Annotated in this window: 55 protein-coding genes, 1 riboswitch and 2 other annotated features (1 of these 58 running past the window's edge); of the genes, 6 read left to right on the top strand and 49 right to left on the bottom strand. The window is 28.7% G+C overall.

Going from position 1 to position 57,671, the window contains the following annotated elements; genetic code table 11:
- Positions 1-207 precede the first annotated feature (207 nt).
- The gene (gene trpS, locus TEGL_RS01890; RefSeq protein WP_018591789.1) at positions 208-1,227 is read right to left on the bottom strand and encodes a tryptophan--tRNA ligase; all 1,020 of its coding nucleotides are present in this window, start codon (positions 1,225-1,227) and stop codon (positions 208-210) included.
- A 67-nt stretch (positions 1,228-1,294) separates the two neighbouring features.
- Positions 1,295-1,542 (bottom strand) — a binding site (T-box leader).
- 245 nt (positions 1,543-1,787) lie between these two features.
- Between trpS and TEGL_RS01885 the strand changes: the two genes are divergently transcribed.
- Entirely contained in the window at positions 1,788-2,408 is a 621-nt protein-coding gene (locus tag TEGL_RS01885) for a DUF488 family protein (RefSeq protein ID WP_018591790.1), read from the top strand.
- Between the two features lie 83 nt (positions 2,409-2,491).
- Here TEGL_RS01885 and hpt read toward each other — a convergent pair whose 3' ends face one another.
- From hpt to TEGL_RS01855, 6 genes are all read right to left on the bottom strand, one after another.
- Positions 2,492-3,031: a hypoxanthine phosphoribosyltransferase gene (gene hpt, locus TEGL_RS01880; protein WP_018591791.1), complete on the bottom strand. Its 540-nt coding sequence runs from the start codon at positions 3,029-3,031 to the stop codon at positions 2,492-2,494.
- 69 nt (positions 3,032-3,100) lie between these two features.
- Positions 3,101-4,414: a serine dehydratase subunit alpha family protein gene (locus TEGL_RS01875; protein ID WP_018591792.1), complete on the bottom strand. Its 1,314-nt coding sequence runs from the start codon at positions 4,412-4,414 to the stop codon at positions 3,101-3,103.
- 213 nt (positions 4,415-4,627) lie between these two features.
- On the bottom strand, positions 4,628-6,400 hold the full coding sequence (locus TEGL_RS01870) for a sigma-54 interaction domain-containing protein (protein ID WP_018591793.1): 1,773 nt from the start codon (positions 6,398-6,400) through the stop codon (positions 4,628-4,630).
- A 244-nt stretch (positions 6,401-6,644) separates the two neighbouring features.
- Positions 6,645-7,214, bottom strand: coding sequence for a class I SAM-dependent methyltransferase (locus TEGL_RS01865; protein ID WP_018591795.1), 570 nt, complete (start codon positions 7,212-7,214; stop codon positions 6,645-6,647).
- Positions 7,215-7,316: 102 nt separating this feature from the next.
- Positions 7,317-7,955 (bottom strand): single-stranded DNA-binding protein, encoded by a 639-nt coding sequence (locus tag TEGL_RS01860; protein ID WP_018591796.1) that lies wholly within the window; start codon positions 7,953-7,955, stop codon positions 7,317-7,319.
- A gap of 87 nt (positions 7,956-8,042) precedes the next feature.
- On the bottom strand, positions 8,043-8,813 hold the full coding sequence (locus tag TEGL_RS01855; RefSeq protein WP_018591797.1) for a polysaccharide deacetylase family protein: 771 nt from the start codon (positions 8,811-8,813) through the stop codon (positions 8,043-8,045).
- Between the two features lie 265 nt (positions 8,814-9,078).
- On the opposite strand from TEGL_RS01855, the gene TEGL_RS01850 reads away from it, so the two are divergent.
- On the top strand, positions 9,079-9,285 hold the full coding sequence (locus tag TEGL_RS01850; protein ID WP_018591798.1) for an alpha/beta-type small acid-soluble spore protein: 207 nt from the start codon (positions 9,079-9,081) through the stop codon (positions 9,283-9,285).
- A 141-nt stretch (positions 9,286-9,426) separates the two neighbouring features.
- Positions 9,427-9,963 carry a DUF4364 family protein gene (locus TEGL_RS01845; RefSeq protein WP_018591799.1) on the top strand — a complete coding sequence of 179 codons (537 nt, stop codon included), beginning with the start codon at positions 9,427-9,429 and terminating at the stop codon, positions 9,961-9,963.
- Positions 9,964-9,966: 3 nt separating this feature from the next.
- Here the strand turns inward: TEGL_RS01845 and TEGL_RS01840 are convergent, their stop codons facing one another.
- Entirely contained in the window at positions 9,967-10,833 is an 867-nt protein-coding gene (locus TEGL_RS01840; protein WP_018591800.1) for a YncE family protein, read from the bottom strand.
- A 138-nt stretch (positions 10,834-10,971) separates the two neighbouring features.
- On the opposite strand from TEGL_RS01840, the gene TEGL_RS01835 reads away from it, so the two are divergent.
- Entirely contained in the window at positions 10,972-11,217 is a 246-nt protein-coding gene (locus TEGL_RS01835) for a TIGR03905 family TSCPD domain-containing protein (RefSeq protein ID WP_018591801.1), read from the top strand.
- Between the two features lie 42 nt (positions 11,218-11,259).
- Here the strand turns inward: TEGL_RS01835 and TEGL_RS01830 are convergent, their stop codons facing one another.
- From TEGL_RS01830 to TEGL_RS01745, 18 genes are all read right to left on the bottom strand, one after another.
- The gene (locus TEGL_RS01830) at positions 11,260-12,549 is read right to left on the bottom strand and encodes a bifunctional folylpolyglutamate synthase/dihydrofolate synthase (protein ID WP_018591802.1); all 1,290 of its coding nucleotides are present in this window, start codon (positions 12,547-12,549) and stop codon (positions 11,260-11,262) included.
- Positions 12,550-12,788: 239 nt separating this feature from the next.
- Positions 12,789-15,452, bottom strand: a complete 2,664-nt coding sequence (locus tag TEGL_RS01825) for a valine--tRNA ligase (RefSeq protein ID WP_018591803.1) — start codon at positions 15,450-15,452, stop codon at positions 12,789-12,791.
- Positions 15,453-15,658: 206 nt separating this feature from the next.
- Positions 15,659-15,882, bottom strand: a binding site (T-box leader).
- Between the two features lie 82 nt (positions 15,883-15,964).
- The gene (locus TEGL_RS01820) at positions 15,965-16,657 is read right to left on the bottom strand and encodes a polysaccharide deacetylase family protein (RefSeq protein ID WP_018591804.1); all 693 of its coding nucleotides are present in this window, start codon (positions 16,655-16,657) and stop codon (positions 15,965-15,967) included.
- A gap of 73 nt (positions 16,658-16,730) precedes the next feature.
- Entirely contained in the window at positions 16,731-17,606 is an 876-nt protein-coding gene (locus TEGL_RS01815) for an FUSC family protein (RefSeq protein ID WP_018591805.1), read from the bottom strand.
- A gap of 46 nt (positions 17,607-17,652) precedes the next feature.
- On the bottom strand, positions 17,653-17,991 hold the full coding sequence (locus TEGL_RS01810) for a hypothetical protein (protein ID WP_018591806.1): 339 nt from the start codon (positions 17,989-17,991) through the stop codon (positions 17,653-17,655).
- A gap of 91 nt (positions 17,992-18,082) precedes the next feature.
- Positions 18,083-18,739: a phosphate signaling complex protein PhoU gene (phoU, locus tag TEGL_RS01805; protein ID WP_018591807.1), complete on the bottom strand. Its 657-nt coding sequence runs from the start codon at positions 18,737-18,739 to the stop codon at positions 18,083-18,085.
- 30 nt (positions 18,740-18,769) lie between these two features.
- On the bottom strand, positions 18,770-19,534 hold the full coding sequence (pstB, locus tag TEGL_RS01800) for a phosphate ABC transporter ATP-binding protein PstB (protein WP_018591808.1): 765 nt from the start codon (positions 19,532-19,534) through the stop codon (positions 18,770-18,772).
- A 28-nt stretch (positions 19,535-19,562) separates the two neighbouring features.
- Positions 19,563-20,387 carry a phosphate ABC transporter permease PstA gene (pstA, locus tag TEGL_RS01795; RefSeq protein WP_018591809.1) on the bottom strand — a complete coding sequence of 275 codons (825 nt, stop codon included), beginning with the start codon at positions 20,385-20,387 and terminating at the stop codon, positions 19,563-19,565.
- Between the two features lies 1 nt (position 20,388).
- The gene (gene pstC, locus TEGL_RS01790) at positions 20,389-21,318 is read right to left on the bottom strand and encodes a phosphate ABC transporter permease subunit PstC (RefSeq protein ID WP_018591810.1); all 930 of its coding nucleotides are present in this window, start codon (positions 21,316-21,318) and stop codon (positions 20,389-20,391) included.
- Positions 21,319-21,704: 386 nt separating this feature from the next.
- Positions 21,705-22,277 (bottom strand): xanthine phosphoribosyltransferase, encoded by a 573-nt coding sequence (locus TEGL_RS01785; RefSeq protein ID WP_018591811.1) that lies wholly within the window; start codon positions 22,275-22,277, stop codon positions 21,705-21,707.
- A 1-nt stretch (position 22,278) separates the two neighbouring features.
- The gene (locus TEGL_RS01780; RefSeq protein WP_018591812.1) at positions 22,279-23,625 is read right to left on the bottom strand and encodes a nucleobase:cation symporter-2 family protein; all 1,347 of its coding nucleotides are present in this window, start codon (positions 23,623-23,625) and stop codon (positions 22,279-22,281) included.
- 142 nt (positions 23,626-23,767) lie between these two features.
- A riboswitch (purine riboswitch) is annotated at positions 23,768-23,870 on the bottom strand.
- Between the two features lie 178 nt (positions 23,871-24,048).
- A complete protein-coding gene (locus tag TEGL_RS01775; protein WP_018591813.1) occupies positions 24,049-24,879 on the bottom strand; it encodes a phosphate ABC transporter substrate-binding protein in 831 nt (276 codons plus the stop codon).
- A gap of 169 nt (positions 24,880-25,048) precedes the next feature.
- Positions 25,049-26,152 carry a site-2 protease family protein gene (locus TEGL_RS01770; RefSeq protein ID WP_018591814.1) on the bottom strand — a complete coding sequence of 368 codons (1,104 nt, stop codon included), beginning with the start codon at positions 26,150-26,152 and terminating at the stop codon, positions 25,049-25,051.
- A 94-nt stretch (positions 26,153-26,246) separates the two neighbouring features.
- Complete coding sequence (pepF, locus tag TEGL_RS01765) at positions 26,247-28,025, bottom strand: oligoendopeptidase F (protein ID WP_018591815.1); 1,779 nt, start codon at positions 28,023-28,025, stop codon at positions 26,247-26,249.
- A 95-nt stretch (positions 28,026-28,120) separates the two neighbouring features.
- Positions 28,121-28,792, bottom strand: a complete 672-nt coding sequence (locus TEGL_RS01760) for an MgtC/SapB family protein (RefSeq protein WP_018591816.1) — start codon at positions 28,790-28,792, stop codon at positions 28,121-28,123.
- 91 nt (positions 28,793-28,883) lie between these two features.
- The gene (locus tag TEGL_RS01755; protein WP_161618798.1) at positions 28,884-29,696 is read right to left on the bottom strand and encodes a mechanosensitive ion channel family protein; all 813 of its coding nucleotides are present in this window, start codon (positions 29,694-29,696) and stop codon (positions 28,884-28,886) included.
- A gap of 141 nt (positions 29,697-29,837) precedes the next feature.
- Positions 29,838-30,008: an aspartyl-phosphate phosphatase Spo0E family protein gene (locus tag TEGL_RS01750; RefSeq protein ID WP_018591818.1), complete on the bottom strand. Its 171-nt coding sequence runs from the start codon at positions 30,006-30,008 to the stop codon at positions 29,838-29,840.
- Positions 30,009-30,047: 39 nt separating this feature from the next.
- Positions 30,048-30,575: a Gx transporter family protein gene (locus TEGL_RS01745; RefSeq protein WP_018591819.1), complete on the bottom strand. Its 528-nt coding sequence runs from the start codon at positions 30,573-30,575 to the stop codon at positions 30,048-30,050.
- Between the two features lie 182 nt (positions 30,576-30,757).
- Here TEGL_RS01745 and TEGL_RS01740 point away from each other — a divergent pair, with 182 nt between their 5' ends.
- Together TEGL_RS01740 and feoB are read left to right on the top strand one after the other, a co-directional pair.
- Positions 30,758-30,991, top strand: a complete 234-nt coding sequence (locus tag TEGL_RS01740; RefSeq protein ID WP_018591820.1) for a FeoA family protein — start codon at positions 30,758-30,760, stop codon at positions 30,989-30,991.
- Entirely contained in the window at positions 30,992-32,917 is a 1,926-nt protein-coding gene (feoB, locus tag TEGL_RS01735; protein WP_018591821.1) for a ferrous iron transport protein B, read from the top strand.
- Positions 32,918-32,965: 48 nt separating this feature from the next.
- Here the strand turns inward: feoB and TEGL_RS01730 are convergent, their stop codons facing one another.
- The 23 genes from TEGL_RS01730 to rph all read right to left on the bottom strand — a co-directional run.
- A complete protein-coding gene (locus TEGL_RS01730; RefSeq protein WP_018591822.1) occupies positions 32,966-33,808 on the bottom strand; it encodes a TylF/MycF/NovP-related O-methyltransferase in 843 nt (280 codons plus the stop codon).
- A 63-nt stretch (positions 33,809-33,871) separates the two neighbouring features.
- Positions 33,872-34,360, bottom strand: a complete 489-nt coding sequence (locus TEGL_RS01725) for a flavodoxin family protein (RefSeq protein ID WP_018591823.1) — start codon at positions 34,358-34,360, stop codon at positions 33,872-33,874.
- Positions 34,361-34,515: 155 nt separating this feature from the next.
- The gene (gene htrA / locus TEGL_RS01720) at positions 34,516-35,604 is read right to left on the bottom strand and encodes a serine protease HtrA (RefSeq protein ID WP_018591824.1); all 1,089 of its coding nucleotides are present in this window, start codon (positions 35,602-35,604) and stop codon (positions 34,516-34,518) included.
- 152 nt (positions 35,605-35,756) lie between these two features.
- Complete coding sequence (locus TEGL_RS01715) at positions 35,757-37,103, bottom strand: glucose-6-phosphate isomerase (RefSeq protein WP_018591825.1); 1,347 nt, start codon at positions 37,101-37,103, stop codon at positions 35,757-35,759.
- 183 nt (positions 37,104-37,286) lie between these two features.
- Entirely contained in the window at positions 37,287-38,909 is a 1,623-nt protein-coding gene (locus TEGL_RS01710; RefSeq protein ID WP_018591826.1) for a Na/Pi cotransporter family protein, read from the bottom strand.
- A 158-nt stretch (positions 38,910-39,067) separates the two neighbouring features.
- Positions 39,068-40,669, bottom strand: a complete 1,602-nt coding sequence (locus TEGL_RS01705) for an NAD(P)/FAD-dependent oxidoreductase (RefSeq protein WP_018591827.1) — start codon at positions 40,667-40,669, stop codon at positions 39,068-39,070.
- Between the two features lie 160 nt (positions 40,670-40,829).
- A complete protein-coding gene (locus TEGL_RS01700; protein WP_018591828.1) occupies positions 40,830-41,207 on the bottom strand; it encodes a hypothetical protein in 378 nt (125 codons plus the stop codon).
- A gap of 165 nt (positions 41,208-41,372) precedes the next feature.
- Complete coding sequence (locus TEGL_RS01695) at positions 41,373-42,401, bottom strand: YecA family protein (RefSeq protein WP_018591829.1); 1,029 nt, start codon at positions 42,399-42,401, stop codon at positions 41,373-41,375.
- 264 nt (positions 42,402-42,665) lie between these two features.
- Complete coding sequence (locus tag TEGL_RS01690; protein ID WP_018591830.1) at positions 42,666-43,124, bottom strand: hypothetical protein; 459 nt, start codon at positions 43,122-43,124, stop codon at positions 42,666-42,668.
- A gap of 2 nt (positions 43,125-43,126) precedes the next feature.
- Complete coding sequence (locus tag TEGL_RS01685; protein ID WP_018591831.1) at positions 43,127-43,564, bottom strand: hypothetical protein; 438 nt, start codon at positions 43,562-43,564, stop codon at positions 43,127-43,129.
- Complete coding sequence (locus TEGL_RS01680) at positions 43,565-44,239, bottom strand: hypothetical protein (RefSeq protein ID WP_018591832.1); 675 nt, start codon at positions 44,237-44,239, stop codon at positions 43,565-43,567.
- A gap of 185 nt (positions 44,240-44,424) precedes the next feature.
- A complete protein-coding gene (locus TEGL_RS01675) occupies positions 44,425-44,796 on the bottom strand; it encodes a prepilin-type N-terminal cleavage/methylation domain-containing protein (RefSeq protein WP_018591833.1) in 372 nt (123 codons plus the stop codon).
- 18 nt (positions 44,797-44,814) lie between these two features.
- Positions 44,815-45,993 carry a type II secretion system F family protein gene (locus TEGL_RS01670; RefSeq protein WP_018591834.1) on the bottom strand — a complete coding sequence of 393 codons (1,179 nt, stop codon included), beginning with the start codon at positions 45,991-45,993 and terminating at the stop codon, positions 44,815-44,817.
- An 11-nt stretch (positions 45,994-46,004) separates the two neighbouring features.
- The gene (locus TEGL_RS01665) at positions 46,005-47,396 is read right to left on the bottom strand and encodes a GspE/PulE family protein (RefSeq protein WP_018591835.1); all 1,392 of its coding nucleotides are present in this window, start codon (positions 47,394-47,396) and stop codon (positions 46,005-46,007) included.
- A gap of 137 nt (positions 47,397-47,533) precedes the next feature.
- Positions 47,534-48,610 carry a PRK06851 family protein gene (locus TEGL_RS01660; protein ID WP_018591836.1) on the bottom strand — a complete coding sequence of 359 codons (1,077 nt, stop codon included), beginning with the start codon at positions 48,608-48,610 and terminating at the stop codon, positions 47,534-47,536.
- A gap of 213 nt (positions 48,611-48,823) precedes the next feature.
- On the bottom strand, positions 48,824-49,750 hold the full coding sequence (locus TEGL_RS01655; protein WP_018591837.1) for a chemotaxis protein: 927 nt from the start codon (positions 49,748-49,750) through the stop codon (positions 48,824-48,826).
- Between the two features lie 215 nt (positions 49,751-49,965).
- Entirely contained in the window at positions 49,966-50,577 is a 612-nt protein-coding gene (yihA, locus tag TEGL_RS01650; protein WP_018591838.1) for a ribosome biogenesis GTP-binding protein YihA/YsxC, read from the bottom strand.
- Positions 50,567-52,924: an endopeptidase La gene (gene lon / locus TEGL_RS01645; protein ID WP_018591839.1), complete on the bottom strand. Its 2,358-nt coding sequence runs from the start codon at positions 52,922-52,924 to the stop codon at positions 50,567-50,569. The genes yihA and lon overlap by 11 nt, the downstream gene beginning before the upstream one ends.
- A 317-nt stretch (positions 52,925-53,241) precedes the next feature.
- Positions 53,242-54,489 (bottom strand): ATP-dependent Clp protease ATP-binding subunit ClpX, encoded by a 1,248-nt coding sequence (clpX, locus tag TEGL_RS01640; RefSeq protein WP_018591840.1) that lies wholly within the window; start codon positions 54,487-54,489, stop codon positions 53,242-53,244.
- A gap of 16 nt (positions 54,490-54,505) precedes the next feature.
- The gene (clpP, locus tag TEGL_RS01635) at positions 54,506-55,093 is read right to left on the bottom strand and encodes an ATP-dependent Clp endopeptidase proteolytic subunit ClpP (RefSeq protein ID WP_018591841.1); all 588 of its coding nucleotides are present in this window, start codon (positions 55,091-55,093) and stop codon (positions 54,506-54,508) included.
- 66 nt (positions 55,094-55,159) lie between these two features.
- Entirely contained in the window at positions 55,160-56,455 is a 1,296-nt protein-coding gene (tig, locus tag TEGL_RS01630; protein WP_018591842.1) for a trigger factor, read from the bottom strand.
- Positions 56,456-56,586: 131 nt separating this feature from the next.
- Positions 56,587-57,045 carry a metallophosphoesterase family protein gene (locus TEGL_RS01625; protein ID WP_278244920.1) on the bottom strand — a complete coding sequence of 153 codons (459 nt, stop codon included), beginning with the start codon at positions 57,043-57,045 and terminating at the stop codon, positions 56,587-56,589.
- Between the two features lie 30 nt (positions 57,046-57,075).
- Positions 57,076-57,671 carry the end of a ribonuclease PH gene (rph, locus tag TEGL_RS01620; protein ID WP_018591844.1) on the bottom strand. 754 nt of this gene lie beyond the right edge of the window, so 596 of the gene's 1,350 nt are visible here — the last part of the coding sequence; its start codon lies off the right edge, out of view — the gene reads right to left on this strand; its stop codon occupies positions 57,076-57,078.

Raw genomic sequence — 57,671 nt, 5'->3', positions numbered from 1 at the left:
ACCGTCCTCTTCTTTTGAATTTAATATAAAAATTATACAACATGATTTCATTTATATAAATATGAATATATAAATTTTATTTTTCATATTTTAACATTATATATAATATCTTCACCATATTTATATTATCATAGTGAAAGGAGTAATTACAAAAAATCAGGAAAAAATAAAAGGCATCGTTAATAAACAACACCTTTTTATCTATTCTTATAAATCTTTAAAGTATTCTATTCCCATAGCTTCTCTTACTTCTTTTAAAGTATGAGCAGCTACTTCTCTAGCATTTTCACTACCTTTTCTTAACACTTCATATAAATATGCTTTATCTTTTTCTAATTCTGATCTTCTTGCTCTTATTGGAGCTAATTCAGCTTGAAGTACTTCGTTTAAGTATCTTTTTACTTTAACATCTCCAAGACCACCTCTTCTATAGTGGGCTTTTAACTCTTCTACGTAAGCTTTGTCTGTACAGAAAGCATCCAAATAAGTGAAAACTGTATTATTTTCAACACATCCTGGATCTTCAACTCTTATATGATTAGGATCTGTAAACATGCTCATAACTTTCTTTTTAACTGTTTCTTCGTCATCACTTAGGTATATAGCATTTCCTAATGATTTACTCATTTTAGCCTTACCATCTATTCCTGGCATTCTTCCTTCTATTCCTTCTGGATACATTCCTTCTGGTTCAACTAATAATTCACCATATGTGTTATTAAAGCTTCTTACAATCTCTCTAGTTTGCTCTATCATTGGTTTTTGATCGTTACCTACTGGAACTAAATCAGCTTTAAAAGCAGTTATATCAGCTACCTGACTCACTGGGTAAACGAAAAATCCTGCTGGTATTCCTTCTCCAAATCCTTTTTGTTTGATTTCATCCTTAACTGTAGGGTTTCTGCTAAGTCTAGCTACTGTAACTAAGTTTAAGTAATACACTGTAAGTTCTGCTAACTCTGGTATTTGTGACTGTATAAATATATTAGTTTTCTCTGGATCTAATCCTACTGCTAAGTAGTCCATAGTAACTTCCATTACGCTATTTATTATTTTTTCTGGATTTTTTGCATTATCTGTTAAAGCTTGTTGGTCAGCTATCATAACAAACATATCGTATAGTCCTGAATTTTGTAATGCTACTCTGTTTTTTAATGAACCTGTATAATGACCTAAATGAAGTTTTCCTGTAGGTCTGTCTCCTGTTAATATTATTTTTTTACTCATTTCTTCATCTCCTTATGATATTTATAGTTTTCAGTATTCTCTATAATAAAAAAACTCCGTCCTAAAACTATAGGACGGAGTGTTATATCCGCGTTGCCACCTAAATTGTGTACTATAAAAATACACCTCTCAATTCTTGGTACTATCATACCTCAACTGCTGTAACGTGCAATTCACGGTAAAGTCTACTCTCAAATAGATTTCAATTTACTCCTAAAAGGTCCATTCATTAAATCTTTCTTGCTGAGATTCCACCATCCTCAACTCTCTATATTGAATCTTAATTTAACTACTCTTCCTTATCATGGGATTTATTATATGATTTTCTATCTTAATATTATTATCTTTTAATTTAAATGTCAATAAATTTACTTATTATATATTATTAATCAGTATTACCATTGTTTACAATAAAAATTCATTTTTATACTTCATAAATATATATTAGGTTGAAATTGCTCTTCATTAATCTTATAACTTAGATATTATATTACGTATCACATTAAAATTAGGGTATTATAATTTTATATAGCTAAATAAATAACAAGGAAGTGGTTGAAATGGAAATATATACACTAGGTCATTCTAATTACCCTTTTAATAAATTCATAGAGATATTAAAGAAATACAATATAAATTGTGTAGTTGATATAAGGGCTATCCCATATTCAAAGTATAATACTCAATATAACAAAGAATTTTTTCAAACAAACTTAAAAAGATTAGGCTATACCTATATTTATATGGCTGATGAATTTGGTGCTAAAAGAAAAATTAGAGTAAGTTATAATAATGAAGGATATGCCGATTTTGCTAAAGTTATATTAGAAGATGACTTTAATAAAGGTATAGAAAGATTAAAAATAGGTTGTGACAAAGGCTATAAGATAGTCTTACTTGGTGCCATGCAAGAGCCTATAAGATGTCCTCGTGCCATATTAGTTGGAAAAGAATTAGTTAAAGAAGGATTTGATGTAAAACATATAATGCATGAAGGTAATTTGAATACACAAAAAGACTTGGAAGAACTTTTACTAGAAAAATATTTTCATCAAAGAAATCAACTTACCATAGATACTTTATTTGGTAATTATATGAACAATGAAAATATGATTGAAGAAAGTTATAAGCTTGCCAATAAAGAGATTGGATATAGAATAGAAAAATTAAACAATAAATAAATCTTTCAAACATATTGACTTATCATCAACAAATTCAGACAAAATTCAAGGGTGTAACATTTTTGTTACACCCTTTCATCTTACTATCTATCTTGATCTGTTACTACAAATACATAAGGTATATTTCTATAATAGTCACCATAGTTTAATCCGTAACCTACAACAAATTTATCTTCTATTGTAAATCCGCAGTAATCAGGTTCTAAGTCTACTTCTCTTCTACTTGGTTTATCTAATAATACACAACATTTTATACTTGCTGGATTTTTAGATTTTAAATGATTCATTACATGACTCATAGTATGTGCTGAATCTGTTATATCATCAACAACTAATACATCATATCCCTCTAAATCAGACTTTATGTCATTAACTATTTGAACTCTTCCACTAGAAGCAGTTCCATGTCCATAGCTTGAAGTTGTCATAAATTCTATTCTTACTGGTACATCTAAAGCTCTAACTAAATCTGAGCAGAAAATAAAGCTACCTTTTAATAGAGATACGACCATTAATTTCTTACCTTGGTAATCTTTTGAAAGTTCTTTACCTAATTCTTTTATTCTATCTTTTAACTGTTCTTCCGAGCATAGAACTTCCCATACTTTTTTATCAATATCCATTGATTAACCTCCTAAATAAATGATGATATTTCCATTTTATAAAAGATTAACTTCTTTTGCAAGATAGTTTTAGTCAACTTTATTCATATCGTTCATTACATTTAATATTATTTCGTCTGTTATTTGCATTCCTTTATCACTAACTCTACCTAAGTTTTGTATAGATTGCTCAACTTGTGTACCAACTATACCATTTAGTGGCGGTACTGCATATCCTTGTTTAGCTATAACAGCACTTTGAACTGCTGCTGATGCTGCTGAAGATAATTTTAAAGCACATCCTGCTTTTGCACCATCACAAATCATACCACTTAAATCAGCTATCATATTTTCTATAGCTCCGTATATATGATTAATCTTTCCATCCATTAACCAAGCTATACCTGCACTTGCTCCAGTTGATGCAGCTACACCACATCCACATACAGCAGATAGTCTTCCAGTAAAGTTTTTAACATATGCAGTTACTAAGTGAGATATTGCAAGAGCTTTTGCTAATTTTTCATCACTTTGTGGGTACTTTGAGCTATAAGCAACTATTGGAAGTATTGCTGTTAATCCATGGTTTCCAGATCCATTTGAACTCATAACAGGAAGTTTTGCTCCACCCATTCTTGCATCAGATGCTGCAGCTGTTAAAAGCATAGCTTCTGTCATTATTCCATCTCCTAATAATCCTTCTTCCATAGATTCTTTTATACCTCTACCAACACCTATACCGATTTCATTTTCTAATCCGTATTTTGCCATGTCCATATTCATTGTTACACCATCTAATAAGAATTTAATATCTTCTAAATTCATATTTTCAACATTTTCAACTATTTCTTGTATAGTTATAGTGTCCATTATGTTTTCTTTTTTCTCTGTAGTTTGTGCCTCAGCTTTTTCTGCAAATCCGTCCACTTCATCTAATAATACTAAATCGTTTGCTTGTAAGAATACAAAATTATCATGTTTAGTTTTTATTATAACTCTTGATGTATTATTCTTTCCTTCTAATCTTACTTCTATAACAACCTTTTCCTTAGTATCTAAAGGCTCTATACTTATTGGATTTTCATCTACATATTTTTCTGATTCTTTAACTTGCTCATCAGTTAATCCTTCTAATAAAGTTAATCCGTCCTCAGATTTTCCTCCAACAAACCCCATAGCAACAGCTATTTTTAATCCTAATCTGTCAGTTCCTGGTATTCCGACACACATTGCATTCTTGTAAACATTTGGGCTAACTAAAACTTTATGTTTTACTATTTCTTCTCCTAATAGCTCTTTTGCTTTTGCACAAGCTAATGCTACAGCAACCGGCTCTGTACAACCTACTGCTGGTTTTACTTCCGCCTTTAATATATAAACTAAATTCGTTCTTAAATCTCTCATTTTATAATCCTCCTAGTAATTTAAAATAAATTATTATTTTTGTATTGCTCTCAAAATATAATGTAGCAAATTTTGTGCCAACTTTTTAATATTTTATAAATAAAAAAATGAGATTAACAAGCCAAATTTATATACTTTTATAGGCTATGTAATTATAAACAATTATATAAATCTCAAAATAAGCAAAAAAAATCTCAAAATGAGATTTTTGTATCATTTTGAGATTAAATTATATTTTTCAAGTTTTCTATATAATGTAGCTCTAGATATACCCAAGGCCTTTGCTACTAATTCTTTATCTTTTTTATAATGTTTATATTTATCAAAGGCTTTTCTTATTTCTTCTTTTTCCAAATCTTCTAAAGTTCTTATTTCCTCTTCTTTATGTGATTTTTCGTCATAATATGTTGATTTTATATTATTAGGTATAATATCTAAAGTTAATAAAGGTGAATTTGACATATTTATACTATATTCAATTATGTTTTGTAATTCTCTAACATTGCCTGGCCATGTATAATCAACTAATGTCTTACCAGCATCTTCTTCTATTCCAATTACATCCTTATTTAGCTTATGAGCATATTCTTTTATCATATAATCAATTAGTAAAGGGATGTCATTTTTTCGTTCTCTTAATGTTGGCAAAGTTATTGGAATTACTTTTAACCTATAATATAAGTCTTCTCTAAATTGTCCGTTTTTAACTAACTCTTCTAGATTTTTATTAGTGGCTGCAACAACTCTAACATCAATAAATATATTGGATTTTCCTCCAATTTTATCTAACTCTCTTTCTTGTAGCACTCTTAAAAGTTTCCCTTGTAAGTGAAGACTCATATCTCCTATTTCATCTAGAAATATAGTACCTTTATGAGCCAACTCAAATTTACCTAGTTTTCCACCTTTTTTAGCTCCTGTAAAAGCTCCTTCCTCGTACCCAAATAATTCACTTTCCAATAAATTATCTGGTATAGCTGCACAGTTAACTGCTACAAAAGGGTAATCTGTTCTATCACTATGGTTGTGAATAGCCCTAGCGAAAAGTTCCTTTCCCGTTCCACTCTCTCCTGTAATAAGTACTGTAGAATTTGATTTAGCTGCAATTAATGCCTTTTGCTTTGTATGCTCCATTATTTCACTACTACCAACAATATTGTCTAATGTAATTTTATAATCTTTATTAATTTTATTGTAGTTTTTAATTGCCTCTTTATTTTCAATAAAATCAATAACATATCCTTTTAATTTATTTTTAACTACTATTTCACTAATATTATATATTCCTTTTAAATTTCTTCCCTGTTTCTTGTAATAAAAAATTCCCGTTTTGTATTTTTCAAAGTCTAAAGTTGATGGTTTTTTAATAAAGTCTAGTAAATGAAAAATATTTCCGCATTCTAACTTATCATCATCTATATTAAAAATTTTTCTGAATTTAACGTTGTACTTATCAATATTTCCCCTAGTATCTATAGATACTACAGCTTTGTTCATACCATTTAGTAATATCTCCAGCTTTTTCTTTTCTAACTCTAATTCTTCTGTTTTGTTTTGAGCCTTCAATTTATTAGATATTAAATCTGCCATTTTCCCTAAAAAGTTAGTTAGATCTTTTGCATTATCAGTTATTATCGAAGATTGTTCTTCATTAAATGCTATAAGACCTACTACTCCATAAGCATATCCATCCAAGGTAATTGGACAACATACCTCTGCATACTCTTTGCAATTACCGTTGTTAGAACATTCTTTACAAATATCATTTTGCTCCGAATCATCAATATAAATTAATACTTGTTCTTCTAAACATTTTTTAAATGCGGAGTAGCCATTTACCCTTTCACCAATCTTCTCTAAATAAATTCCTGTTCCAGCTATTCTTATTAAGTTTTCATCAACTATAGTAACATCAATATTTAAAACTGAAAGCATAGCTTCAGCTATATTTTGAATATCATCTTTTATATCTTTTAGGCCATTCATTTTCATCAATCCTTAATTTTTTTTATATTTAACAAAGATTTTATTTCTTTTAAAACAACATATATTCTATTTAATGTTATCTGAATAGTTATAAGAATTACAAATAACATTACGGCCCCAACAATTGTAAAATTAATGCCCAATTTCACTTTTATCTCTCCTTTTAATATTTTTCCCTAAAGTATAATAAAAGACTAGGTTAACCTAGTCTTTTATTATATTATTTAATTATATTCTAGCTCTTTTACATCTTTTTTCCTATATAAATATATCTTTTATTTTCTATTTCTTTTAACTTTCCTTCGAAGTTAAATCTTTTGAATATATTTTGTACTTCAATAGGGTAATTATAATGTATATTGTCTCCACAAATTCTATGTTTAAAATATTTTAACTTTACTTTTATATCTTTTAAGTTTAAATCTTCAACTATTACTTCCCCGTTGTGTTTAAGCACCCTATTGATTTCTCTTACAGACTTATTACAATTCGCTGTATGATTTAAATAATCTAATACTATAATTTTATCAAAATAATTGTCATTGAAAGGCATATATTCTAACTGTCCACTTACTACTGTGCAATTCTCATTCATTACATGAGAAAAACAAACTGCTTCTCTATTGTTATGTTCTAAAATGGTTACCTGAACACCAAATGCCCTTATTCTCTTGCCTAGCTCTCCAACTTTACCCACTAATAAGACTTTGCTTCCGATATCATGTTTTATATTATTTAAAAATGATAGCACTTCTTCGGAAAATTCAAGTAATCCCGAACATGATTCGTATTTATTGTATAGTAAACTTTCCACGTTATCCTCCCTATAAAGCTTTTCGTATAATTCCAGTCATTATTAGATTATAATAAATCCTAATTAAGTATTCAATACATATATTATTATTTCTAAGATTATTTATTCTTCGTCATCTAAGGCAACTTTTTTTATTTTTGATACAGAAACTTCGTAGGCCGTTCTTTTAACAGAATCACCACCTTCTACTTTTTTATCATAGACTCTACTTTGTACCCTTCCCCACATTTGAATTCTATCTCCAACGTTAAGACTCTTTGCAAATTTGGCATTTCTTCCCCATACTATGGATGGAATATAGTCTGATTTATTATAAGGTCTATTAATTGCAACTAGCAAATCTGTTATTTCTCTTCCAAGCGGTGTTTTTCTATATATTGGTGATTTACATATATACCCATCTAAGAATATACTATTAGGATCCTTTGTATCAATTTCTGATATCGCCTTTATTTCGCGTACAAATACCGTCAAAACAAGTTTATTTTTATTATCAATATTTTTATTATATGATCTTAGTTGGCCAACAACACTTACCAATTTTTCACTTTCAAAATCTATATCTTGTAATAATCTTTCTGATATAGTCATTGGAAGAACATCGTAGGAATTACTTAGTCTATTAATTTTTATTTTTGTGCTATAAAATTTTTCACCAAATATTTCATGGCTGAATTCTAATTCATCTTCTAGTTCACCTTTTAAATTTACAACATTAGTATCGTCCTTAACAATTATCATATTATTTTTTCCCCCCAAAATTGTTAATTGTAACTTTATCTTTTCTTCTACCATAAATATATTTATAGTATTTACTTTTTATTACATTTAATCATTTCTTTGAATACTTTGCTCACCAGAAGAATTGATTTTGTAATTGTTTTTGTAAATTAGATTAGACACTGTAACCATTTCATAATTTTTCTTTTCTAAATTAGATAGACAATTATCCAAATATAAACTTACGTCTTTAACATTTGCGTGAAACAATATAATTGAACCAGGTGAAGTGTTTTTACTTACTCTATCTAATACATGTACTGGACCAATATTTTTCCAATCTCCAGAATCTACATCCCATTTTATCGTGTAATATCCTAAAGATTTACAAGTTCTTATAGTCTCTTTATCCACATTTCCAAAAGGAGGTCTGAATAAGTTTACTTTTTCACCTATTAAATCTTTTATTTTATTACTTGTTGATATTATTTCTTCTATTTTGTCTTCATTAGATATGTCCGGAAAAGAACTATGTGTGTTTGAATGATTACCTATTTCATGACCTCTATTATGTATTTCTTTGACTAATTCTTTGTTGTCATCAATCCAACTACCAACCAAAAAAAATGTAGCTTTTGCATTATGTTTATCTAATATGTCTAATATCTCTTCAATATTCTCACTTCCCCAAGCAACATCAAAAGTTAGTGCAACTTTTCTATCCTTTGTATCAACTCTATTTATAGGTGATTCGTACCCTTGAATAGCAGAGCATATATTTTTTATTCCCAACACAAAGCAACCTATAATAAATAAAGCTACAAAAAATAAAGTTATACTTAAGATAAAAGCCTTTGTTCTTTTATATGCTGAGTTCATTTTTTACCTCCTATATAAAATACTCCTATCATATATTTATTTAAAAAAATTTAAAAAAATTACAAAAGCATGTACTAAAATTCGTCATGCTTTTATATTAATTTGTGTAAATAAGATAAATGCTCATTTCTAAATTTTTTACTAAATTCGACTCTTTTGGATTTATTTTTCAGAATATAACTTTTGAATTTGGAGAAATTATAATTAACATCAATTAAACGATGTTAATAAAAAATTATATTTCAACTTAAGGAGGAAATTTACTATGTCAACTTCTAACAACAGACAAGTGGTACCTGAGGCAAGAGCCGCATTAAATCAAATGAAATTAGAAATAGCTGGCGAATTAGGAATGTCTAATTACGAAAATATTGACAAGGGTAATTTAACTGCAAGACAAAACGGTTATGTAGGTGGATATATGACTAAAAAATTAGTTGAAATGGCTGAAAAGCAAATGGCAGGTAAATAGTTTTTTTAAAAAAACACATTAATGTAAGGCTACCTAATTAGGTAGCCTTTGTTATATATTTTTTTATTTTAAATACCACTTTTATTTTTTTATAATTTAGTTTAATATAGTAATATAAATTGTTTCGTGGAGGATAATAATATGTTTGAAAACTCAACTGAAGAGTTGGCATATCATAAACTTTTAATTTTATATATTTTAGACAAAATAAATATGGATTTAACTAATTCGCAGATGACACAAGTTGTTCTAGAAACTGATATGATGAATTATTTTTCATTCCAGCAAATATTATCACAACTTATGGATTCTAAATTTATAAAACCATACAAAGACTCTGGAAGAGAGTACTATTGTCTAACACAAAAAGGACTTGAAACACTCGAGTACTTCTTAAACCGAATACCAGAATCTTATGCAGTCAAAATCGACGAATACATAAAAAATAATAAAGAAAGTTTATTAGCTGATACTCAAGTTAAATCTAGTTTTGTGAAGCAAAGTGAAAATGAGTTTATTGTTAATTTGAGAGTTATTGAAAACCAAAGTAACTTAATAGATTTAAATTTAAACGTTTCATCAGAAAAACAAGCAAAACAAATATGCAATAATTGGAATAATAATGCTTCTAATATGTATGCAGAAGTTATAAATTTATTAATCCGAGATATACACTAGGGCCTACATACAAATAATTGTTGTAGGCTCTTTTTCTACTTTTATTTCCTTTATTAATTTATTTGTAGAAGTGTCATAAACTTTTACTGAGTTTTTCTGAGTATCAGATATAAATAGTTTTTCTTCGTCTGGAGAGATTTCTAATCCCTGAGGTATTCCATCTATGTCTATATTACCAACATACTTTCCTAAACTATAATCTAGTATCTTTATATTTTTGTATCCCAAATCTGCTATATATACTTTTTTATCCTTATAATTAAAAGATATTTGAACTGGCAGTAAAAATTCATCAAAAACTCTTTTCGTAGCTAAAGTGCCTTCGTCAATAATTACCACCTTTCCATCTAATGTTGATACGTAAATCTCACTCCTGTACTTATCTAGTTGTACATGCCATGCTTTGAAGTTTATATTTATTTTGCTTTCTATAACTTTATCAATAATATCAATACACGTTATGGAATCCATACAAGGAACGTACAATTTTTTTCTAGGCAAATCAAAGCAAAAACCATGGGGCATGTCATCCACACAGATTATTCCTATGGGATCTAAAGTATTTTTATCCATAAAATAAATGCTGTTGGAATCCTCATTGGCAATAAATACTTCCTCTTCAAACATAGCTATTTGAGTTAAGCTTCCTCCAATAGATGAAGAATCTATTATTTTTTCATCCTTCATGTCTAAAACATACAAGATCCCATTACTAGAACTGGGCAAATACATCTTGTTTTTCTCTTTATCTATACAGAAGTGATGCGGATAAATATTGTCATCCAGTTTAATTTCTTTTTCTAAAGTTAAAGTATCATAGTCTATTACACTAATACTTTTTGATAGATAGTTTGAAACATACACCTTCATAGATTACCCTCCCTTCTATGTTTTTTATACTATAATAATATATTAGATAAAATATATAATTATTCTATTATAGTTGCTTTATATTTTATCTATTGTTATCATATTCATTGAAGTATTACAAATAAGGAGTGTAAATATATGAAAATAGAATTCCAAACTAGCGGTGTTTGTTGTCGTCAAATAACTTTAGAAGTTGACGAAAATAATATAATACAAGAAGCCAATTTTGAGGGTGGATGTAACGGAAACTTATCAGGTATAAGCAAATTAATAGTTGGTCAAAATGCTAAAGAAGTTGCTGCAAAATTAGAAGGAACTACTTGTGGTTCTAAAGATACTTCATGTCCAGATCAATTATCAAAAGCAATAGTTGATGCTTTATAGGTATTAAAAAGGTGGTTAAGCAATTTAACCACCTTTTTTATATTATTTAAATATTTTTCTAACATGTCCTATCATATACAATGAACCTGCCGAGATTATTATTTCATCTTCTGAAGCATTATCTAAAGCATATTTTACTGCTTCATCTATATTTTCAATAGCAATAATATTGGGTACATACTTTTCTATTTTTTCTTTTAACTCCTCACATCCCATGGCTCTATCACTATCTGGTGTAGTTGTAATAACTTTGTCAAACTTGTCCATCAGTATTTCAAGAACACCGTCAATATCCTTGTCCTTTAACATTCCTATTAATAAAGTCATCTTCTTCCCACTAAAATGTTTTTCTAGAGCTTTAGATAAAGATTTTGCTCCATCTTCATTATGAGCTCCATCTATTATAAATGTTGGTTTGTCCTTTATTTTTTCAATTCTGCCTGGCCATCTAGTATTTAACAATGCTTTTCTTATAGCATCATAACTAATTTCTATTTTTCTCTCTTCTCTTAATACTTTTATTACTGTTAGTGCTAATACTGCATTGTTTACTTGATGCTCTCCTATTAAACTTATTTCCACATCTTCAAATTTCTCACCTAATATTGTGCAATCAAATACTTGTGAATTTATGTCAGACTTTTTAATTACTAAATGTTCAAAATTAGCTTCTACATATTTAGTGTTTTTTTCTTTGCATACATTTTTTATCACATCTTCAGCTTCTTGTTTTTGTTTATAAACAACTGCAATACTATCTTCTTTTATTATGCCTGCTTTTTCATAAGCGATTTTTCCTAATGTATCACCAAGAATTCCTATATGGTCTAAACTAAGAGAAACTATTACACTGGCAAGTGGTGATTTGATTACATTTGTAGCATCAAATCTTCCTCCTAAGCCCACTTCAAGCACTACATAATCCACTTGTTGCTCATAGTAATAGTAAAATGCCATAGCAGTTTCTATTTCAAACTCAGTAGGATATGCATGTCCTTGAGACGCCATTTGCTCTATTTTTTCTTTCATTATAGTAATTATTCTTGCCACATCTTCCTCAGGGATATTATTTCCATTAAGTCTTATTCTTTCTGTAAAAGTTTCCAAATATGGAGATGTGTAAAGACCTACTTTATATCCTTGCTCCTTTAATGTGTTTGAAATAAAAGAGCATACTGAACCTTTTCCGTTAGTTCCTGCCACATGAATAAATTTAAGCTTATCTTGTGGATTTCCCAATAACTCCAATAATTTGAATGTATTTTCTAATCCTAGTCTCATTCCAAATTTATGCGATTTTTCAATAAACTCTAGCGCCTCTTGATAATTCATTCTTCTTCCCCCTCAACTAAATTAAGTATTTATATGTAATTATGCTTTATTTTTTTCAAAATTTAAGTATCTATAGTTTATTATAATACATTTTGAGGTTTATCACATAATTTAAGAAAAAATTAAAAGGCCATGTCTATAAAATTTATAAACACGGCCTTCATTATACTATTTTAAGCAACGGAATTGGCTGCAGCGCTAGCAAAGTCAATTCGTTGGCGTCATAATCTCAATAGAGATTATTTCAATTTTGACTCTATATTTTCAAGTCTTTCAACAACTGATTTCATCATTTCTTCGAATTTTTCTTTTTTAGCTTTTTCTTCGTTAACTAAGCTTTCTGGTGCTTTAGCTAAGAAACCTTGGTTAGAAAGTTTTCCATTAACTCTTTTTATTTCGCCTTCTAATTTAGATTTTTCTTTCGTTAATCTTTCTTTTTCTTTCTCAAAGTCAACTAATTCATCAAGTGGTATAAATATTTTAGCTCCATTTATAACAACTGATACAGCATCTTCTGGTATGTTGTTTTCGTTATCAGCAATTTCTACTGTTGAAGCTGATGCTAAAGTTACAAAGTATTCTTTTGTAGCTTCTACAGCTGGTTTTTTATCTTCTGTTGGAACTATTATTACTTTAGCTTTCTTAGATGGTGGAACATCCATTTCAGCTCTAGCATTTCTTATATTTCTTATACCGTCCATTGCAAGTTCCATCATTTCTTCTTCACTTGCCATGTTATCTTCTTCTTTATAGTGAGGCCAGTTAGCTATAACTATGCTTCCTTCTACAGTTGGAAGATAAGTGTATATTTCTTCTGTTATAAAAGGCATATATGGATGTAACAATTTTAATATAGTTTCAAGAACATAAGTTAAAGTGTATAAAGCAGCTTTTTTAGCTTCTACATCATCTCCGTATAATCTTGGTTTAACTATTTCTATATACCAGTCACAGTATTCAGTCCATGCGAAATCATAGATTTTTTGTGCTGCTATACCTAAATCAAACTTGTCCATGTTGTCTATAACTTCTTTAACAACATTGTTAGCTCTAGATATTATCCATTTGTCAGCTATTGTTAAGTTAGCTTCAACAGATTCTCTAGTAACTCCATTCATTATTTCTTCATCTATGTTCATGAATACGAATCTAGATGCATTCCATAATTTATTAGCGAAGTTTCTAGCTGCTTCAACTCTTTCCATGTAGAATCTCATATCATTTCCTGGAGAGTTACCTGTTACTAACATGAATCTTAAAGCATCAGCTCCGTATTGGTCTATAACTTCAAGTGGATCTATACCATTTCCTAAAGACTTACTCATTTTTCTACCTTGAGAATCTCTAACAAGTCCATGTATTAATACGTGATCAAATGGTTTTTCGTTCATACAGAACATTCCTGCAAATGCCATTCTTACAACCCAGAAGAATATTATATCGTATCCCGTAACAAGTACGTTAGTTGGATAGTAGTAGTCTAATTCTTCAGTGTTATGAGGCCATCCTAATGTTGAGAAAGGCCATAGAGCAGATGAGAACCAAGTGTCTAGTACGTCTTCATCTTGCTTTAAGTCAGAGCATCCACATTTACATGCTTCTGGCTTTCCTTTGGCTACTATTACTTCACCACATTCTTGGCAGTAGTAAGCAGGTATTTGGTGACCCCACCATAACTGTCTAGAAATACACCAATCTCTTATATTTTCTAACCATTGTAAATATGTTTTATCATATCTTTCTGGTACAAATTCTAATTCTTTTGATTTTAATATATCTATAGCAGGTTTTGCTAATTCATCCATTTTAACGAACCATTGCTCAGAAAGTCTTGGCTCTATTATAGTATGACATCTGTAGCAAGTCCCAACTGCATGTGGATGATCTTTAACAGCTATAACATATCCTGATTCTTCTAAATCTTTCATTAATTGTTTTCTACATTCATATCTGTCCATACCTTGGTATTTGCCAGCAAGTTCATTCATAGTTCCATCTTCGTTCATAACGTTGATTTCTTCTAAGCTATGTCTTTGACCTACACCAAAGTCATTAGGGTCATGAGCTGGAGTCATTTTAACTGCCCCTGATCCAAAATCTTTGTCTACATAATCATCAGCAACTATTGGAAGTTCTCTTCCTACTAATGGAAGTATTGCAGTTTTTCCTACTAAATGAGTATATCTCTCATCTTCTGGATTAACAGCTATCCCTGTATCTCCAAGCATAGTTTCTGGTCTAGTTGTAGCTATTTCTAAGAATTCATCACTATCTTTTAGGAAGTATTTTATATGATAGAAGTTTCCGTCTTTTTCTTCATGCTCAACTTCAGCATCCGATAAAGTAGTTTTACAATCTGGACACCAGTTTATTATTCTGTTTCCTCTGTATATTTGACCTTTTTCATAAAGTTTTACAAAGAAATCAGTAACAGCTTCATTACATCCTTCATCCATTGTAAATCTTTCTCTATCCCAGTCACAAGAGTCTCCTAATTGTTGCATTTGGTCTACTATTTTTCTACCAAATTCATTTCTCCAGTCCATAGCTCTCTTTAGGAATTCTTCTCTTCCTAATTCGTACTTAGTTTTTCCTTCTTGCGCTTTTATTCTTTCAACAACCTTAACTTCTGTTGCTATAGAAGCATGGTCAGTTCCTGGTTGCCATAAAGTTTCAAAACCATCCATACGTTTCCATCTTATAAGAACGTCTTGTAATGTGTGGTCAAGAGCATGCCCCATATGTAATTGCCCTGTTATATTTGGTGGTGGTAAAACTATACAGTAAGGTTTCTTATCAGGATTTGGGCTTGATTTGAAGTAACCTTTGTCTAACCACTCATCATATAATCTTTTTTCAAAGTCTTTTGGATCATAAGTTTTTGATAAGTTTTTTATTGCCATCGTTATTTCCTCCTTTTATTATTAATATCTTTTTTTCAAATTAAATGGTGTTTATGATTATAAAATTCGCTTTGCTCATGTCGCCAACGAGATGTCTTCGCTATGGCTTCAGACAGCTCCGTTGCTCCATTTGAAGTAGTAATATTATAAATTAAACCAGATAATCTATAATATCATTAAATATAAAAAGAGCTCTTCATCCTATAAATAAGGACGAAAAGCTCGCGTTACCACCTTAATTCCATAATAGATTATACATCTAATATGGCTCTTAATAGATTTTAACGATTCCCACCGTCTAAACTTACTGTTAGTTCAGCTTAGAAACTCCAAAGCTACCTTCTGCAAACATTTACTAAGAAAATCTTTCAGCTATTAATTTTCCTCTCTTGTAGTGTATTTACATACTCCTCTTTTTCACAGTTCTTATATTAAATTATTATTAATATTTATTATAACTAATTTTTATGATTATTGTCAATTTAATTATATAATTCTAGATTGTCAAAATCCTACCAAAAATTCTTTGGTTTTACATCATGAGTAATAGGTCTTATATCATATCCTCTTTCTTTTAATATAGCTATAATATTGTTTAAGCAGTCTACTGTTCGTTGATTTTCATGTAATAATATTACCACTTCATCTCTTTCTCTTGCATAATACAATATATTACTTACTATTTGGTCTTCTGATGATTTCCAGTCCTCTGTATCAAGAGTCCAATCCCAAAGTAAAAAGCCTTCATCAATAAATTTTTTATAGATACTTTCTACCATATATGGTTTACTCCCAAAAGGTATTCTTACTAATCTTGATGTTTGGCCTGTTATCTTATAAAATGTCCTATTGCAAGTTCTAAACTCTTCTATAGCCGAATCTTCAGTTTTATATAATTCATTTATATCGTGAGTTATTCCATGGAATCCAGTTCCATGACCTTCAGCAGTCATCCTTTTGACATCATCCTTAAATACTATCATATTATCGTTTATCATAAAGAATGTGCCCTTGACATTATTTTTATCCAAGGTATCAATTATTTGCCTAGTGTACTTGGACGGTCCATCATCAAATGTAATATATGCAATTTTTTTACCTTCTGCATAACTAACTAATTTGTTGCCAAATCCTAAAATACTTACTGTAATTAAAACAAAAAAAATAAATGATTTTATTACTATGTTTTTTCTTAGTTTCATCATATATAGTCACTTCTTTAATTATATTTTATACAATAATTGTTTCCTTTATCTTATACTTTTATGCAAGCTGAAACTAATAATTTGGTCCTATTAGTTCTTCTAATAAGTTTGTTTTTTCTATTACTTTGTTTAAATGAAAGTTAAATACAGGACTTTCATCTTCGTTAATTTGCAATAAAATTTGTTCATTTTTATAAAGTTTTTTTAAACTTTTATGATTATCTTTAGTTAAAAATAATTCTTTTTCCAGTAATTCTATAGACTTTATGTGGAAATATATTTGTCTGCATAAATCTAGAGATTTATCTATAATATCTAAATTAAAGTTACCCTTACTATAATTTAATTCATCTATAAGTTTTGAATAAATTGCCTCTGAAGTTTTTATCTTATTTTCAATACTATCAAGTTCTAAATCTTTCTTACCAAGTGCTATATTTCTCAAATTTTCTTTGCATAGAGATTTAATCTTTTTAAATTCATTCATTGTGTTGTTATAATAATTCGGCCTTGCTACACTATAATTAATAATAAGTCCCATAATAACACCTATAGATGTATCTATTATTCTTTGAATAGAATAAACTAGCGGAGCACTATCAACATACCCTAAATATAAAGATAAAAATGTAACACTTGATACTACTAAAGAAGATAACTTAAACATATTGCAGCATTTTATAACTAACATAATTCCGATTCCACATAAAATTGGATTTGCTGGAGATATTAATACAAGCAAAAATCCTATTAATCCTCCTATTAATGTACCCAACACTCTTTGGGTTCCCATTTTAAAAGATGTCTTTATTGTATCTTGCATAGTCACTACACATGCTGTAGCACAGTAAAACATATTGCCTACGGCAAAACTAGTTAATATACAACACAACATAACTGCTATTCCTGTCTTTATAGTCCTCATGCCTATAATATTTTGTAACCGCATTTATTTCCTCCACCCATATCATTTGTACTTACCTAGTATAATATATTTAGTAATAACATGGATAGTTTTTTAACAATTTTCTATTATCTAACAAAATATTAATAAGAAGTATTGATATTAAATCTTTTATTACCCTAGTTAAATCATCATTACAAAAATGAGTATAATAAATTTCGCCTTCATTCATATCATTGTAAACTTTTTCTTTATAACCTAAATAAATTGTATTAACTAAACCATCAAAATCATCTCTACTTGGAAATGGTAATAATATACTTTGCGAAGTTTCTCTAAGTACTTTTTTTATTTCAATATTAATGTCATCATAAATTTTAGGATAATAATTTATGGATAAACTCCTGCAATATTCATAGTAGTTACTCATTTAATCACCTCATGTATTTTTATTAGTATCTTTATAAAGATATATGCAAAAAAAAAATAAAACTGCTTTAAACAGTTTTATTTTTCTAAATCTATCCAATTTCTATCATCTCGCCATTTTTAGCATAGATAATTTTTTCACATATATTAGTTACATGATCACCAATTCTTTCAAGGTATCTTCCTATAAATACTAATCGCATTCCTTGATTAATATTTTTATCTGGGTCATTATGCATAACTTGCAAACAATCTTGTCTTACTCTTTCATACAACACATCTATCTCATTATCTTTTTGAGCTATTTCATAAGCTAAATTTGCATTATCATCTTTTAGTGCAACCCATAAATCTTTAAGCATTTCACAGCATATTTCTTTCATTATAGGTATGTCTATTAACTCTTTTATAAATGGTTCCTCACCTATTTCTAAACTTTCTCTACATATATTAGCTGCATAGTCACCTATTCTTTCTAATTCTGTAGATATATCACAAATAGCATAAATATATCTTAGGTCCCTAGCTAAAGGTTGCTTTAAGGCCATAAGCTCTATACTTCTATCTCTTATATACTCCCTTAGTATGTCGATATCATCATCTTCTCTAATTACTTTTTTTGTGTTTTTCATGTCTTTTTTTATCATGTATTCTACTGATAAATCAACAGAATCCTGGCACTTTTCAATCATCCTTAAAGTATACTCTTTAAGAGATTGAATGCTTACATCTAAATTAGTAATAACCATTATTCGCCCCTCTTTCTTAAATAATTAATCTTAACCAAATCTTCCTGTAATATAATCCTCTGTTCTCTTATCAGATGGTATAGTGAATATGTCTTTAGTATTATTATACTCTATTAGTTCACCATTTAAAAAGAATCCTGTTTCATCTGATATACGAGCTGCTTGTTGCATATTATGAGTAACTATTACAATAGTATAATCCTTCTTTAATTCAAAGATTAATTCTTCAACTTTTGCTGTAGATATAGGATCTAGAGCTGAAGTTGGTTCATCCATTAATATTACATCTGGTTTCATTGCTATAGTTCTTGCTATGCACACTCTTTGTTGTTGTCCTCCTGATAAACCAAGGGCTGGTGATTTTAATCTATCTTTTACTTCATCCCAAATAGCTGCTCCTTTTAAACTTTCTTCTACTATTTTATCTAAAGTTTTTTTATCTTTTATTCCATGCACTCTAGGACCATAAGCTACGTTATCATATATACTCATGGGGAATAAGTTTGGTTTTTGGAATACCATACCTATTTTTGTTCTTAGTTTTATTACATCATTATTTTTATAAATATCATCACCATCAACTTTTACTATGCCTTTTATTTTAACATCTTCTATTAAGTCATTCATTCTATTTAAAGTTCTTAAAAAAGTTGATTTTCCACATCCTGATGGCCCTATTAAAGCAGTAACTTTATTGGGTTTTATGTCCATATTTATTTTATTTAAAGCTTGTTTTTCTCCGTAAAATAAATCTAAATCTTTAACACTTAATTTATTTGAATCATTCATACTCATCTCACTATCTCCTTTTATATCATGCCAACTATATATTACCCTTACTTAACTTTTTAGCAATTAGCTTAGTACTTGTATTTAAAATTAAGACTATTACGATTAATACTACTCCGACACTAGCTGCTCCACTTATATCCCCCATTTCTTTTGTTAAAAGATATGAGTGAACAGTTAATGTTCTCGCACTGTCAAATATGCTTGTTGGCATACTAGCAACTGTTCCTGCTGTTAATAATATAGCTGCTGATTCACCAATTACACGTCCTATTGATAATATAACTCCTGATAATATTCCTGGAAGTGCACTTGGTATTATAACTTTATATAAAGTTTGGAACTTTGTAGCTCCCATTGCCAATGATCCTTCTCTAAATTCATTTGGCACTGTTTTTAAAGCTTCTTCTGTTGTTCTTATTATTACAGGAAGTATTATTATTGCTACTGTTAAAGCCCCTGCTATTATTGAGTATTGCATTTTTAATGTTACAACAAAGAATATCCCCCCGAATAAACCATATATTATTGAAGGTATTCCTGCTAAACATTCTGTAGCAAATCTTATTATTTCTACTACCTTGCCTTTTTTAGCATATTCATTAAGATATATTGCTGATAAAATACCTATTGGAGTGGCTATAGCTATGGCGATTACTACCATATACACAGTACTTATTATCATTGGTAAAATTCCACCATCTCCTGATGCCGAATAATCACTAAATATATAGCTTAAGTTAATTCCTTTAATTCCGTTAACAAATATAAATCCTACTATTAGTACTAAAATCCCAACTGTTACAAATGATGATAGGTATAATAGGAAGCTTAAAAAATTATCTTTAATTTTTCTCATCTTACTGATCTCCCTTACTAGTAAGTTTTCTTAATACTAGATTAAGTATTAAGATAAACATGAATAATACAACACCTGTAGCAAATAGCATTTCTTGATGCGTTCCGTATGCATATCCCATTTCAAGAGCTATGTTTGTAGTTAAAGGTCTTACACTGTCTACAATAGAGGTAGGTATAACAGGCGAATTTCCTGCAACTAATATTACTGCCATTGTTTCCCCTATAGCTCTACCTATTCCTAGTACTACCGCCGCAAGTATTCCTGATTTTGCTGCTGGTAAAACAACCTTAAAAATAGTTTCTATTTTTGATGCTCCAAGTGCAAATGATCCTTCTTTATAAGCTTTTGGTACTGCCTTTATTGCAGTTTGTGAAACTGATATTATTGTTGGCAACATCATTATCGCTAACACTAATATTACAGCTAATAAACTTTGTCCTTTTGGTAAATTTAATAGTTTTTGAATATTTGGTACTATAAACGCTAATCCAAATAGCCCATATAATACTGACGGTATTCCTGCAAGTAATTCTACTGCTGGTGACACAATTTTTTGTACAGGCTTTGGCGCTATCTCAGCTAAAAATGCTGCTGTAAATATTCCTATAGGAACTCCTATTATTAAAGATCCTATAGTAGCTACTATAGATGCTACTATCATTGGAGCCACACCAAATTTATTTGAATTTGGTAACCAATCTGTTCCCGTTAGAAAGTCTACAAATGAATATCCTTTAAATAAAAATGGCGTTAAACCTTTATAAAATACGAATCCTATAATCAATAATAAACTTATTACCGATATTGATGCACTTATCATAAATACTTTACTTGATATATTCTCTATTAAATATTTTCTATTATTGTTCTTTTTATTTTTATCTTTGGTGACGATTTGATTTTTTCCTGTAATCTGTTGATTAATCAAAACATTTCCCCCTTCATTCTTTCAATTTATTTAAATGTACTTTGTATTTCTACAATTCAATGATACATTTTAAAGGTTAAATATATATTAGATTTAGGTTAAGTCTATGTAAAATTCGCTTCGCTTAAGCCACTGTGTGGGCGCTACACTTCATGTCGACAACGATATGCCTTTGAGCAACGTGCTGGAGAATCATTTTGATACCACTTCAGTCAACTTCCTCGCTTGAAAATCTACTTGTTTATTACTTTTTAATTAGCAAAAGTGGATGATAAATAAAAAAGGAGAAATAATACAAAATTTGTATTATTTCTCCTAAAAGAAAACAACATATGTTAAGTAGTAATTCTTAAAGTAAATTATTTATAACTTGTAGTTTTTTGTTATTAATCTAAAAACTCAATTAAGTCTTTTCCTAGTTTAGCTACTCTAGCCAATGAATAAACATCATATCCTTTTGATTCTAACTTTCCTCTTCCAACTTGGAAAGATTTTTCTATAACAATTCCTATTCCAGCAACAGTTGCTCCAGCTTCTTCTACTAATCTAGCTGCTCCTAGAGCTGCCTCTCCATTTGCTAAGAAATCATCTATTATAAGAACTTTATCATCATCATTAATGTAATTTTTAGATAAAGTTAATTCGTAGTTCATAGCTTTTGTAAATGAGTGTACTGTTGTTTGATAAACTTCTCCATTTAGTATTTTAGATTGTTGTTTTTTTAAAGTTACCATTGGTAGTTCCATTTGAAGAGCTGTCATAGCAGTTGGTGCTATTCCTGAACTTTCTATTGTAAGTATTCTTGTTATTCCATGATTTTTGAAATATTCTTTGAAATAAGTTCCCATTTCATACATTAATTTTGCATCTACTTGATGATTTAAAAATGAATCTACTTTAAGAACCGTTTCATTTAATGCTCTTCCGTCTTTTAATATTCTATCTTTTAATTCTTTCATTTTATATTGCCTCTCTATCTAATTTTTTATTATTTTTTTCTTTTTTATCTTCTGTAAGTATTATATTTAAAAGTAAAGCAACTATTGTACCAGTTGATATTCCTGAAGAAAATATCATTTGTAATCCTTCTGGCAATTGTGATATAAAGTCTGGTCTGAAAGTAACCCCTAGTCCAAGACCTATAGAAGTTGCTATTATTAATAAATTTCTATCATTTATTTCTACTCTACTTAGTGTCTTTATTCCTGCTGCTGCAACAGTTCCAAACATTACTATTCCAACACCTCCAAGAACTGGTTGCGGTATTCCATTTATTAAAGCTGCAAATTGAGGGAATAAACCAAGTATAACTAATAATATACCTGCCATTATTGCCACATGTTTACTCGCTACTTTTGTTAATGGTATTAATCCTACATTTTGGCTAAAAGATGTATTTGGGAATGCTCCCACAGCTCCACCAATTATGCTTCCAACACCATCAGCTAATACTCCTGATCCTACCCTTTTGTCATCCATATCTACATCTGATACTTCTCCTATAGCTTTTAAACAACCTACTGTTTCTATTGTAGTAACAAAATATGCTGGTAAAAATGCTATTAAAGCTTTTAAATCAAAAGTTACTCCATATTGGAATATTTGTGGTATTGCTACAAAGTTTGCTTGTGTTACTGATGAAAAATCAACCTTTCCTAGAGGGATACAAATTATATATCCTACTACCATTCCTATAAGTATAGATGCACTACTTAACATTCCTTTTCCATACCTATTTAAAAGTAAAGTAATTATCATAACAAGCATTGCTATTGATACATTTATTAAACTACCATAATCAGCTGCCCCGACTCCTCCGGCAGCCCAGTCCATTGATACTGGTAGTAGCGTAAGTCCTATTAAACAAACTACTGTACCAGTTACTATTGGTGGGAATAACTTCATCAAAGGCTTTATAAAATAACTTAATATAATTTCAAAAAATGCGCCTAAAATTGTTGCTCCTATTATTCCTGGTAATCCTAATACAGAACCTACTGATATGGCTGGTGATACAAATGTAAAATCTGTTCCCATGATGCATGCAACTTTAGATCCTATCCTGCCTACTCCTTTTGCTTGAATTATTGTTGCTATACCTGCTGCTAATATTGATGCACTAATTACAGCAGTTGACGTATTAGCATCAAATCCTAATGCACTAGATATTACTAAGGGAACAACTATAACTCCTCCAAATGCTGCAAATATATGTTGAAGTCCAAGAAGAATTTTCGTAGCCAAACTGGGATTATCTTCAACACCATACTTTAAATTGTTTAACTGTTTTATGTTTGATGAACTCATAACACTATCTCCCGTAATTTTATTTTGTGTGTATGACTCAGTTTCTGATAGTTTTATAAGAACTAAAAACACCTCGATATAAATATCGAGGTGTTTATCCTAAAACAAATATAAATTAATTTTGACTAATTTATATTTATATTTTCTTTAAACTATACCTCGTAGTCCACTAATTTAGGGTTAGCAGGTAGAAACTTACGGACCATATTACCGTCAAATATACGAGTCATTTAATTTTATCTTATTGTACCATATCTAGTTTTTTTGTAAATAGTTTTTTGTATATTAAAACATTTGTATTTATATGGAAATACCTCCTACATTTATCTCCATATTCATAAAAGCAAAAAGCCTAACGGAATCCGTTAGGCTTTTTGTAACTTAAGGTTTATTTAAATATAATAATCAATTATAGAATCTTGCTTATTTTGTTGGTGCTTTTATGAATCCTTCTTCAGCTACTATATTTTGTCCTTTATCACTCATTATGAAGTCAACAAATGATTTAGCTTCATCACTCATAGCATCTTTTTTATTTACTACTAAGAAAGGTCTTGATATTGGATATTTTCCAGATACAACATTGTCATCATTAGCTTCTATACCGTCAACTTTAACTGACTTGATACCATCTTTAACATATCCAAAAGATATGTAAGCTATAGCATTTTCATTTCCTTCAACTGTTGATTTAACATTTCCAGAACCATCAGATATTTGAGCATCTTTAGTTAATTCTTCTGATTCAAATCCTAGTATATCTTGGAATCCATCTCTAGTTCCAGAACCTTCTTCTCTTGATACTACAACTATTTGTGCATCTGATCCACCAACCTCTTTCCAGTTAGTTATTTTTCCTGTAAATATATCTTTAACTTGCTCAACTGTTAAATCTTGAACTTTATTATTTTTATTTGTTACAACTGCTATACCATCTATTGCTATTTGAGTTCCTTCTACACTTTGCGCTTCTTCATCTTTTAAATCCCTTGAAGACATTCCTAAGTTAGAAGTTCCTTCTATTGTATTTTTTATACCTGCTGATGATCCAACTTGTTGCACTTCTATTTTTACATCATTATCTTTTTGATATGCTTCTGCTAAAACCTCCATTGTTGGTCCTACTGAAGTTGATCCTGATATAGTTATTTTAGCTGCATCTCCTTCTGAAGAATTTCCTGAACCACACCCTACTACAAGTCCACTTACCATTACTGCCCCACATAATAATGCCATTATTTTCTTCTTAAACATCTTAATAATCTCCTTCCAAATACCAAAACTTTTTTATTATTACTTGTTTTTTATTTCCTCGATTTGATTTACCTTACAATTTAATAATACAGTTAGAGTGTTAAGAGAGTATTAAGTATACATTAAAGAGATGTAAAGTTTGTTAAATCCGTATTAAGTATACAAAGCATTAAATTTTTGCTAATATTAAATCGTTTATTTTTCTTTCTATTGCATCTATACCTTCACATCCTTTTAATACAGGATTCATTAAGTTTTCATTTAAAATTTCACTTTTTCTATTTGCAATTCCTAAAACATGCTCAACTCTATAAAAATCAAGCTTTTCTCCTGGCATATTGTGTTTTTCATTTTTTACACATTTATAAAGGTCTAAAGCTTTTTCTTTATTATCTTCAATTAATACTTCATACAATATGGAAGTGTTAATAACATTTCTATAATAGGATGATTCTATTTCTTTCTTATAAAATATATCTTTATTTTTCTTTGTCATTTCAACTATTTTATTTATATTTTCTGGTAAGTCTTGTCGATTATTACATATAGCATTCACATATATTGAATGGGCACTTAATGATAAAGAAATTAAGTTACTTTTATCAACTTTATTTTCAACTATATCTTTCTCAATTTTTTCTAAAAGAAATAGCCTGGACTCTTCAGAAACAAGTGTATTACCTATAATACTATATGTATATAAGATTACATGAGTAAATATTTTATCTGATTTCATTAATTTAGTATGTTGTCCATCTCCCATAATATAGCTGGGCAAACACATACACATATCTACTATAATAGTTGCAATAACCAAAATATATGATCTAAATATTAACCCTAAAACTATGGCTATAATACTTAAAATTAAATCACTTAATGGTCCCGCTTGAAGTGCTTTTATCCATGCTTTTTTTGCTTTTTCAATATCATCTTCATTCAAAATCTCAAAATTATCAATTTGAGCCCTTCCTATATACATTAACTGCTTCGTAATCCCCTTCATTCTTTTAAATTTTTTATTTTCTCTTTTAAATGCAAAAGGACCTACATACAGTACAGTAAAGTTAAGTCCATTTTTTTCTGCTATAAATCCATGGCTTAACTCGTGAACCGTCGCAAAAAACAATAGCTCTACTATTCCTACCGAGACTATAGACACTGCTCCTATCATCACATCTTTTATCTCTACATAAAATCCATTCAGTCCTAATGCCAGACCAACTAGTGCTCCTATTATATAAGGCAACACTTTAATTAATTTGCTTTTCATAAAATCCCCCAATATTTTCATTTTAAATCTATTTCAATAAATAAGGAGCTATTTATACATATACTTAATAAAAATAGCTCCTTATTTATTAATATTATAATTCTTTTTCTAATTCGTCTACTAAGTCTTTAAACAGATGTAACGCCTTATCAACAGATTCTTTTTTCTCCATGTCTACACCAGCTTTTCTTAATTGGTTTAGTGGGAAGTCTGAACCACCACTCTTTAGGAATTCTTTGTATCTTGTTACTGCATTTTCACCTTCTTCAAGTATTTGTTTACTTAAGGCAGAGGCTGCAGAGAATCCTGTCGCATATTTATATACATAGAAATTACTAAAGAAATGAGGTATTCTAGCCCATTCTAATCCTATTTGTTCATTTAATTCACAAGATTCACCGTAATATTGTTTATTTAAATCATAATAAATATTTGTGAATTCCTCTGATGTTAAAGGTTCTCCACCTTCAACTTTTGCATGACATATTTTTTCAAACTCAGCAAACATTGTTTGTCTATATACAGTTGTTCTAAATTGTTCTAAATAGTAGTTTAATAGGTATACTCTTTCTTCTTTTGATTTTGCATTTTTTAATAAGTAGTTGATTAATAATAATTCATTTAAGGTTGATGCCACTTCTGCTACGAATATTTTATATCCTGAATATAAGTATGGTTGATTATTTTTTGAGTAATAACTATGCATTGAGTGACCCATTTCATGTATTAAAGTAAATAACGAATTTAAATCATCTTTATAGCTAAGTAGTATATATGATTTAGAGTCGTAGCTACCCCAAGAGTAAGCTCCTCCTTGTTTCCCTTCATTTCCATATACATCTATCCATCCTTCAGCAAATGCTGTTTTCACATTTTCTAAGTATTCTTCACCTAAAGGTTTTAAGGCTTCTAATATAATTTCTTGTGCTTTTTCATAAGGTATTTCCATATCAAAGTTTTCAGTTAATGGCACATATAAATCATACATATTTATTTTATCTAATCCTAAGAATTTCTTTTTAAGATCAGTATATTTATTTAAGGAATCTAAATTTTCATGTACTGCAGATATTAAATTGTTATAAACTTCTACACTAACATCGTCTTGGAATAGTGAACCTTGTAACGCTGACTCGTATTTTCTAGTTTTAGCATAGAATATTTCACTTTTTATTCCACCGTACAAAGTAGATGCAAAAGTATTTTTGTATTGACCATAAACAGAATACATTGCATCAAATGCATCTTTTCTTACTCTTTGGTCTTTGCTTTTTAAGAATAAACTAAAATTTGCATGAGTTACTCTAACTTTTTCTCCCTTTTCATCTTCTATTTCTGGGAATTGTAAATCAGCAAAAGATAACATATCATATATATTCTCTGGAACACCTGATAGGTCAGATACTGCTGCTAGTAATTCCTCTTCCCTTTCATTTAGAGTATGTGGTTTTAATCTTAATATTTCATCCACATGTTTTTTATAGTGAGATAATTTTTCACTTTTTAAATAGTTTTCTAGCTTTTCATTATCCATTGCTATTATTTCTGGTACCATATAAGATGTAGCCATTGATAATTCTGTAGATAACATATCTGTTTTAGTGGCATTTCCTTGGTTTTTATTTATTCTAGTATCTTCATGACTTTTCATATGAGTATACACATATAAATTTTGAAGTATTCTAGATGCTTGTTCTGATAAGTTTAACGCATTGTATAAATTCTCTTCACTATCAGCTAAAGTTCCTTTATATTTTTTGGCTTCCTCAATTAATTCATTTACTTTTTGTATATCTTTCTCTATAGCCCCTTCATTGAGATACATTTCATCTATGGTCCATTTAAACTTGTTTTCTACCGCATTTCTCTCCATTATTTTCACTCCTTAGTAAATTATTCATCCAATAAACAACTTATTAGATTACCTTATTTTATTATTTCCAAAACAGAATAGTACTTTACTTAAAATCACTTTATATATTCCATATTTATTACATGGTTAATATTCTTTAACTGTATAATTAGTTCATCCAGTATTAATCTTCTATCATATTCAATTAAAAATACAATTTCCCATATGGTATCTGATTTTGTTATTATTTGAAAATTTTTAATAGCTATTTCAGAGGCTTTGATAGTATTGAATATGGTAGATGTTACATCTAAGCTTGTTATTGTTGCTTTTAATACTGTCTGACTTCTTTTAGCTATTACCTTGTCAAAATTTTTCAACACATATAATGTTGCCATTACTAATATCCATGATGTGATTCCAAGTACGTATTGACCATATCCTATAGCTATGCCAATACAGGCTGTAGTCCATATGCCTGCTGCAGTTGTTAGACCTCTTATTCCATTAGAGTTTTTTAATATAGCTCCTGCGCCTAAAAAGCCTATTCCTGACAATACTTGTGCTGGTAACCTAGCTGGATCCATTGTACTAACTCCACTATACTTAGTAAATAAATCTAGTGCTATAATAGATGTAATACATGATCCAATAGATACTAAAATATGTGTCCTAAAACCAGCAAACTGATTTGACTTTTCTCTTTCATAGCCTGTAAAACCGCCCACTAAAACCGCTAATAGGAGTTTTATGATTATTTCCTGATTTTTTAATATTATGTCCCCCATTTTGTCCCCCTTAGAATCATATATTAATATTATATATATAATATTAGTATAGTATATGTTTTTATTCTTCATTTTCAATTATGGTTTATAATTATTCATTTATATTATCTTCATTTGATAAAATATTTATATTTGTAGGGTATCCTATCTTAATATTATTTTTCTTAAGCACAATTAAAACCTGTAACTTAGCTTCTCTCAATATGGCAAAATATTTTTCTGAATTAACGACACCTGTAATTGTATATTTTGCACCTATAGATATTTTTTCTATATCCGTTATTCCATATACTTTAAATCCCAAATAACTAGATGGTCTTAATTTTACAAGGTAGCCCTTATATTTTTCATTCATTATATTACATACCTCTTGCAGGGATTCTAAAACTTTCATAGGATCTTCTTCATAAGAAACTCTAACATGAACAATAACTCTCATTACATCCTTACTATAGTTTCTTATGCTATTAATATTACCATTTGGTATGGTAATTCTTTTTAAATCCCAATCTCTAAGACTTACACTTCTTATTCCAACTTCTTCTACGCTTCCTTTAAACTCTTCATTTATTACAATAAAATCTCCTACATGAATTTGTTTTTCAAATAGAATAAAAAATCCATTAAATATGTCTTTTAATATACTTTGAGATGCTACCCCAGCTACAATCCCAACTATACTAGCACCTGTAACAATTGAACCAAAGGCAGTCGCATCAACAATTTCAAACTCTCTAAGAATCAATATTACACTTAAACAAAACATTATATAGTATGACACAGAACACAATACACTGCAAAGAGTATCTTCGTATCTCTCATCAAACTTTGTGATTTTAAATAAACTTTTTAAGGAAAATTGTATAATTTTTAACAAAATACAAGCGATTATTATAATAACCATACTACGAATTAATTTAGAAACAAACATATAATCACCTTTAAATTATAATAAACTCAAAAATAAAATTTGCTTTAATATTTATATTTTAGTATACTCATATTTCTTATTTAAAATCACAAAATATATACAAAAAAACCCACATTACTGTGGGTCGCTTGCTTGTTTTATATATTCATTTATTAACATATCTATTTTCTTACTTGACTCAACTAGCTCATCCCTAAAGATTTCAGGATATTCAATATACGTATTTATTAATTCTCTTACTTCTTCAATTTCCTTCTTTAGTGCTTCTAATTCACTTTTATCCATAAAAACCACCACTATCAACATGTATTTTATTTAATTTTATCAAAAATTGTTATTCTTTGTCAACAATTTCACGGAAAATTTTGTCAATTTTGGGCAACAATACTTTGATACTAACCCTACAAACATCCCCGTAACCAAAGATGCTATAAGCATAAATGGTAAATACCCTACCATATTAATATTTTGTACTATTATACTCGCTACTAATAATTGTCCTATATTATGCCCTATGGCCCCTACAATACTCACTCCTATAATAGAAAAACCTTTTATTTTACTAGCTAAATACATACATATCAAACTTAGATAAGCTCCACCTACACTAAATAATAAGTATGAAATAGGTCCAGCAAAAATAGAAGATAATATAATTCTAACAGTTAGTATTATACAAGTGTCCTTTACACCCAAAATTATCAATGATATAAGTGTTATTATATTCGATAAACCCAGCTTAGCTCCTGGGAAAATAGCTATTAATGGGTTAGGTATATAAGTTTCAAATATATATAATACTAAGCTATATGTAACCATCAAACCTAAAAATGTCATCTTTTTAGTTTTCATTAATTTTCATCTCCATTTTTCAACCTAATACTATAATACAATATATAGTTAAAAACCTCTATATTTTAAATTTTTTTATATGACTTTTAAAAATATAATATTAAAATTATGATTATATTGACATATGAACTAAATATAGTTATAATTTAATTGATAATGAAACTCATTAGGAGGTGTTAATGATGACTGTTTACGACTTAAAAGTTGGCCAAATTGGTACAATTAATAATATAGATGGTGACGAAAGATTAGCAAAAAGACTTCTTGCTTTAGGATGCATTGCTAATACTGAAATAAAAATAAAGAAAATTGCTCCATTAGGAGATCCAATAATAGTAAATTTTAGAGGACTTAACTTAGCTTTAAGAAAATCTGATGCTAAAAATATTTATTTAAAAGACAGCGAGGTGATTTAGTTGATTAACGTAGCTTTATTCGGTAACCCTAATGTTGGTAAGACTACTGTTTTTAACTCGTTAACAGGCTCTAATCAATATGTAGGTAACTGGCCTGGGGTAACAATTGAAAAAAAGGAAGGCTATTTAGATGATAATATAAAAATAGTAGATTTACCTGGTATATATGCCATGGATACTTTCTCTAACGAGGAAAAAGTATCGAAAGATTTTTTAGAACAAGGAAATGTTGATGTAATAGTAAATATAGTAGATGCTTCTAATCTTGACAGAAACTTATACCTTACTACTCAACTTATGAAATATAATAAACCAATAGTTATTTTACTTAATATGGTTGATTTAGCTGAAGCTAAAGGGATAAAATTAGATTATGATAAACTAGGTAAAAATCTTAACGTTACTATCCTTCCTATAGTAGCAAAGAAAAAAGCTGGTTTAGAAAATATTAAATCTGTAATTGAAAATGCTTCAAAATCTAGTATTAATTACTCTGTAAATTTCGGAAATGAAACTGAAACTTATAAAAAAATAGAAGAAATTATATCTGATGCAACTATAGTTCCTTCAATTAAGAAAAAATCAATAAGTGATCGTATAGATGATGTTGTTCTTAATCCTATACTTGCTTACCCAATTTTCATAGGAATTTTACTTTTATTATTTAAGTTTACTTTCGATTGGGTTGGTGGGCCTTTACAAGAATGGCTTGGAGAAGCAATAGAAGCTTATGTAATGACTCCTGTTGACGGTATGTTAGCTAGTTCAAGCTTATGGTTTAAATCCCTTATAGTTGATGGTGTTCTTGGTGGTGTAGCTGGTACTTTACCATTCTTCCCATTAATTTTCACTTTATTCTTAGGAATATCATTATTTGAAGATAGTGGATATATGTCAAGAGCAGCATTTTTAATGGATAGAATCATGTATAGAGTTGGTTTATCTGGTAAGGCATTCATACCTATGGTTATGGGACTTGGGTGTTCATCTCCAGCAATAATGGCAACTAGAACTTTGGAAAGTGAAAAAGATAGAAAGATAACAGCATTAATTTCTCCACTTATGACTTGTGGTGCCAAATTACCTATATATGCTTTATTCGTATCAATCTTCTTCCCAAGACATAAAGCTATCGTTACTACATCTTTATATATATTAGGAGTAGTTGTGGCAATATTAGTCGCTTTAGTATTAAACAAAACAGTATACAAAACTCAAGCAGAGCCTTTTGTTCTTGAGTTACCAGAATATAGAGTTCCTACTTTATCAGCTTTATTAAAAAACACTTGGAGCAAATCTAAAGGATTTTTAATAAGAGTTATTACTGTAATGTTTGCCATGTCAGTAGTTATATGGTTCTTATCATCATTTAACTTAAATGGATTTACTGAAAATATTAACCATAGTTTCTTAGCTTTATTTGGTAAGTTACTGGCTCCATTATTTGCTCCTTTAGGATTTACAGACTGGAGAATTTCAGTTTCTATACTTACAGGACTTGGTGCTAAAGAAATAGTTGTAAACACAATGTCAGTTTTATTTGGTAGTAATTTAGCTAAAGTTTTACCTACTGTATTTACTGGAGTTACAGCACTTTCATTCTTAGCATTTTCTGCACTATATACTCCATGTATAGCAGCTCTTGCAACTATGAGAAAAGAATACGGAAATAAAATGATGATGATATCTTTATCTTATCAATTTATACTAGCTTGGGTAGTTGCTTTATTAGTAAATGTAATCGGAAATCTTATACTTGAAAATAATGCTTCTATAGAATATATTATTGGTGGTGCAATCGTATTAGCAGCAGCATTTATCCTATTTAGGATGTTTAAAAATAAATCAAATAATAAGGGCGGTTGCAGTGGTTGTTCTTCTTGTCCATCAAGTGGTTCATGCCATGTAAAAGCTACAAATGAATAATAAATAAAAAATTGCTATATCTTAATAGATATAGCAATTTTTTATTTATTACTTTGTTAATACTGCCGAACCATGCATATCGCATAATGGCACAATAAAAATATTGTTCTCACTACAATATTCTTTTACAGCTTTTTTTACTCCCGGAAATTGACTACTGTTATAATCATGTACTATAATCATTCCACCTTTAACAAGCTTTGGATAAAATATTTTTAATCCTTCATAAGTAGGTTTATATAAATCAGTATCTAAACTAACAAAGCAAAAACTTGGCAAATTTTCTTTTATACTTTCAGGAAAATGACCTTTTATAAACACTGCTTGTTCTTGATATGAAAGTCTATCCTTTACCAGCTCAACATTAGTATCTGAAAAATCTCCTTCTTTGGCTTTTGAATACCCCTGACTTCTTTCTATCTCAAGATCTTCATCATAAAATCCTTCAAAAGTATCGAAGAGGTATAGTTTTTTATTTGGAAAAAGTTTATTTATTTCTGATGCAAACTTGCCTTTATATACACCTAATTCAGCAACTTCTCCATCTAATTTTTGCTCATTTATTTCTGATGCAATTAATCTTAGTGATGCCAATCTTATATCAATATAATGTTTAAAATCATTAATATCAAATACCATTCCTTTATAGTCTAATAACTTTAATTGTAGTTGAATTTCTTCAGATGCTTCTTTGTTTAGAACTGCGATAACAATAATATCCGGCATAAATTTTACAGATTCTTTAGCCGAATAGATTCTTTTGCCATCCTTACATTTTCCACATAAATTTGGATCATTATCTATAAATCCTAATAATTCAAAATCTCCATTTATCCAATTTGATATCATATTTCCAGCTTGACCTGCTCCAAATATCATTATCTTATTCATAATACTCTCCCATTTTCATTCTTCTTTTTGTAAATAAACAGTATTTATTTTATCTATTGATATTTAGTTATTTAAATATACGTTATTTAACCAAGTATTAATTTTATCTAATACTTCTTCTTTACCTTCTTCTAGGGGATCCTTAAAATCAATTTCTCCTTTAAAATTATTCTTTGGAATCATTTCTTTTATATTCTTATAGAATTTATCTGCTCCACCACCTCCATGACAAGCAAATAAGTATATATTTTTATCACATATAGTTTCCTGATTTAAAAAAGTATTGTAAGGAGATGCATAAGTACCAACCCATATAGGTGTTCCTATAAAAATATTATCATAATCGTCTATATTTATGTTATATGATGAAAGTTCTGGTTTTTCTTTAAATAATACACTTCTTCCTCCCCAAAAATATTTTTTAAACCCTGAATTGTGATACTTTTTCTTTGGTTTTAGTTCTAACACATCTGCATTAGTTTTTTGGGCTATAATATCTGTTATTAGTTTTGTATTACCTTCTAATGAATAGAAGACTACAAGATTTTTCATATATTTTTCATCTTCTTTCTTTTTGTATTTATATATAATATAGTAATAATTTAATCTCTAAACCACAATATAAATTAAATTTATATTGTGGAACTTATTATGTGTAAAAAAATAGTGAGGATAATGCTCCTCACTATTTTTATTTATATTTGTTATTAAAAACTTACGTTTAATTTTACTTCTTTACCATCTCTATTTACTACTAAAGTTGTTTTATCACCACTTTTATATTCATATAAACGTTTAGTTAAGTCTGACATACTTGTTAATTTTGTATCCCCTAATTTAACTATTATATCTCCTGCTTTAACTCCTGCTTTTTTAGCTGGAGAATTGTCTACTACTTCTCCAACAAATACACCTTCGTCGGTAGCTACTTGTTGTCCTTGAGACTGGGCATAAGCTGCATAAGTTGATGCATCGTATCCTTTTATACCTAATGTTACTTTTTTATAACTTCCGTCTTTAATTACTGATTGTATTATTTCTTTTGCTTGATTAATTGGAATAGCAAAGCCTAAACTTTCACCTTCAGATGTTTTGGCTGTATTTATTCCTATAACTTGGCCTCTTTCATTTAATAATGGTCCCCCACTATTACCAGAGTTTATACTTGCATCTGTTTGAATTAGACCTGTCATAGTAGCTTGTTTAGTTTTTATAGTTCTATCTAGGCCACTTATTATACCTTGTGTAACTGTTCTTTGTAATTCTAATCCAAGTGGGTTACCTATGGCTATTGATATATCACCAATTGAAACTTTATCACTATCCCCAAGTTCTGCTGGAGTAAGTCCAGTTTTATTTACTTTTACTACAGCTAAATCCAATTGTGAATCATACCAAACCACATTTCCATTAGCACTTGAACCATCGTTAAATAAAACATTTACTTGTTTAGCCTCTCCATCAGAAATAACATGAGAGTTTGTAAGAATGTATCCATTTGAATCTACTACTATACCTGTTCCCACGCCTTCTGATTCAGTTGGAATAGAAAACATATTATCTGAACTCATAACAGTTGTAGTAATACCTACTACAGACGGCATCGCCTTTTCTGTTACTGCCTGATATACATTTGTACTTTTTCCTTTACTATTTATACTTATACTTTGTGATGAAGATGAGCCAGATGACGTACTTAAATTATTTTTCAATAATATTACTGTTAAAAACGAGCTAAGTACTGAGCATATTACAGCTACAACTACTACTAATCCTATCCCTTTTTTTCTTGCCATTTTTTCTCCTCCTAACAAAATAAACTTATTATTATTTTATTTATATTATTAATTTTTATAATCTTTTCTAAAAAAAAGAAATCATCAAATTCGATATAAATCTCTTATGATGATTTCATTATAATATTTTATTCTTAATTAAACCTTAATTTCTAAAGTCTTTTTTCTAATTCTTCTTTTTCTTTTTCAAATCCTGGTTTACCTAATAAAGCAAACATATTCTTCTTGTATGCTTCAACACCTGGTTGATTAAATGGATTTACTCCTAATAGATATCCACTTATTCCACAAGCTTTTTCAAAGAAGTATACTAAATATCCAAAATTATACTCATTTAATGTTGGTATATCTATTATTAAGTTTGGAACTTGACCATCAGTATGAGCAAGTAAAGTACCTTGGAATGCTTTTTCATTTACAAAATCCATAGTTTTTTCACTTAAGTAGTTAAGTCCATCTAAATCTTTTTCTTCTGCTTTTAATTCAACTACTTTTCTTGGTTTCTCCACATTTAAAACTGTTTCAAATAATATTCTCTTACCATCTTGAACATATTGTCCCATTGAGTGTAAGTCAGTTGAGAAATCTACTGAAGCTGGGAATATACCTTTTTGATCTTTCCCTTCACTTTCTCCGTATAATTGTTTCCACCATTCACTTACAAAGTGTAAGTTTGGCTCATAATTTACTAGTAGTTCTATGTCTTTACCTTTTCTATGTAATATATTTCTTACAGCTGCATATTGGTAGCAATCATTATCTTCTAAGTTAGATGTAGAATATTTTATACGAGCATCGTTAGCTCCTTGCATCATTTCATCTATATCAAATCCTGCTGCAGCTATTGGTAATAGTCCAACCGCTGTTAATACAGAGAATCTTCCCCCAACATCATCTGGTATTACAAAAGTTTCATATCCCTCTTCATCAGAAACTTGTTTTAATGCTCCTTTTTTAGCATCTGTAGTTGCATATATTCTTTTTGCTGCTTCTTCTTTGCCATATTTGTTTTCTAAAAACTCTTTTAAAACTCTAAAAGCTATAGCTGGCTCAGTAGTAGTTCCTGACTTAGATATAACATTTAATGATACATCTTTGTCCTTTATTATTTCAATTAAGTCCATTAAATAAGTTGAACTTATATTGTTTCCTGCAAAATATACTTCTGGAGCTTTTCTATCATCTTTGCTTAAGCTATTTCTAAATGAGTGACCTAAGCATTCTATTGCAGCTCTAGCCCCTAAATATGAACCACCAATTCCTATTACTACTAGTACATCTGAATCAGATTGTATTTTTTGAGCTGCTTTTTTTATTCTTGCAAACTCTTCTTTATTATAATTATTAGGAAGATCTATCCAACCTAAAAAATCCTTTCCTGGACCAGTTTTTTCATGAAGCATTTCATGCGCAACATCAACATAAGGTTGTAATGTATCAACTTCTTCCTTAGCAAAAAAATCTAAGGCTTTACTATAATTAAATTTAATTTTGTTCATAATTCTACTCCCTTTTTTATAATATTAATACCATAAAATTATATCATAAAACCAATTTGCCTTCTTGTTAAAAAATTGTTTAGTTTATATTATTTTTTTATTATATTGATTAATATTTACATTTTTATAAAAAATATAAAAAGCTTTAGAAATAAATATTATCTCTAAAGCTTTATATGTTATCTATTTTTCATTTACACTTTGTGCTATAACTTGTTGAGCTATATTAACAGCGTGGTCTGAAACTCTTTCTAAGTTAGCTATTACTTCTAAATAAATAATACCATTATCTATACTACACATATTATTATTTAATCTTCTCATATGGTTTATTCTACATGATTTTTCCATAATATCTACTTGTTCTTCCATTTTGATTACTTTACAAGCAAGATCCACATCGGATGTTCTCATAGATTCTAATGCATAAGTATATGTTGATAATACTTTATTGTACATATCGTTTAACTCATTTCTTGCATGATCTGAGAATGTAACGTCATTAGTTATACTATTTTGAGCTAATTCTGCTATATTTTCAGCATGATCTCCTATTCTTTCTATATCATTAACTGTATTAAATAATGAATCTATAACTTCTCTTGATTCTTCATTTAGAGGAGCTTTTGATAATTTAAGCAAGTAATTTAATATCATTTTTTGTAATTCATTTATTCTTTTTTCTTTTCTTAAAGTAATAGATATATCTTTTTCTGACTTTTCCAGCACACTTTTCATAGCACAATCTAAACTTTGCTTAGACTTTTCACCCATTCTTAATGTTTCTTTTTCCACATTAACTAATGCTATTGAAGGTGTTTCAATCATTCTATCATCTATAAACTTAACAACTTTTACATCATCATCTTCAGTGTGGTTGTCTGGCACTAATCTAGTAGCTAATTTTATTATAAATTTATTGAATGGTAATAAAATTAAAGTTGATGCTATATTAAATATTGTATGAACATTGGCAATTTGTCTTGCAACATTATTTGGATCCATATAAGTTACTGCACTAACAACTAATTTATTTAAGAATATTAAGAATAGTGCTGTTCCAAGTATATTGAATATTAAATGTATAAGTGCTGCTCTTTTCGCACTTATGCTTGCACCTATACTTGATAATAAAGAAGTAACACAAGTACCTATATTTTGACCATATAATATTGGTAGTGCACTATTAAGTGGTATTAATCCTTGTGATGCTAAAACAACTAACATACCCATAGATGCACTTGAACTTTGTATTATAGCTGTTATTCCAAATCCTAATAATAGCCCTAAGATTGGATATTTACCAAAAGTAAGTAATGCGCTAGTAAATCCTGAATACTCTGATAATGGTTTAACTGCTTCTTTCATAAAGTCCATACCTGTAAATAGAATACCAAATCCTATTAAAACTTCTGCTATATGCTTAGTTTTTGGTTTCCCACCGAATAAATAAAGAATAATACCTATTCCTAAAGCTACAGGAGCTAGTCCGTTCATATCTATTGATACTAATTGGGCTGTAACTGTCGTACCTATATTGGCACCCATAATTACTCCTACTGCTTGTGGCAATGTCATTATACCAGCATTAACAAAACCAACTACCATTACCGTAGTGGCACTTGATGACTGGATTACAGCTGTTACTAATGTCCCAACAAGAACTCCCATAAATATATTACTAGTTAGAAGTTCTATGATTTTTTTAAGCTTACTTCCAGCTGCTTTTTCTAGGGCTTCTCCCATAAGATTCATTCCAAATAGGAATAGTCCCAATCCACCCATAATACCTATGATTATTTCCAAATTTTATTCCTCCTTAGTTACATTCGTTCATTGATTATTACATTTTGCTTTTAATCTTAAAAAATTTTTTACTATTATGTATTTATGATTTAATGCATAAACATTATATCATAAATCTTTGTTAATTTTTTTTATCAATTTCCCCATTATTGTTAAAATTATTTAACAATAGGGCAATACTTTCCAATTATTTTCTCTGCACATTTTATACCATCAACAGCGGCTGTAACTATTCCTCCTGCGTAACCCGCACCTTCACCACAGGGATATAAATTTTTTGTACTTACTGATTGTAATGTTTCTTCATCTCTTACTATTCTAACTGGTGCTGATGACCTTGTTTCTACACCTGTTAATACTGCGTCATGCATAGCAAACCCATTTAGTTTCTTATCAAGAGATACTAATGCTTCTTTCATAGTTGATGTTACAAACTCTGGTAAACATTCTCTTAAATCAGTACCTGTTACACCTGGTTTGTACGAAGGTTCAACCTTTCCTATATCTGTTGTTATCTTGTCATTTAAAAAATCTCCAACTAATTGCATTGGTGCATTATAATTATTTCCACCTAATTCATAAGCAAGTTTTTCATATTTTCTTTGGAATTCAATCCCTGCCAAAGGATTAGTACTTCCAAAGTCTTCTGGAGTAACATTAACTAAGAAAGCGCTATTTGCATTTACCTTATCTCTAGCATGCTCACTCATGCCATTTGTTACTACTTCAAATTCATTTGATGCAGAAGCTATTACAGTTCCTCCTGGGCACATACAGAATGAATATGCTGTTCTTCCATTAGATGTATGCTCAATTAATCTATAATCCGCCGCTCCAAGTCTTGGATGATCGTAGAATTCCTTATATTGAGATTTATTTATTAATACTTGTGGATGTTCTATTCTTGCTCCGATAGCAAATGGTTTTTGAATTATTTTTACACCTTTGCTATGTAACATTTCATAAGAATCTCTCGCACTATGACCTACGGCAAAAATTATATGGTCACATTCTATTCTTTCTTTATTATTCACTATTACAGCTTTTATGCTATCATTTTCTACTTCTATATCTGTAACTTTGGTGTTAAACCTTACTTCTCCGCCTAATCTTTTTATTTCTTCTCTTATATTTTTCACCACATTTTTAAGTATGTCAGTTCCCACATGAGGCTTATGAGAATACAATATTTCGTCAGGCGATCCAAAGTTTACAAGTTCCTCTAGAACCTTTCTACATCTTATATCTTTTATTCTTGTTGTAAGTTTACCATCTGAGAATGTTCCAGCTCCACCTTCTCCAAATTGTACATTTGAATTATTTTTAAAAACTCTACTATTCCAAAAGTTATTAATATCTTTTGTTCTTTCATCAACATCTAATCCTCTTTCAAGCAATAGTGGATTGTATCCTCTTTGTGCTAGAAGTAAAGATGCAAATAAGCCTGCCGGTCCGCTGCCCACAACAATCGGCCTATGATTTATTTTATTGCTTCCATGCTTAATATCTATATAACTAGGCTGTTTTACTTCAACTACATCTTTTAATACTCTTTTTAATAGTTTTTCTTCATTTTTAACATTTACATCTACAGTGTATACAAAATCTATTTTTCCCTTTTTTCTTGCATCTATGGATTCTTTAAAAATATGATATTCAATTATCTCATTTTCTTTTATTTTTAATTTATTCATTACTAACTTTAGTATTTTCGATTTATCATCACTAATACTAATTTTTATATTCGATACTCTTAACATTTTTTTCTCCTTAATTGTAATTGTTTATTTTATCTTACTTATTATGTTTACCACTAAAAAAATAATCTTACTCTTATTACTCAAAAAAAATCAAAAGCTAGGAGTTTCCAAAGCCTTTGATTTTTTAAAATTATTATTTATTTTTAGCTATTAAATACTATTAGTCTCTTTTAGTAATAAGACCTCTTATAACCTTCATATTATTAAATACCTTTTCTAAGAAATCTTCAGCTTCATCATTGTCTAATAATGTTATCTCTAATTGATCTCCCTCAGGTATATCTTTCATTTCACAGTATTTCTTTGCTGTATCTAATAATTCATCTTTCTTTTCTGAAGATAAATCAAAGTCTTTATAGTCAATTATTATGTATTGTTTTACTTTTTGTTCTTTACCTTCATTGTATCCTATTTCTATATGATAAATTACAGCATATAAGTTACTAGGACTTTCTTCACCATTATATACAGGCACTGCTGGATTTGATTTTATATAGTTAGTTGATACTGCAATTCCATTTCCTAAACTAAGACTCATATTTTTACCTCTTTCTCTATTATATATGTATTATTTTATCACCTTTTAAATATATTAAAACCTTTTTTTTATAACTTTTTATATTTTAAATGCAAAAATACTATTAAATATAAAATTTAATAGTATTTTCTTATTAATCTAATTAATTTTTAATAGTAATAAATTTTATGATGCTCTTAATTCTTTATATCTTTTACCTAGTGTACGAGGGCTTATTTCATATTTTTCAGATACTTGAGCTTGAGTTATAATTTCGCCTGCATCCTTTTTTATATAATATTCTATTGCAGCAGCCCATCCATTTTCGCTACCTTTTATAGATTTATTAGATTTAATAAACTCTTTCCATAAATCTAATCCTTTTTGTAGATATTTTTCTTCCATGTTATGTATTAATGCATCATATATGTATATATCTGAATTGTTACTCTCTTTACTTTCTATTTCATTTTTAACTTGAGTATTTAATGGGTTTGAAATAGGTGATTTATTATTTAGTAGTATTTGTTGTCCAAATTTATAAATTAATTCACTATTATAAATTACAAATTCTTTTATACTCTTTGTTTTTTTACTGTTAGACTTGTATAATTCCTTAATATTATCAAGCATAATTTTTAGGTTTTTATCTGATATCTTTATACATTCATCAACTAATATATTCATTCCTTGAACATTTACCGTTCTTCCTATTATACTTTCGCCAACATTTAAATTTTTAAAAGCATCAACATCTTCCACTACTATTTTATTATCATTAAAATAGTCTCTAATTATTGATTTTGTAATTCCTATATCTTCAATCTTAAATATGCTTATATTGGCTTTAACCATTGCTGATAATAAATTTCTTTGATTTTTACTTAAAGTTAGTTTATTATCGTCTATAAACATTTTAGTTATAGTGTTTCCCTCATTGTTTCTATAATCATACATGAAATATCTATTATATAGCTTGTCTATTGTAGAGTTAATTTTTTGTGAAATATAAAATTTCTTGGAACACTCTTCTCTATCACTGTAGAAACTTGATGTCTTAGAATATTCATATATTTTATTTTCCATATTTTTATACAAGCCTTTTGCATATAATATTTTGTTTCTTGTAAACTCTACTAACTGATTTTTTTGTAAACAGCATTTTTTATATTTTTTTCCACTACCACAAGGACATAGTTCATTTCTACCTATCAAGTTATCTTCACTCCTTTACTATTTTTAAGCACGGCCATTTATACTTGATCCTATATTAGAATTTATCATTCATTTATATTGTTAATTATTATTGTAAATCTGCTTTTTATAGTTTCATATAATCTTTTAGACTTCCATACTTTAATAATAATTTTCTAGAAATTAAGCTATTATCCTTTTAAATTTATTAACAATCGTACTACCATTTTCATTGTAAATTTTCATAAAACCCCAATTCATAAATTATTACCTTATCATATTACTTTATATGACTTTAAACGTCATCATGCAATCTACATAATTCTTTTCATTTCCCTTTTCATCTTTAGCATTTTTTATATCCATCTTTTCAATTTTATAATTTAGATTCAAATCATTTAAAACACTTTCTATTTCTTTAATTTTATCTAAATTTCCAGACACACTTAATTCAATTGATGAATATGATTTATTATTTTCATCAGTTTCATCAAATTTATTAACAAAATTAATATCTAAACTAGAATCTATTTTCCCAATTATCTTAATTACTATATCATCACTTAAATCCATTGTTTCATCATAACAGTCACCTTTATATTGAGGCTTAGTTTCTGTTAGTTTAGTTTTTTCCTGTTCCAAAGCATTAATTTTATTGTTTATAGGATAAGAAACACCTATGCTAACTACTATAAAGGTTATTATTGCTATGCATATTTTTTTAAATTCTTTTTTATTCTTCAAAGTTATTCAGAACCTCCTACTTCATATACTGCATGAAAATATAATTTATTATTTTTATTTTCCACACTAGCTATAGAAAAATTTTTTATATTATCCATAGATTTTAATTCATCTAGCTTTTTTAAGTTTTTACATTTACCTTCTATACTTACTTTATTGTTTTCAATCGATAGTTTCTCAACATTTGGAAAACCTAACAAATCATATATTTTATTTGTATCTTTTATTAATGTACTCTTTTTATTTTTCGATTTTAATACTTCATTAGATTGAGTCATTAATTTAGTGTTATTAATTTCTTCTTTTAAATTATTAACCACTTTTATATTTGTATAAGTTTGAAAAATTAATAAGTACATTAATATTATTACAGTACACTTAAAAATTTTTTCTTCTTTTTTTTCTTCTTTCAAAAAATTGATATTTTTATTCTTTTTCATTTATACTATCATCCCCCAAGCTAATAAATTGTCTACTGTCACGTCTACAATCTCTTCACTATTGTTTGAAATTAATTTATTCTTAATGTCTAATTTTTTTATTTGTAGATTTTCTATAAAATCATCATTTATTCCATAATAGTATGTATTATTATATGAAAACTGATTAATAGAATACTGGCTATTAGCTTTATCCACTACATAAGATTCAATAATTTTTTTATTGCAAACTGTATTTAAAACCATATCTTTTTTCCTATTTTCTATTATGGTTATTTTTTCATAACCATCTTGCAATAAATCAATAACTTTAATATCAATCAGTTTTTGTAAAATGTCAAAATTAATATATAAGTATTTTTTCTTAATTTTTAACTTTTTGCTTATAGATTTGCATATGTCTACATATTTCTTGGGAAATAATATTCCTTGTATTGATCCTTTTCCCTTAGTATTGATAATTTTTTTATATTTTATTACATAATTTTGTAAATCTAAAGATATATGGTCACCTATTTCATATTTAATTAGCTGAATGATTTCTTTTTCTCTTTTAGAATTTATATTTGGTATATTTCTAATAATAATTTCATCATTTTGTATATTGAAATATATATTTTTCAACTTATAATTTATATTTTCCTTTATCATTTGAGCTACTTCATCTTCGTACATATTGTTTTCTTTATGATTTAAGCTAATGCTCCCCTTTTCATATATTAATTTATTATGTACATTGTACTTATTTCTATTTTTTCTTATTAATAATATTTCTGTATTTTCATTATTAATGTTTACAACAAGATATTCCTTTATAAAATCACCTCCACAAATTTATTATTAATTATATTGTTGAGGTACTAATTTGTGTTAGTTTCATTAGGCTTTGGATAAAATGTTTCAGTACCTATCTTAACTGTTACAGAATCTCCTTGTGCCGTTACATCAAATGAGCCGCCTTTTACTGATTTTGCAGCTGGTACAAATTGAATGTATCCATCACTTTGTAAGTTGTTTGGTTGGACTGATGTATTTCCATCACTTACAGATATCATTGCTGCTGTTGCTAAATTGGCAGCTGTAGCATAATCAGCATTTTTCTTTGCATTCTCTTGCACTTTTGAATATTTTGTTACTGCAATACTAGATAAAATTCCTATTATAGTAATAACTATCACCATTTCAATCAGGGTAAATCCCCTTCTTTTCTTTTTATTCTTTAATTTAAACATTACTATTTCCTCCTTTTTTTAAATAGCTGATACAGCATCAAACATTGGTACCATCATAGATATAACAATTATACCTACAGCTACTCCTATAACTAAAGTGATAAAGTTTTCAAAGTATTTTGTCCCAATTTCAAGTTTTGAATCTAGCTCATTTTCATAGTACTCAGTAACCGTGTTTAACACTGTATCTAGTTTTCCACTTTCTTCTCCTATGGTTATCATTGATAACAGTAAGGATGGTAATTCTTCCACTGTTTTCAGAGAATAGCCTATGCTATTACCTTTTCTAATAAGCTCATTTGCTTTACATATTTTCAAATATATATACTCATTGCTCATTACTTTTGCTGATGTTTCAATTGAGTCTACAATTTGTACACCACTGGATATTAAAATTGATAAAGCTTTTATAAATTTGTTGCTAATAATTAATTTCATATATGTTTTTACAATTGGAACTTTAAATATAAACTTATTTATCATTTCATTAAACTTATCATTGTTTTTCTTGAGATATATTAATCCACCTACTAAAATCAAATTAACAATTATAATTAAAAGAAAATCATCCCTAAATAAATGAGACAAAAATATTAGTATTTTAGTTAATCTTGGTGTTCTCATGTTATTATCTGCATAAATATCTTCAAAGTTAAGAATTAAAAAAAGTAAAATAAATATAAAAGATATAATCATTGTTATTATTAATATAGTTGGATAAATTAATATACTTATAATCTTATTTCTCAATTTATTTTCTTTATCATAATAAATAGCTAGTTTGTCCATAACATCATCTAAGTTACCACTTATTTCTCCTGCTGCTATCATGCTTATGTAAAAATTGGAGAAGGCCTTCGTATTTTCAAATGACTCTTTTATTGAATTACCTCTTTCAATATCTCCAAGTATTCCTCTTAGCACAATCCTTACTTTATCATCTGATTCATCTATTAATATTCTTAAAATTTTAGATATCTCACATCCTGATTTTAAGAGGATACTCATTTCTTTTGAAAAAACTTTTAAATCCTTGTTTTTTAATTTCATGCCTTTAAGAAATGATTTTCTCTCCTTAATATTTACTACTTTAAATCTGTTCTTATTAGCATAAGAATATACTCCCTCTTTGCTATCAATATTTAGTTTTAAAACTTTTCTATTATTTTCTTCATCGTAAATTATGCATTTATACAATATTTTTTCTCCTAATTAATAATTTCTTTGCTCATGATACATTCTTCTAACGTTGTTATCTTATTTTTAATTAAATAAGAATAAGTATCCTCAAAGGCAATCATTCCATTTTTAACAGCTATATTTTTTATATCTTTTGCTTCTTTATTTTTTTGAATTCCATTTCGTATTTCATCATCTATAGACAAAATCTCAAAAGCTACAGTTCTACCATTGTATCCTGTATATGAACACTCTTCGCATCCAATAGGAATAGCTGTATAAATTGTTTTTTTCTCATTTTGGTTGATAATAACTTCATTACTACAGTTTTCACATACTTTTCTTACTAATCTTTGAGATATAATGCCAATCAAAGATGCATTTAATAAGTATGGTGGAATTTCCATGTCAATTAATCTAGCTATAGATGAAACTGCATCGTTAGTATGAAGGGTACTTATTACTAAATGACCTGTAATTGCTGCCCTTACGGCCGTTTTTGCTGTTTCTATATCTCGAATTTCACCAACCATAATAATATCTGGGTCTTGTCTTAGGATTGCTTTTAACCCTTTTTCAAAAGTAAGGCCTACTTTGTGATTTACCTGTATTTGATTTATACCTTCCATTTTGTATTCAATAGGGTCTTCAATGGTCATGATATTTTTACTTATATTTCTCAAATTCTTTAAAATAGAATATACAGTTGTAGTTTTTCCGCTTCCTGTTGGACCAGTAACAAGCAATATGCCTGTCTTTTTATTTATTATTTCTTGAATTTTTTCTATAGCATCTTTAGAAAATCCTAGTTCTTCCTTTGTTTTAAGAAAAGAATCTCTACTTAAGAGTCTAAGCACTATTTTTTCTCCATAAGTAGTTGGCACAGTTGAAATCCTAATATCTATTAATGAATCCTTAATTTTCACGTCTATTCTTCCGTCTTGAGGTAATCTTTTTTCTGTAATATCCATATTAGCTTTGTATTTTACTACAGATGAAAGAGGTGGGTATAAATCCAGCTCTAAATTCAACATTTCTTTCATATTGCCATCCACTCTCATACGAATTTTTAATAAATCACTGAAAGGTTCAATATGTATATCGCTGGCTTTCTCTTTTACAGCTTTTTGTAAAATGTCTTGAAATAAATAGTTAGCATAATCATCATCTATATCAATTGAATCTCCATAACATAGTTCAATATTTTCTAAAACCTCTTCTCCTGATACTTGTTTTAGAATTATGTTCTTTCCTGTAACTAACTTTAAATCTTGAGATGCATATATGTTTTCTTCTTCTATTCCTATTATTAAAGAATCTTCATATAGCTCCATAGGAAACAAATTATATTTCCTTGCAAGCTTTTCTGGTACTAATATGGATAAATCCGCTTCTGATGTTGTAATTTTAATCACCTCCATTAAAATAAATATCTACTATGATTATCAACACTTAAGTTCTTATTTATACAGATATAAACTCTTATTTTAACCAAAATAATAAAAGCTATGATATCAAAATGAATTTTTTCATTTAATATCATAGCTTTTTATCTTAACTATTTATTTTCATATTTTAGAATTCGTTCTACTAATTCCTCTTTTAACTGATTGACCTTGTCAAAATCCATATTTGGTATATAGTAGTTTTCAATTACATCATGATTTGATTTTGCTTTTTTCAAATTAGAAATAGCATAATTAATTAATTCATCTAATATTTTTTCATCTACTTCTAGCTCTTCTTTATGATTATATATTTTTTCTTTATCTATAAATTCACCTAGGTTAATTTCATCCTTATCTTTAAATAAAGAGCTTGTAGTTATTGCTATTCCTAAGTCTGTTATCATTATTGATTCTATTTTTTCTGGTATAAGAGGATAGTGAAATACTTCTACTTTTAATCCTTTTAATATTGCTTTATCATATATTCTCTTTAAAAAAGTAGTTTTCCCATAACCTATTGTTCCATCAAGGTAATAAACTTTTTTAGCATCTTGAAGCAAGCTATCTGAATAGTCAATATGACCTATTGGAGTTATGGCTGTTCCAAATAAATGTCTAGGAACAGATAATTCATCTTTGTTTTCTATCCCTTTAAATATTTCTTCTATAAATTCATCTGTGAATTTGTTAAGTTTACCAAAATCCATTATATCCATATTTTTGCTTTCTATGTCATAAAAAATAGGCTCTGCTGCCTTTAAATATTTAAACGCCCTTTGGAAACATGATCCTATTTCTTTATTACATTGAACTATTTCTTCCTTATTTTTTTCTAAATTATCTGCATTCCAAAAATCACCGAAATTAACTATTTCATCTATAGCACCTGGTATTTTAGGATCAACAACATGTGGTGCTGTTGCATCTAACAATACAACTTTTAGTTTTTTTACTACAACAGCATCTAATGAACCTGGATCAGATGAACATGGAAATACTTCTACATCATATCCTCTTTCTGAAAAGTCGCGTGCTACTTTTTTCATTAGAGATGATTTTCCAACTCCAGGTCCTCCTTTTAAACAAAAAATTCTATTTGCATCTTTTGGAATAATATAATCAAAAAAGGAATAAAATCCGTTACTTGTATTTGCTCCAGGAAATATCTTTCTAATTTTGCCTTTCATATTCATGCCCCCTAAAATATTCTACCTTTTATATTATTATATTGGTAGCCATTTGGTTACCGCTTTTCTAGCATTTATATAATATATGCATATGCAGAAAATCTAGGTTACATAGTATTTTATATAAAAATACCCATATCAACTACAAAAACACTAGTTCTATAATGCTTCATGTAAGTATAATATGAGTTAATTTTTAAATATTTAAAAGTATTATTTATTTATAAGCCTATCAACAACACTAACAAGATTACCGATCTCTGGTTTTGTTATTTGTTCATCTGCTCCAAGTTCTTTACCTTTTGCGTATATTTCATCACTTATTAGTGATGAAAATAATATAAGTGGTATGTTTTTAAGATCATGATCTTCTTTTACCAATTTAGTTAATCTATGGCCATCCATTAGAGGCATTTCTATATCAGATATTATGCATCTCACATGATTTGATATTGGTTCTCCACTTTCTTTAACTTCACTTAAATATTTCCACGCATCCTGACCATTATCCATTTTTATTATATTTCTATAACCTGCTTTATTCATACAATCACATATCATTTTTGAAAGTAATGTTGAATCTTCAACTATTAATATTGGCTTATAAGAATCTTCTCGTTTTCCTAGTTTATCTATCTCATCATATTGAATACTAGACTCAGGACTTATTTCAGCTACTATTTTTTCAAAATCTAATATAGTTATTAATTTGTCGTTATGTTCAGCAATACCTGTTGCAACGCCTTCACCACCACCATATATGATTTTATCTGGCTTTCTTATTTTTTCCCACGAAACTCTACCTATTCCAACAACGGCCTCAACATGAAAAGCAAAAACTAATTTATTAAAATTAGTTTTTATAAAAATGTCATGTGTTCCACTGCCAGTTCTAGGTATATTTAAATATTTACCTAAATCTATGACAGTTATTATTTCATCCCTAGGCTTAAATATTCCTTCTACTACTTCATGTGAGTTTGGCATTTTTTTCACTTCTTGAGCTCTTAATATCTCACGTACCTTAGCTACGTTTATTCCAAATAATTCTTCTCCTATTGTAAACTCCATTATTTCAAGTTCATTAGTTCCCGATTCTAATAATATTTTTGTTTGACTAACACTCTCTGTATATTGCATTATCATACTCCTATATTTTTAAATTTATATATATTTTTAAATAGTTTATTTATTTTTCTGTCTCATAATTATAATGTTTCTCTGTATTAATAATACGTCTAAACTTTTATAAACTATAGCATTTATTTTGATTAATTTAATTTTTTAGAATTATAATTTTCTTAAATAAAAAAATTGTGCTGAAATGTTAATTCACATTTCAGCACAATTTCATACTAATCAACTGTTATTTCATAACCATGTTCTTCATATTGAGCTATTATTTCGTTCCATACATCTTCTACTCCTGTTTTCTTAGAAGAAGAAAGAGGTATTATTTTTTCATCTTTTTCAAGCTGTAATTTTTTTCTTATTATGCTTATATGCTTTTGATATTGTCCTCTAGATATTTTATCTGCTTTTGTTGCTATAATAACACAGTTATATCCAAAGTGTTTTACCCATTCATACATCATAACATCATCATTTGTTGGCTCATGTCTTATATCTACAAGTAAGAAAATAGCACATAATTCTTGTCTATCTTGTAGATATCTCTCCATTATAACTCCCCATTTATCCTTTTCTGATTTTGATACTTTAGCATAACCATAACCAGGAAGGTCAACAAAATAAAATTCTTCATTTATTTTATAAAAGTTTATAGTTCTTGTTTTACCAGGAGTTTGACTTGTTCTAGCAAAATTTCTTCTGTTTAATAAAGCATTTGTAGCTGAAGATTTTCCTACGTTTGATCTTCCAACTAAAGCTATCTCTGGTAGTCCTTCTGCAGGATATTGATCTTTTTTTATTGCACTTACTACTATTTCTGAACTTCTAATTTTCATTTTTATCACCGTCTTTTACTAAAGCATGTTCTAAAACCTGATCCATATGGTCAACAAGAACAATTTCTAGTTTTTCTTTTACATTTTCAGGTATTTCATCTAATTGAGAATCACATTCTCTTGGTATTAAAATCTTCTTAATACCAGCTCTATGTGCTGCAAGTACCTTTTCTTTAACTCCACCTACAACCATTACTCTACCTCTAAGAGTTATTTCACCAGTCATAGCTATATCACATCTAACAGGAATTTTAGTTAATGCAGAAATTACTGCAGTAGCCATAGTTATACCTGCAGATGGTCCATCTTTTGGAGTTGCTCCTTCTGGACAATGTATATGAATATCTTCTGTTTTGTAGAAATCTTGGTCTATATCAAATTTATCTGCTATAGATCTTATATAAGATATACCTGTTCTAGCCGATTCCTTCATTACATCACCAAGTGATCCTGTTAATACAACTTGTCCTTTTCCTTTTAATACATTTACTTCTACAGGAAGTGTAACTCCACCTACTGAAGTCCATGCAAGGCCTGTTACTATACCCACTTCTGGTTTTGTTCCTGCTAAATCATATAGATATTTATCTCTTCCTAGATATCCTTCTAAATCTTTAGATGTTACCAAAACACTTTCTAGTGATGGATCTTCAACGAATTTTTTAGCAATTTTTCTACAAACTTTACCTATAGTACGCTCTAGAGTTCTAACTCCTGCTTCCCTTGTGTAATAGTTTATTATATCTCTCATTGCTGATTCTTCTATTGTTACAAATCCTTCTTTTAATCCATTCTCTTTGATTTGTTTTGGAAGTAAGTATTTCTGTGCTATATTAAGTTTTTCTTCTTCAATATAACCTGATACTTCTATTATTTCCATTCTATCAAGTAATGGACCTGGTATTGTACTTAAGCTATTTGCTGTAGTAACAAATAGTATTTTTGATAAATCGAAAGGTACTTCTAAGTAATGATCAACAAATGTTTTATTTTGTTCTGGATCTAAAACTTCAAGCATTGCTGAAGATGGATCTCCTTTGTAATCAGCTGCCATTTTATCTATTTCATCTAATAAGAACACTGGATTCTTAGTTTGAGCTTCTTTTATACCATTGATTATTCTACCTGGTATAGACCCTACATAAGTTCTTCTATGTCCTCTTATTTCAGCTTCATCTCTTACTCCACCTAAAGATATTCTTACAAATTTTTTACCCAAGGCTTCTGCTATAGATTTTGCTATGGAAGTTTTACCAACACCTGGAGGTCCAACTAAACAAACTATTGGTCCTTTTAGGGATTTGGATAATTTTCTTATAGCTAAGTATTCTAATATTCTATCCTTAACTTTTTCTAATCCATAATGTTGTTCATCTAAAATTTCTCTAGCATTTTTTAAATCAAGTTTATCTCTTGTCTCTTTATTCCATGGTAGTGAGAATATAGCATCTAAATATGTTCTGCTTACTGATGAATCTGGAGACTGAGGAGATGTTCTAGAAAATTTATTAATTTCTTTTTCTATTTTTTCCTTTGTTTCCTTAGGCGCTTTAATTTTCTTAAGTTTTTCTTTATATTCTTCAACTTCAGAAGTTAAGTCTTCATCTTCTCCTAATTCTTTTTGTATAGCTTTTAATTGTTCTCTAAGGTAGTACTCTTTTTGAACCTTGTTCATTTGCTTCTTAACTCTTAGTGTTATTTTCTTTTCTATTTTCAAGATATCTATTTCTTCTAACAGAATTTTATATAATAACTCTAATCTTTTAACTATATCAAACTCTTCAAGAATCTCTTGCTTTTGTTCTGCTTTTAGGTAAATATTAGATGCAATAGTATCTATAAACCTGTCAACATTTTCTATTTCTCCAAGAGATACTAATATTTCTGGTGAAACTCTATTTCCTATATTTATGTATTCTTCGAATGCATCAAAAACATTTCTTACAAATGCCTCTACTTCTATATCTACTTCTTCGTTTTCTTGGTCGTATATTATTTCTTCTACTATAGCTTTAAAGTATCCATCTTCTTCGTCTATTTCTTTAACTTTACCTCTAGATACTCCTTCTACTAAAACGCGAACTGTATCTCCAGGTAGTTTGATAACTTGTTTAACTTTACAAATAGTTCCAACATGATAAAAATCTTCTGTTGTAGGTTCATCTATTTCTGCTTCTATTTGCGAAGTTAAAAATACTAGTTCATCTTCTAACATAGCTTGATCTAATGCTTTTAATGACATTTCTCTGCCTATATCAAAGTTTAATATCATATATGGAAATATTGCTAATCCTCTTAAAGGTATCAATGGTAACTCATGGTCAATTTTAGTATAATTTTGTTCCATCATTATCACTCCTTAAAGTGCTATTTTCTTTGCTTTTTATATTATATATTTATGTATGTTAATTTTCAACACAAATCAACATAGCAATATGCATAATCTAGGTTAATTTTATTATGCTATATTAATAAAATAATAATTCATTTATAAATATTTATTTTGTTCATAATCAAAGCTACATATAAAGTACGTATTAATTTAGCATAATAAAACTAAATTTAATAATTCCCTTGCTTAAGTTACAAGTTGTCAAAACACCTTAATCAAGTAGTTGGAAATTAAAAGGAGCTTATTAATATATAAGCTCCTTTTTATATTAATTATGCACTTTCTTCTTTATCTTTAAGAACCATAATTGGTTGTGTTTCATCAGCAACAGATTCTTTCGTAACTATTACTTTCTTGATGTCTTCTCTTGATGGAATTTCATACATAGTTTCCATCATAACACTCTCAACTATACTTCTAAGACCTCTAGCTCCAGTATTTCTATCTATAGCTTTTCTAGCTATAGCTCTTAGAGCATCGTCATCGAATTCTAAATCAACACTATCTAGTTCAAATAATTTTTTATATTGTTTAACTAGAGCATTTTTAGGTTCTTGCAGAATTCTCATTAAAGCATCTTCATCTAGTAACTCTAATGTAGCAACTACAGGTATTCTACCTATAAATTCTGGTATTATACCAAATTTAAGTAAGTCTTCAGGAAGAACTTTTGCATATATTTTTCCTAAATCTGTATCTTTCTTACTTTCAATTTTAGCACCAAATCCTACTGTCTTTTCTGTTCCACGTCTTTGAATTATTTTTTCTATACCATCAAAGGCACCACCTAAAATAAATAACACATTAGTAGTATCTATTTTTAGGAATTCTTGATGAGGATGTTTTCTTCCTCCTTGTGGCGGAACATTAGCTACAGTTCCTTCTAGAATCTTTAAAAGAGCTTGCTGAACGCCTTCACCACTTACATCTCTCGTAATAGATGGATTTTCTGACTTTCTAGCAATTTTATCTATTTCATCAATGTAGATTATTCCTCTTTCTGCTTTTTCTATGTCAAAATCAGCTGCTTGGATAAGTTTTAGTAGTATATTTTCAACGTCTTCACCTACATATCCTGCTTCTGTTAAAGAAGTAGCATCTGCCATTGCAAATGGAACATTTAGTGTTCTAGCTAAAGTTTGAGCAAGTAGTGTCTTTCCAGAACCTGTTGGTCCAAGTAAAAGGATGTTACTCTTTTGTATTTCTATATCTTTAGTTGTAGATTTTTTACTATATATTCTTTTATAGTGGTTATAAACCGCAACTGATAATATTTTTTTAGCTCTTTCTTGACCAATTACATAGTCATTAAGAATATCCATCATTTCTTTAGGTTTTGGTAGAGATGTAGTATCCTCTTCCATTGTTTCTTCAATTTCTTCTTGAATGATTTCATCACAAAGTTCTACACATTCATCACATATATAAACGTTAGGACCTGCAATTAATCTTCTTACTTGATCTTGTGTTTTCCCGCAGAATGAACATTTCAGTTGTCTTTTTTCTTCGTATTTTGACATAACAAGCACCTCTTTCCTAACTATGGGCTTTCTCTATGACTTCGTCAACTAACCCATATTCCTTGGCTTCCATTGCACTCATAAAGTTGTCACGTTCAGTGTCAGCCTTAACTCTATCCAATGGTTGACCTGTTCTCTCAGAAAGAATTTGATTTAATCTTTCTTTTATTTGTAAAATCCATTTAGCATGAATTTCTATATCTGTTGCTTGACCTTTTGCACCACCTAATGGTTGATGTATCATTATTGTGCTGTTTGGAAGAGCATATCTTTTGCCTTTTGCTCCAGCATTTAATAAAAATGCACCCATAGATGCTGCCATACCTATACATATTGTGCTTACATCAGGTTTAATATATTGCATAGTATCATATATAGCCATACCTGCTGTAACGCTTCCACCTGGGGAATTTATATATAGATGTATGTCTTTATCTGGATCTTCAGCTTCTAAGAAAAGTAGTTGAGCCACTACAAGTCCAGCAGTTACATCATTTACTTCATCACCTAAAAATATTATTCTATCTTTTAATAATCTAGAATATATATCATAGGCTCTTTCTCCTCTTCCTGTTTGTTCTACTACTGTAGGTACTAATGCCATAAATCATACCCCCTCTGAATGTTTAATATATAATTTACAGTAGTCCGGGGGGACTACTGTAAAGAATTAAGCTATTTTAGCACTATCAACTAATAAATCTATAGTTTTTCTTATTTTTAATTGACCTTCCATGTCTTTTAGATCAGTCGGTCTTAAAGCTTCTTTAACTTGCTCAACAGTCATGTTATATGATTCAGCCATTTTTTGTACTTCTGCATCAACTTCTTCTTCGCTAACTTGAACATCTTCAGCTTTAGCTATTGCTTCTATAACTAATGAAGTTTTAACATTTCTTACAGCTTCATCTCTTCTGTTAGCAGCAAATTCAGCTTTAAATTCTTCCATAGTTTTACCAGTCATTTGTAAGAATTGCTCCATTCCAAATCCTTGGTATTGTAATTGATAGTTAAGCTCCATCATTTGATTTTCTATTTCATTTTTAACCATAGCCTCTGGAACTTCTACTTCTGTATTAGCTACAACTTTTTCTATAACTCTGTTTCTTAATTCATTTTTAGCAGCTTCTGCAGCTTCTACTTCAACTTTAGCTTTAACATCAGCTGTTAATTCTTCTAAAGTGTTGAACTCAGTAGTATCAGCAGCAAACTCATCATTTAACTCTGGTAATTCTTTTACTTTAACATCATTTACTTTAACTTTGAAAACAACTGGTTTTCCAGCTAAGTTTTCAGCATGGTATTCTTCTGGGAAAGTAACATTAACTTCTAATTCTTCTCCAACTTTTTTACCAACTAATTGCTCTTCAAATCCTGGTATGAATGATCCTGAACCTATAACTAGGTCATAATTTTCACCTTTTCCACCTTCGAATGCAACTTCTCCGTCAAATCCTTCGAAATCTATGTTAGCAGTATCTCCATTAGCTATTTCTCTTTCAACAGATACTAATCTTGATCCTTTTTCTCTCATTTCTTCTAATTTAGCAGTAACAGCGTCTTCGTTTATAGCTTCTTCAACTTTTTCTACTTCAACGCCTTTGTACTCACCTAATTCAAAAGATGGTTTAACTTCTACATCAACTAATATAACTAATCCGTTGTCTTTACTTATTTCTTCTATATCTATTGATGGAGCATCGATTGGATCTATTTTTAATTCATCTATAGCAGATGGATATACCTCTGGGAATAGTATGTCTATTGCATCAGAATAGAATACACCTTTTCCGTAGTTAGTTTCGATTATTTTTCTAGGTGCTTTACCTTTTCTGAATCCTGGTATATTATATTTCCCTTTATTCTTATTGTAAGCCTTAACTATTGCCGATTCAAATTTATCGTTATCTACAGTTAATTTAAAACTTACTTTATTGCCTTCTGTTTTAATTAATTCTACTTTCATTAACTTTATCCTCCTAAATATCTTATGTAATGATTTTTATAAATTATAATTCTAATTTATAGGTAACTCTTTAATTATATCATACAAGGTTTTTTATTTACAAGTGTTCCCTTAATTTCAACACTTCTTGTTTATATTTTTATTTCTTCATATGAAATATTATCGTCCAATGTTAATATTCCAAAAGATCTATCACTGCCACCTCTTGGATGTGCAAGACTACCTGGGTTTATAAAGGTAATATTGTCTATTGTTTCATATATAGGAATATGAGTGTGTCCAAATACTACAAAGTCAATATTATTATCTTTTGCAAATCTATATAATGAGTTAATACCCATTTTAACGTCATGATTATGACCATGACATACAAAAAAATTTTTATTTTCAACTGAAAATTTTAATTCATAATGTCCATCCATATTATATGAGTCACAATTTCCTTTTACACTTTTAACATTCACTTCTGTTGAATAATATATGTATTCTGCATCATCAATATAATCACCAGCATGAATAATTAAATCGCATTTATTTAAATATGGAATTGCTTTATCTATAATTCTCATATCTCCATGAGTATCACTAATTATTCATATTTTCATATATTTTATCCTTTATTATCTTATAACTCTTCTTGAAAGTTCTTCCTTCATAAGTTCTAAAGCTTTCGCTCTATGACTTATACCATTTTTGACCGCTGATGGTAATTCTGCAAAAGTCTTATTGTAATTATCAACTATGAATAAACTATCGTATCCAAATCCATTCTTACCCTTTTCTTCGAAAGCTATAGTTCCTTCACAAGTTCCTCTAACTACAAATTCCTTACCATCTGGAAATACTACTGCAATACAGCAAACAAATCTTCCAGTTCTATGACTTATTGGAGTATTTTTCAAAGCCTTTAATAATTTTTCTCTATTTTCTTCATCTGTTGCATTTTCTCCAGCATATCTAGCAGAGTAAATGCCTGGTTTTTTTCCTATGGCATCTACTTCTAACCCCGAATCATCAGCTATTGTTATCATATTAGTAAGTTTAGCAACAGTCCTTGCTTTTATTAAGGCATTATGCTCAAATGTTTTTCCATTTTCCTCAATATCTAAATCGTCTAAATTTACATCTTTTAGAGAATATATATTATAATCTAAATCTTTTAGTATTGCACCTATTTCTTCTAATTTATGTGCATTTCCCGTAGAAATAACTATAT

The organism is Terrisporobacter glycolicus ATCC 14880 = DSM 1288 (assembly GCF_036812735.1).
Classification (GTDB): Bacteria; Bacillota; Clostridia; order Peptostreptococcales; family Peptostreptococcaceae; genus Terrisporobacter; species Terrisporobacter glycolicus.
This window is presented reverse-complemented; position numbering and strand designations above follow the sequence as displayed.

Excerpts from the sequence above, each read along its gene's own strand:
- trpS (WP_018591789.1), bottom strand. The coding sequence starts at position 1,227 with ATGAGTAAAAAAATAATATTAACAGGAGACAGACCTACAGGAAAACTT.
- TEGL_RS01885 (WP_018591790.1), top strand. The coding sequence starts at position 1,788 with ATGGAAATATATACACTAGGTCATTCTAATTACCCTTTTAATAAATTC.
- hpt (WP_018591791.1), bottom strand. The coding sequence starts at position 3,031 with ATGGATATTGATAAAAAAGTATGGGAAGTTCTATGCTCGGAAGAACAG.
- TEGL_RS01875 (WP_018591792.1), bottom strand. The coding sequence starts at position 4,414 with ATGAGAGATTTAAGAACGAATTTAGTTTATATATTAAAGGCGGAAGTA.
- TEGL_RS01870 (WP_018591793.1), bottom strand. The coding sequence starts at position 6,400 with ATGAATGGCCTAAAAGATATAAAAGATGATATTCAAAATATAGCTGAA.
- TEGL_RS01860 (WP_018591796.1), bottom strand. The coding sequence starts at position 7,955 with ATGATAATTGTTAAGGACGATACTAATGTTGTAAATTTAAAAGGTGAA.
- TEGL_RS01855 (WP_018591797.1), bottom strand. The coding sequence starts at position 8,813 with ATGAACTCAGCATATAAAAGAACAAAGGCTTTTATCTTAAGTATAACT.
- TEGL_RS01850 (WP_018591798.1), top strand. The coding sequence starts at position 9,079 with ATGTCAACTTCTAACAACAGACAAGTGGTACCTGAGGCAAGAGCCGCA.
- TEGL_RS01845 (WP_018591799.1), top strand. The coding sequence starts at position 9,427 with ATGTTTGAAAACTCAACTGAAGAGTTGGCATATCATAAACTTTTAATT.
- TEGL_RS01840 (WP_018591800.1), bottom strand. The coding sequence starts at position 10,833 with ATGAAGGTGTATGTTTCAAACTATCTATCAAAAAGTATTAGTGTAATA.
- TEGL_RS01835 (WP_018591801.1), top strand. The coding sequence starts at position 10,972 with ATGAAAATAGAATTCCAAACTAGCGGTGTTTGTTGTCGTCAAATAACT.
- TEGL_RS01830 (WP_018591802.1), bottom strand. The coding sequence starts at position 12,549 with ATGAATTATCAAGAGGCGCTAGAGTTTATTGAAAAATCGCATAAATTT.
- TEGL_RS01825 (WP_018591803.1), bottom strand. The coding sequence starts at position 15,452 with ATGGCAATAAAAAACTTATCAAAAACTTATGATCCAAAAGACTTTGAA.
- TEGL_RS01820 (WP_018591804.1), bottom strand. The coding sequence starts at position 16,657 with ATGATGAAACTAAGAAAAAACATAGTAATAAAATCATTTATTTTTTTT.
- TEGL_RS01815 (WP_018591805.1), bottom strand. The coding sequence starts at position 17,606 with ATGCGGTTACAAAATATTATAGGCATGAGGACTATAAAGACAGGAATA.
- TEGL_RS01810 (WP_018591806.1), bottom strand. The coding sequence starts at position 17,991 with ATGAGTAACTACTATGAATATTGCAGGAGTTTATCCATAAATTATTAT.
- phoU (WP_018591807.1), bottom strand. The coding sequence starts at position 18,739 with ATGGTTATTACTAATTTAGATGTAAGCATTCAATCTCTTAAAGAGTAT.
- pstB (WP_018591808.1), bottom strand. The coding sequence starts at position 19,534 with ATGAGTATGAATGATTCAAATAAATTAAGTGTTAAAGATTTAGATTTA.
- pstA (WP_018591809.1), bottom strand. The coding sequence starts at position 20,387 with ATGAGAAAAATTAAAGATAATTTTTTAAGCTTCCTATTATACCTATCA.
- TEGL_RS01785 (WP_018591811.1), bottom strand. The coding sequence starts at position 22,277 with ATGAAAGAATTAAAAGATAGAATATTAAAAGACGGAAGAGCATTAAAT.
- TEGL_RS01780 (WP_018591812.1), bottom strand. The coding sequence starts at position 23,625 with ATGAGTTCATCAAACATAAAACAGTTAAACAATTTAAAGTATGGTGTT.
- TEGL_RS01775 (WP_018591813.1), bottom strand. The coding sequence starts at position 24,879 with ATGTTTAAGAAGAAAATAATGGCATTATTATGTGGGGCAGTAATGGTA.
- TEGL_RS01770 (WP_018591814.1), bottom strand. The coding sequence starts at position 26,152 with ATGAAAAGCAAATTAATTAAAGTGTTGCCTTATATAATAGGAGCACTA.
- pepF (WP_018591815.1), bottom strand. The coding sequence starts at position 28,025 with ATGGAGAGAAATGCGGTAGAAAACAAGTTTAAATGGACCATAGATGAA.
- TEGL_RS01760 (WP_018591816.1), bottom strand. The coding sequence starts at position 28,792 with ATGGGGGACATAATATTAAAAAATCAGGAAATAATCATAAAACTCCTA.
- TEGL_RS01755 (WP_161618798.1), bottom strand. The coding sequence starts at position 29,696 with ATGGTTATTATAATAATCGCTTGTATTTTGTTAAAAATTATACAATTT.
- TEGL_RS01750 (WP_018591818.1), bottom strand. The coding sequence starts at position 30,008 with ATGGATAAAAGTGAATTAGAAGCACTAAAGAAGGAAATTGAAGAAGTA.
- TEGL_RS01745 (WP_018591819.1), bottom strand. The coding sequence starts at position 30,575 with ATGAAAACTAAAAAGATGACATTTTTAGGTTTGATGGTTACATATAGC.
- TEGL_RS01740 (WP_018591820.1), top strand. The coding sequence starts at position 30,758 with ATGACTGTTTACGACTTAAAAGTTGGCCAAATTGGTACAATTAATAAT.
- TEGL_RS01730 (WP_018591822.1), bottom strand. The coding sequence starts at position 33,808 with ATGAATAAGATAATGATATTTGGAGCAGGTCAAGCTGGAAATATGATA.
- TEGL_RS01725 (WP_018591823.1), bottom strand. The coding sequence starts at position 34,360 with ATGAAAAATCTTGTAGTCTTCTATTCATTAGAAGGTAATACAAAACTA.
- htrA (WP_018591824.1), bottom strand. The coding sequence starts at position 35,604 with ATGGCAAGAAAAAAAGGGATAGGATTAGTAGTAGTTGTAGCTGTAATA.
- TEGL_RS01715 (WP_018591825.1), bottom strand. The coding sequence starts at position 37,103 with ATGAACAAAATTAAATTTAATTATAGTAAAGCCTTAGATTTTTTTGCT.
- TEGL_RS01705 (WP_018591827.1), bottom strand. The coding sequence starts at position 40,669 with ATGTTAAGAGTATCGAATATAAAAATTAGTATTAGTGATGATAAATCG.
- TEGL_RS01700 (WP_018591828.1), bottom strand. The coding sequence starts at position 41,207 with ATGAGTCTTAGTTTAGGAAATGGAATTGCAGTATCAACTAACTATATA.
- TEGL_RS01685 (WP_018591831.1), bottom strand. The coding sequence starts at position 43,564 with ATGAAAAAGAATAAAAATATCAATTTTTTGAAAGAAGAAAAAAAAGAA.
- TEGL_RS01680 (WP_018591832.1), bottom strand. The coding sequence starts at position 44,239 with ATGTACGAAGATGAAGTAGCTCAAATGATAAAGGAAAATATAAATTAT.
- TEGL_RS01675 (WP_018591833.1), bottom strand. The coding sequence starts at position 44,796 with ATGTTTAAATTAAAGAATAAAAAGAAAAGAAGGGGATTTACCCTGATT.
- TEGL_RS01665 (WP_018591835.1), bottom strand. The coding sequence starts at position 47,396 with ATGGAGGTGATTAAAATTACAACATCAGAAGCGGATTTATCCATATTA.
- TEGL_RS01660 (WP_018591836.1), bottom strand. The coding sequence starts at position 48,610 with ATGAAAGGCAAAATTAGAAAGATATTTCCTGGAGCAAATACAAGTAAC.
- TEGL_RS01655 (WP_018591837.1), bottom strand. The coding sequence starts at position 49,750 with ATGCAATATACAGAGAGTGTTAGTCAAACAAAAATATTATTAGAATCG.
- yihA (WP_018591838.1), bottom strand. The coding sequence starts at position 50,577 with ATGAAAATTAGAAGTTCAGAAATAGTAGTAAGTGCAATAAAAAAAGAT.
- lon (WP_018591839.1), bottom strand. The coding sequence starts at position 52,924 with ATGGAACAAAATTATACTAAAATTGACCATGAGTTACCATTGATACCT.
- clpX (WP_018591840.1), bottom strand. The coding sequence starts at position 54,489 with ATGTCAAAATACGAAGAAAAAAGACAACTGAAATGTTCATTCTGCGGG.
- clpP (WP_018591841.1), bottom strand. The coding sequence starts at position 55,093 with ATGGCATTAGTACCTACAGTAGTAGAACAAACAGGAAGAGGAGAAAGA.
- tig (WP_018591842.1), bottom strand. The coding sequence starts at position 56,455 with ATGAAAGTAGAATTAATTAAAACAGAAGGCAATAAAGTAAGTTTTAAA.